The organism is Denitratisoma sp. DHT3 (assembly GCF_007833355.1).
GTDB lineage: Bacteria > Pseudomonadota > Gammaproteobacteria > Burkholderiales > Rhodocyclaceae > Denitratisoma.
This window is the reverse complement of record NZ_CP020914.1, coordinates 2727586-2785256: the sequence shown is the minus strand read 5'-3', so window position 1 is coordinate 2785256 and position 57671 is coordinate 2727586. Positions and strand designations below refer to the sequence as shown.

Below are 57671 nucleotides of genomic sequence, written 5' to 3'. Positions count from 1 at the left end.
CGCGCCGTCGCCGCGCCTGATCGACCGGCTCAAGGGCCTGCTGCGAGGGCGCCGGCCCGGCCAGTTGCCGAGTCGGCTGCTGGACAATCCGACGCCCATCACTCCGTCCGGCTTCCCGCTGCTCACCGACCAGGGCGACCGCGCCCGACTGCTGGGCATCCCGGAAGGTGATGACGAATGGGAGCATGGGCTGCTGGCCTGGCTCGACGGCGCATCCACGCCGCTGCAACGCGCGACCGCCGCCGACGTCGGCACCTGGCTGGCCGATGACTTGCTGGTAAAATTCGACCGCATGGCCATGGCCCACAGCCTGGAAGGCCGCGCGCCCTTCCTCCAGCCGGAACTGGCCGAACTCGGCCTGACCCGGCTGCCGGACCGGCAGCGCATGGCGGGCGGTGTCAGCAAGGTGGCGCTGCGCCGGGTCGCGGCGCGCTGGCTGCCGGCGGAGATCGGCGCGCGCCGCAAGCAGGGTTTCGTGCTGCCGGTGGGCCGCTGGGTGACCGAGTGGCTGCAGGCCCGGGGCGGCGTTGCCGCCTACCTGGAAGACCTGGCCATCGCCGAGCTGGACCGCGCGGCCCTGGCGCGGATGATGGAGGCCGATCTGGCGGCCGGCGTGCAGCGGGAGCGGCTGATGTTCGCCCTGATCATGCTGGTGGAATGGCATCGCCATTTCACCGCCCGCATCGATGAATTGCGTCGCTCATGCAGTCTTTTCTTTACCTGATCCGGACATCCTTCATGAACCTGGATTGTCCATTCAACCATGAAGAACCCGTGATCCATCGTAGGAGCGGGCCATGCCCGCGAACGTCGCCCAGAGCAATGCGGGTCGCGGGCATGGCCCGCTCCTACGATCCCGTCGAACTCGAAGCGCGTCGAATGGATGACCTCGGATGAACGCATTCAGCGCCTGGCCACACCAGGCTTTTCTCAGCCTTTGGCGTCACCGCCACCTGACCCGGCAGATGCTGCGGCGGGAAGTGGAGGGCCGCTACCGGGGCACCCTGATGGGCCTGACCTGGTCCTTCATCACTCCGCTGTTCATGCTGGGAGTCTATACCTTCGCCTTTTCCCTGGTGTTCCGCGCGCGCTGGCCGCAGGGCGGGCTGGGCGACTCGCACTTCGGCTTCGTGCTGATCCTGTTCGCCGGCCTGATCGTCTTCGGCCTGTTCCAGGAATGCGCCTCGCGCGCCCACACCCTGGTGGCGGACCAGCCCAACTACGTCAAGAAGGTCGTCTTCCCCCTGGAGATCCTGCCCTGGGCGCACCTCGGCGCGGCCCTGGTGCATCTGGCGATCGCCCTCGGCCTGCTCCTGGCGGTGCAGTTGCTGGCGACCGGCCAGCTGCAATGGACCGTGCTGCTGCTGCCCCTGGTGCTGCTGCCGCTGGGCCTCGGCCTGCTCGGTCTGATGTGGCTGATGGCGGCGCTGGGCGTGTATTTCCGCGATCTGGGGCAGATCGTCTCGGTGCTGATCTCGGCGATGATGTTCCTCTCGCCCATCTTCTACCCGGTCTCGGCCGTTCCGCCCGGCGTGCGCTGGCTGATCTTCCTCAACCCGCTGAGCTACTTCATCGAGACCGCGCGCGGCGTGATCCTCTGGGGGACCGTGCCCGACCTCGTGCCGTGGCTGACCGCGCTGGCCATCGCGCTGGCGCTGCTGGCCTTCGGCTTCGCCGCCTTCCAGAAACTGCGCAAGGGATTCGCCGATGTGCTCTGACGTGGTTATTTCCATCCAGGGCCTGAGCAAGAGCTACCAGCTCTACGAGCGCCCCTCGGCGCGGCTGCGGCAGTTCTTCTATCCCCGGCTGCAAGGCTGGCTGGGGCGGCCGCCGCGCACCTACTACCGCGACTTCTGGGCGCTGCGGGACGTCTCCTTCGAGGTCCGTCGCGGCGAGACCTTCGGCATCGTCGGCCGCAACGGCGCCGGCAAGTCCACCCTGCTGCAATTGATCGCCGGTACCCTCAACCCCAGCCAGGGCAGCGTCGCCGTGACGGGGCGCGTCGCCGCCCTGCTGGAACTGGGTTCCGGCTTCAACCCCGAATTCACCGGGCGCGAAAACGTCTATCTGAACGCCGCGCTGCTCGGCTTCGACCGCGCGCAGACCGACGCCCGCTTCGACGAGATCGCCGAATTCGCCGGCATCGGCGAGTTCATGGAGCAGCCGGTCAAGACCTACTCCAGCGGCATGTACGTGCGGCTGGCCTTCGCCGTCTCGGTCTGCGTCGAGCCCGACGTGCTGATCGTCGACGAGGCATTGGCGGTGGGCGACGCCGCCTTCCAGTTCAAGTGCCTGCAACGCCTGGAGCGGATGCAGAACGCCGGCACCACCCTGCTCTTCGTTTCCCACGACATGGGCATGGTGCAGAACTTCTGCCGCCAGGCGATCTACCTGGAGCACGGCCGGGTCAAGAACATCGGCACGCCGGAGGCGGTCGCCGCCCAGTATTTCTTCGACATGCGCGAGGAACAGCGCCAGGCGATGGGCGGCGAGCAGGCCTACCAGCGCCAGACGCCGCTGGGCGGCTTTCCCCAGTCGGCGGCCTTCGGCGACGGCCGGGGACGCATCACCCGCGCCGTCTTCGCCGACAGCCAGGCGTCGCGCGAGCAGTTGCGGCCGACCCAGCCGATCGAGATGGACATCGAGCTCGAATATCCGGCCGCCACCCCCAACCTGGAACTGGCGGTGGCGTTGCAGAACCAGCGTCTGATCGAACTGGCCGGCCGGCGCTTCCCGCTGCCCGACAACCCCGACGGCGGCGCCCGGCGTTTCCGCATCCGCATCGACAACCGCTTCACCATCGGCGACTACTTCATCACCCTGCGCCTGGTGCAGAAGATCGGCGTCAGCCAGCACATGCCGCTGCAAAGCCAGATCGCCGCGCTGCATTTCCAGAACGTCGCCAGCATCAGCGAGATTTCGTTCCTCGGCGTGGTCAACGTCGATGTCGGCATGGAGGAAGTCGCTGCGCCGGAACCGGTCGCGGCTCCTGGCGCAACCTCTGCGCTGCGCATCGTCGCCCTGCTCGCGGTGCGCAACGAGGCGGCCTACATGGAGCGCTGCCTGGCCCACCTGACGGCGCAGGGCATCGACGTGCTGGTGATCGACAACGACTCCACCGACGCCACCGTGGAGATTGCCCGGCGCTGGCTGGGCAAGGGCGTGATCGGCATCGAGCGCCATCCCTATCCGGGCCACTACGATTGGCAGGGCATCCTGCGTCACAAGGCCGAACTGGCGCGGAGCATCGACGCCGACTGGTTCATCCACCACGACGCCGACGAGATCCGCCAGAGCACCCGGCCCGGCGAGACCCTGGCGGCGGCGATCGCCCGGCTCGACGCCGCCGGCTACAACGCCATCGACTTCGACGAATTCGTTTTCCTGCCGCTGGACGATGCCGGCGACGCGGGCCAGGACATCGATTACGTCGCCGACCTGCGCCACGCCTACTACTTCGCGCCGCGCCCGCTGCACCGGGTGAATGCCTGGAAGAAGACCGCGGAACCGGTGGACCTTCTCGGCCACGGCGGCCACCAGGCCGAGTTCCCCGGCCGCCAGCTCAGCCCGGAGCGCCTGATCCTGCGCCACTATCCCTTCCTCAGCCGGCGCCACCTGATCGAGAAATACACCAGGGAACGGGTCTACAGCGACTACGAGGTCAACGTCCTGGGCTGGCACGGCAAGCGCGCCAATTTCCAGGCCGAGGAATCCTGGCTGCCGCCGCGCGAGGAACTGATCGAACCCGACGTCGACGGCTGGGACACCTCCGCGCCGCGCCGCACCCATCCGTTCCTCGGCGTGAGGGAAAACTGATGTCGGTGTTCACTACCGCCGCTCCCTTCGTCGTCGGCGTCGGTCGTTCCGGCACCACGCTGCTGCGGCTGATGCTCGACGCCCACCCGGCGCTGGCGATTCCGCCGGAGACCCATTTCCTGATGGCCATGCTGGCGCATCCGCCGGGCAATGCCGGGGAATTCGTCGCCGCTCTCACCGGCGCCCACACCTGGCCCGACTTCCACCTCGACGCGGCCGCCCTGGAAGCCGAGGTCCGCGCGCTCTCCCCGTTCAGCCTCGACGCGGCGGTGCGCCTGTTCTACCGCGCCTACGCCCGCCGCTTCGGCAAGCCGCGCTGGGGCGACAAGTCGCCGCCCTACGTCGAATGCCTGGGCGACCTGGCGCGGCTGCTGCCGGAGGCCCGCTTCATCCACATCATCCGCGACGGCCGCGACGTGGCCCTGTCGTTCCGCGACAAGTGGTTCGGTCCGGGGCGCGACATCGCCGACGCCGCACGCTTCTGGCGCCGCCGCATCCTCGCCGCGCGCCAGGCCGGCCTGGCGCCGGAGCGCTACCTGGAAGTGCGCTACGAGGATCTGCTGCGCACGCCGGAGGACGTGCTGCGCCGCGTCTGCCGCTTGATCGACCTGGATTTCGATCCGGCGATGCTGAACTATCATCGCGGCGCCGCCGAGCGGCTCGCCGAAGTGGGCGACTGGAAGGACGCCGGCGGCGGCCTGATGGCGCCGCGCGAAAAGCTGCTGGCGATCCACCGCCGCACCCACACGCCGCCGGATCTGGCGCAGATCGGAAAATGGCGCAGCGGCCTCACGGCGCCGGAGCAGGCGACCTTCCTCGAAATCAACGGCGACCTGCTGCACGAACTGGATTACGAAACCATGCCACCCACCGACACCCAAGCACAACTCGGCCTGTGGCCCGCACGCACGGAAGGAGATCCGGCCCCGGCGGTGACCTTCGTCCTCGGCATGCACCGCAGCGGTACCAGCGCCGTCACCCGGCTGTTGCACGTGCTCGGCCTCGATGTCGGCGACCATCTGCTGCCGCCGCGTCAGGACAATCCGGAAGGTTTCTTCGAGGATGCCGGCGTCGTCGACCTCGACCGCCGCCTGCTGAACCAGCGCCGGAGCGCCTGGTACCTGCCGGTCGACACCGCCGCCTGGAGCGCCGCCGCCGACTGCCAGGGCGCGGACCGCGCGGAACTCGCGGCGCTTGAGGAAGAGGCGCGTGCGCTGCTCGCGGACCGCCTCGCCGCCCGTGCCGACTGGCTGGTCAAGGACCCGCGCCTGTGCCTGCTGCTGCCCTTCTGGCTCGAACGCCTGGCGGAACGCGGCGCGGCGGGCGCCGCCCGCTTCGTCTGGGTATTGCGCCACCCCGACAACGTGGCCGCGTCGCTGGCCGCGCGCGACGGCTTCAGCCTGGACCACGGCCGCCAGCTCTGGCTGGCCTACAACCTCGCCATCCTGCGCCATCTCCAGGGGCGCGAGGTCTGGCTGCTGGATTACGACCAGTTGCTGGCGCGGCCGCTGGACTGCGCGGCGCGCCTCGCCGCCGGCTTGGACCTGGCCACCGACGCGGCCGCCATCGAGACGGCCTGCGGCCAGGCGCTGCGCCCCGAGCTGCGCCACAACCAGGTGCAGGACGCCCCCGCCCATCCTCTCTACCAGGCCCTGGGCGGACAGCCGCCGCGCCGGCTGGCAGCCGGGGAACTGGCGGCGCTCTGGGGGCGCTGGCGGGACGCGCTGCCCGACCTGGACGGTGCCTGGCGCTGGGCCGCCGGCCTGGACGCCACGGTGCGCCGCCAGGTGGAGGAACTGGCCGCCGCCGATGGCCGGGAGAACCTGCTGCGCGAGGGCAACGACAGCCTGCGCCGCGACGTCGACGCCCTGCGCGGGGAAATCGCGGCCTTGCACGATGAGGCTGCATCGCTGCACGCCCGCCTGACGGAAACGAGCGGCGAGCGGGACCAGTTGCGCGATGCCCTGGCGGGCCGGGAAGCCCTGGTCGAGGCACTGCTCAACTCCACTTCCTGGAAAGTCACCGCGCCGCTGCGCCGAGTGTCGGCCTTGCTGCGAGGACGAAACAGCAATTGAAACCCGAAGTCTTCCGTAGGAGCGGGCCATGCCCGCGAACAGCATCGCAATCCCGGCCGGTCGCGGGCATGGCCCGCTCCTACGGCACGAGCAACGCTCCAGACGAAAGCGAACGACATCCAATGGAAAATCCCGGATGAATGGCTTCGACCGCCCTCGTGGGAGCGCGTCGCGCCCGTCACCACCCTCCCTGACAAACGATCTCATGCGCCAATTCCCATCCCGCCTTGCGGCCGCGCTCGATACCCCCGCCGCCCATCGGGGAGAACCGGGCAGCATTCTCTTCTCCGGCTGGTGCGTCCATCCGGAACGGCGCATCGTCCGGCTCGAACTGGCATTCGGCGCGGTGAGGGGCGCATGTACCGTCAACCTGCCCAGCCCCGATGTCGCCGCGGCGCTGCCCGGATGGGCGGGCGCCGACGCGTGCCGGTTTGAAATCCAACTGGACGTTCCGGCCGGCGTCGATGTCGTGCATCTCATTGCGACACTGGACGACGATGATCAATGCCGCTGGCGCGGTCCGCATAAATTCCGCTTTCGCCCGCCCGGCCGCATCGCCGTCTGGAGCGGCAAGCTCAAGGGCGCGGGCCGCTTCCTGCGCTTCGCCAGGAGCCGCGCCGCCGCCTGGCGCGCCCGCCATGGCCGCCTGCCCGGTCTGCGCGAGATTCCGCTCCTGGTGTCCAAGGCGCTGGCGCTCTACCGCGTGCAGCACGCCGCCGCACCCACGCCCGGCCGCCTGCCCAAGGGCTATGCGTTACCCGAGCCGGCTGACGTCTATGACTGCTGGCTGGCCGTCAACACCTGGACCGCGGAGGACGCGGAGCGCCTGCGCCGGCGCCTCGATGCCGCAACCGCAGCGACGCCCCTGCCGCTGATCTCGGTGGTGATGCCGGTGTACCGGCCGCCCCTGGAGTTCCTGCAAAAGGCCATCGACAGCGTGCGGGCCCAGGTGTACCCGCACTGGGAGCTGTGCATCGCCGACGACGCCGGCGGCGACCCCGCCGTGGAGCGGTTGCTGGCCGACGCCGCGCGGGACGACCCGCGCATCAAGGTGCGCGTCCTCGACGCCAACCTCAACATCAGCGGCGCCACCAACGCCGCCGCCGAACTCGCCGGCGGCGAATTCCTCGCCTTCCTCGACAACGACGACGAACTCAGTCCCGACGCGCTCGGCGAGGTGGCCCTGCACCTGGCCGCCCATCCCGACACCGACTACCTCTACAGCGACGACGACAAGATCGATGCCGCCGGCAACCGTTTCGCGCCGCAGTTCAAGGCCGGCTGGTCGCCGGAGCTGCTGCTCTCCTACATGTACTGCGCGCACCTGGTCACCGTGCGGCGCAGCCTCTACCAAGAGCTGGGCGGTATGCGCATCGGCTTCGAGGGCTCGCAGGATTACGACTTCGCCCTGCGCGCGACGGAAGTCGCCCGCCGCGTCGGCCACATTCCGCGCATGCTCTACCACTGGCGCGTGCTGCCCGGCTCCACCGCCACTTCCGGCGACGCCAAGCCGGCCAGCTTCGAGGCCGGCCGCCGCGCCGTGGAGGAGGCCCTGGCGCGGCGCGGCAGCCCGGCCCACGAAGGGATTCGCGTGTTCCGCCCGTCCTGGGCGGAACGGGGTGGCCTGGGCATCTTCTGGCACGACTTCCCCGACCACGGGCCGTCGGTGGCCATCCTCGTCCCCACCCGCAACCGCCTCGACCTGCTGCGGCGTTGCCTGGATTCGCTCAAGGCCACCACCTACCGCGACTACCGGGTGGTGATCATCGACAACGAGAGCGACGATCCCAAGACCCTGGGCTACCTGGCCCGCTGCGGCCACGAAGTGCTGCGCATCGCCAGCCCCGGCGGGCGCTTCAGCTTCGCCCACATCAACAACGAGGCGGCGCGGCGCGTCGATGCCGAGCATCTCCTGTTCCTCAACAACGACACCGAAGTGGTCGATCCGCGCTGGCTCAGCCGCATGGTCGGCTACGCCCGGCTCGCCGGCGTGGGCGCGGTGGGCGCGCGCCTGCTCTACCCGGACGGCCGGGTCCAGCACGGCGGCATCGTCCACGGCTACCATCACGGCATGGCCGGCCACGCCTTCAAGCTGCTGTCCCGCCACGACCACGGCTATCTGTCGCAGGCGATGGTCGCCCGCAACTGCGCCGCCGTCACCGCCGCCTGCCTGCTCACCCCGCGCGCGCTGTTCCTCGAATGCGGCGGCTTCGACGAAGCCGCCTTCGCCGTCGCCTACAACGACGTCGACTACTGCTACCGCCTGGTCGACCGGGGCCTGCGCTGCGTCTATGCGCCGGGCGCGGAACTGCTGCACTACGAGGGACTGAGCCGCGGCTTCGCCGACAACCCCGCCGAGGAGGCCGCGTTCCGCCGCAAGTACGCCGGCCGCGACGACTCCTGGTACAGCCCGCATCTCTCGCTGGAGGACGAAGGCTACCGGCTCCGGGCGCGCCGCCTGGCACCGGCCGACGATGACGCCGCGCCGGTGCGGACCCTGATGACCGCCTTCAACCTCAACCTGGAAGGCGCGCCCTACAGCCAGTACGAACTGACCGTGGCGCTGAAGCGGCGCGGCGTGATCGATCCCGTCGTCTATTGTCCCGAGGATGGCCCGCTGCGCCGCCGCTACGAGGACGCCGGGATCGAGGTGCGGGTGTTTCCCCATCCGCTCGCCGGCGTCTTCGATCTCCCCGCCTATCACAAGGCGATCGACGATTTCGCCGCCTTCCTGCGGCGCTGTGGCGCCCGCCTGGTCTACGCCAACACCCTGCAGACCTTCTACACCATCGCCGCCGCCCGCGCCGCCGGCCTGCCGTCGATCTGGAACCCGCGCGAGAGCGAGCCCTGGGAAACCTATTTCAACCATTTCGGCGACGCCATCGCCGCCGAGGCCCTGCGCTGCTTCGAATATCCCTACCGCGTCGTTTTCGTCGCCGAGGCCACCCGCCGCGGCTGCGAAGCCCTCGACACGCGCCACAACTTCACCGTGATCCACAACGGCCTCGACATGGAGCGTTTCCTGCGCGAAGCGGAGCCCTGGCCCCGTGCCGTCGCCCGCAAGCAATTGGCGGTCGCAGACGACGACATCGTGATCCTGCTGCTGGGCACGGTGTGCGAGCGCAAGGGCCAGCTCGACCTGCTCCAGGCCCTGGCGCGCCTGCCCGCGCAGCACCATGGCCGGGTGCGCTGCCTCGTCGTCGGCGACCGCCCCGGCCCCTACAGCGAAGCCCTGGCCCAGCAGGTCGCCCGCCTGCCGGCGGCGCTGCGCCCGCGCGTCGCTCTGGTGCCGGAGACCCACGACACGGCGCTGTACTACCGGGCGGCCGACGTCTTCGTCTGCACCTCCCGCATCGAGAGCTACCCGCGCGTGATCCTCGAAGCCATGGCCCACGGCCTGCCCATCGTCACCACCCCGGTGTTCGGCATTCCCGAGCAGGTGCGGGAAGAGGTGAATGCCCTGTTCTACTCGCCGGGCAACGCCGCCGAACTGTGCGCCCGGCTCTGCCGCCTGCTGGACGATGCGGACCTGCGCCGCCGCCTGGCCGCCGCCAGCCCCGAAGTGCTGGCCCTGCGCACCGACTTCGAGGAAATGGCCAATGCCTACGCCGAAGTGTTCCGCGAGGCGAGCCTGACCCGGCCGCCCCGGTCCAGCCAGCCCTTCACCCGGCGGTAGGCGGCGGCTTCGAGCATGCCGTAGCCCGTGCCGAGCAGGAAGGTGGCGGGCACGGCGATCAGCAGCACCGCTTCGGGGCTGCCCAGGCGGGCGGCGGGGAGCGCCGAGAGCAGCCACAGCAGCACCGGCACGTGGGCCAGGTAAAGCCCGTAGGACGCGTCACCCAGCCGCACCAGCAGCGCGTCGCCGATGCCTGTCCGCCGGCGCGACGCTTCCGCCGCCGCCAGCACCAGCGCGGCGAAGCCCAGGCCCTGGAGCGCCAACTGGTATTCCGTCTTGGCGACGGCGGTTGCCGCCGGCAGCGCCAGCAGGAACACCACCAGCAGCAAGGCCAGCGGCAGGCGCCGGGTGGCGCGGAACAATGAAAAACAGAGCACCCCGAAGATGAAGGGCACGTTGAAGCCGGAAAAGACGATCTGGTCGGCGCGCGGGAGGAATGCCGTCGAGGCGCCCGGATGCAGGCGGTCCATCACCACGATCGCCGCCAGCCAGGCCAGCATCGCCACCTCCATCGTCCTGCGCCCGGGCAGGCAGGCCAGCAGGGTCATCACGCCGTAGAAAAACACTTCATACACCAGGCTCCACTCCACCCCCAGCGGATAGCGGATCTCGCCCAGCGGCAGCAGGGTCATCGCCTGCAGGAACTGCGCGCCGCTCATGTCCGCCGTCCCCCGGTAGAGCCAGACCAGCAGGGCCAGGCCCCACAGCGGCGGATAGATGCGCAGGATGCGGTGCGCCAGGAAGCGGCCCGGCCCCATGCGCGACAGTGAATAGGCCAGCACGAAACCGGAAATCACGAAAAACAGTTGCACGCCCCAGGACAACTGGACGCCCAGCCAGCCGCCGAAAGGCACCGCGCCCAGCCTTTGCTCCGCATATACCCCGGCGTGATAGAGCAGCACGGCGAACGCCCCGAAAAACCGCAGGCTCTGCACATGGTCGAAACGCATCTGATCAGGCTTCCTCAATGCACGAGGCACGCATTCTGGCCGATCAGGCCGCATCTGTCTCGAAAAGCACGCCATGACGACGCTTTGTATAATGTGATGGCGATCACAGTTCATTCCCTCTGCGCTTTCCATAATCGAAGTGCTAAAAAGGGTAAGTCGTGGAAAGGGAGTCCTATGGTGATCATGGTGACCAAGATTCGCTATTGGCGTGCATCAACGATGAGCAGTCGTTCAAACAAGGGGGTTGCCGTGCTGGCCCGTGTCTTAAGCTGGGGAGTCGCGTTTTCGGGATGTTTGCTGGCGGGGGTCGCCACCGCCGCCGAAAGGGCGGGGGACGTCGTGCTCGCGATGGGTTCGGTGCAGATCCAGCGCGACGGCAAGACCCTGTCGCCGGCCGCCGGCCAGGCGGTGGAAAGCGGCGACCGGCTGAAGACCGGCGCCGACGGCTACCTCTACCTCAAGCTGAAGGATGGCACCTTCATCGCCCTGCGCCCGGAAACACGCGCCGTACTGGCCGATTACCACTATGACACCGCCGCCCACGCCGACATCCGCGTGCGTCTGCAGCTCGACGAAGGCGTCATGCGCACCATCACCGGCCAGGGCTTGAAGCAAGCCCGCGACCGTTTCCGTCTCAACACCCCGGTGGCCGCGATCGGCGTGCGCGGCACCGACTTCACCACCTATGCCGATGCCACCACCACCCGCGTCAGCGTGACCGCCGGCGGCGTCGTGATGGCGCCGCTGGGCGACGCGTGTAGCCCGATGGCGGTCGGTCCCTGCGAGGGCGAGCGGGCCGCCGAGCTGTTCGCCGGCCGTCCCGACCAGATGCTGCAACTCAACCGCGACGACCCGCGCCCGCACGTGCGGGCCGCCGGCAACCAGGCCCCCGACCAGTTGCGCCAGCCCCTGCCGGGCGAGACGCCAGCCAAGGTTTCCGCCAGCCAGGACAACGGCACCGACCTGCAACGCATCTCCGAGACCCAGGCGGTCGCCCATGTCGTCCAGGCAGCGGGTTCGCGCAATCCGCCGCCGACAACGTCCGTTCCGCCGCCGGAGGTGCCGCCGGTATCCCCGCCGCCGGCCGACACCGTGAGTTGGGGCCGCTACCAGGCGCTGGCCGGCCAGCCGGTCCAGATAGATATCGGCGCCGCTCGCGCTGCGGGCCTGGAAATCATCGCCACCAACAGCTACTACGCCATCATCCGCGAGCCCGAGCGGGTCAACCTGCCCGAGTCCGGCACTGCCAGCTTCATTCTGCGGCAGTCCGAGGCGGCCTACGTCGACAACGGCACGGCTCAGCCAGCCACCGTCCAGGGCGGCAGCCTGAGCGTGGACTTTGCCCGCAACAGCTTCAGCACGCGCCTCGACGTGGCGGCGGCAGGGCGGAACTGGGAGGTCACCGGGGCCGGCGACGTGACCCAGACCGGCAAGCTGGTCTCCAACTTCCGTGACGGCACCAACAGCACCATCCGCGGCGCCCTGGGCGGCAGCGACGCCCATCAGGCCGCCTACGTCTTCACCCGCACACTGGATAACCCGGGGCAGCAACTGGTCGGCGTTACCGCCTGGACCCGTTGATGCGGTTGGCGGGCTCCCGCCCCCGTCGGGGGGCGCCCGCCGCGCGGGCGGCGTGGTGGGCGGGGAGCGTGCTGATGGCCGTGGCGCTGGCCCTGGCCGCGCCGGTCGGCGCCGAGGAAACACCCATCGCCGCCGATTACGAAGCGGCGCTCCAGGCACTGAAGCGGGGCGACGACCGGGAAGCGGCCGCCCGCCTGTGGCGCCTGCTGGAGGCCAATCCCGCCCATGCCGGCGCCTGGCTCGACCTGGGCATCCTGTACTGCGAAAATGGCCTGGCCGGCGCCGCGCGCCAGATCTTCACTCTGATCGAACAGCGTTTCGCGCCCAGCCCGGCGATCCGCGAACTCATCGAGCGTTATCATAAAAGCGGCTGCGTGCCGCCCTCGCTGGCGGCGCGTTCGCGCTGGACCCTGGGCGTCAGCCTGGGGCGCGACAGCAACGCCAACCTGGGCACCGACCAGCGCGCCGTCACCCTGTTTTTCGACGGCAACCCCGTCACCCTCGACCTGGCGCCCCCCAGTCGGGCCCACAGCGACAACTGGCGCGGCCTGCAACTGGGCTGGCAGGCGGCCGTGGATAGCGAATGGACCGCCGGCGCAGCCATCAGTCACCGCCAGTACACCACCGAGCACGCCTACGACCAGACCCGGCTTCAGGGCGAACTGAGCCGGCGTCTCGGCGATCGGCTGGATACCTTCTGGTTCAACAACCTCTGGCTGGGTGGGCACGACTACCTGCGCAGCCTGGGCGCCCGTACCCGCCAGGCCCTGGCGCCCGAGAGCCCCTGGCTCTTCGACGCCAGCGTGGGGGTACAGCAATACCCCGCCCAGCGCGCCTACGACAGCGCCCAGGGCGAGGCCAAGCTCGGCTACAGCTGGCGCTTCAATTCCGCCCTGCGCGTGAACGCCTGGGCCGGTGCCCAGCTCGACCACCCCCTCAACGAGCGCCACGGCGGTGCCCGGCGCGGCCCCGTGCTGCAAGTGGAGGGTCAGTTCATCCCCGCGCCGGGCTGGCGCCTGGATAGCGGCCTGCGTTTTCAGAACCTGTCCGACCGCAAGCCCTACAGCCCCCTGTTCGGTGCCGTAGTGCGGGAACAGAGCCTGGCCTACGGCTGGTTTTCCCTGACGCGCCACGTCGCCCCGCAGACCCGTTGCAGCCTCGCCGGCCAGGCCTTGAAGAGCAGCGACCGCATCGCCCTGTTCGACTTCGCCCAGAACCAGCTCTGGCTGGGCTGCGAGCGGGATTTCTGAATTCAACGGGCATCCCGGTCCTTATGGGAAAGGCATTCATTTGAGGTGCGCAATGCTGATGTTGCGAATCATGCACATATCCGGCACCATGGTGCTGATGCTTGGAAAGGAGTCGAGTCATGTCCGCGCTGAGCAACCACGCAACCGCGCCAAAGAAGGCAACCAATGTGTCACTGGCGGAGAGCCTTCTTTCCGAGGCCCGGGAACTGCGCATCAACGTATCGCAGGCCGCCGAAGCCGGGTTGGCCAGAGCGGTGGCGGAGAAGCGCACGGAACTCTGGCTGAAGGAAAACCGCGAAGCCATTGAAAGCTCCAATGCTTTCGTGGAGGAGCACGGTCTGCCGTTGGAAAAGCACAGGATGTTCTGATGGCCAGATTCAGTGTGTATCCCAACCCGTCGAGCAACGGATATCTCATCGACGTGCAAGCCGATGCGATGAGCCACTTCAACACGCGAATGGTGATTCCCCTGTTGCCTTTGGCCGAAGCACCGAAGCCCGCGACCGTGCTCAACCCGTTGTTCGAGATCGACGGTGAGACGTATTCGATGGTGACGCAATACATGGCGGCCTATCCCGTGAAAGCGCTCAAAAGCGCAGTGTTCGGGGTTGAAGATCGACGCGACGAAATCGTTGCCGCAATAGACCTCTTGCTGCAGGGATTCTAAAAACCCACCTCTCCTGCGCTGCTGCCGGCCAGGTCTTGCAGCGCAGCGACCGCATCGCCCCCTTCGACTTTGCCCAGAACCGGCGCAGTTTGTCCTGTAGGAGCGGGCCACGCCCGCGACCCGCACATTGCATCTCGCCCACCAATCGCGGGCGTGGCCCGCTCCTACAAGGGCTTGCAGGTCTCGCCGCTGAAATTTCGACATTCTTCCCATGAAAGGGAAGGGGCCGGTTTGCTGGTGTCCAAGCGATCACCAAAATTTTGCTCTGTCTGGAAGATTTGCACCACGCGGCGCAGGTGCGACGGTTCCCCGCGGCTTTGGGCGCCAAACCGCTCCAGCCGGCGCATTCGGGTTTGCCGCAATGCAGATAGAATTCACCGGCGAAATGCAAATTTGTGACGGCCATCACATTTCTATTGCGAGTTCAGCCTTTACCATAGCCACCGCGTCTAAAAGGTTGATCCAATGCGGTAAATCTTTGAGGCTCAAATAAACGTTTATTTCTGCTTCACCCTTCTTAATCAAGGAGATACATATGGCTTATGTAGCCGCTGATTACCATGCCAAGGTCCAGGCCTACTTCGTGACCACCCTGGGCCGTCCGGCCACCGCCCCCGAACTGGCCCAATTCAGCCAGGGTCTGGTGGACAACGCCGGTTCCGTATGGACTTCCGGTCTCGCCAACTACCTGACCACCCAGACCGGCTTCCCCGCCGGCACCAACTACGGCCAGATCGTGACCGACATGTACACGAATCTGACCGGCGCCGCCCCCAACATGGCCGCCTACAACTTCTACGTGGGCCAACTGCTGACCGGTTCCATCAAGCTGAAGGGCCTGGCCAACGCCATCATCAACGACAGCGGCTACATGCCCAAGGCTGACGGCACCTACGGCGCCCCCGCCGGCTGGGTGACCACTCCCGCCACCGTCGGCGCGACCGACGCCGCGCTGGACGTGTTCAAGCTGAAGATCGGCGCCGCTGGGACCTTCACCGACGCCCTGGACACCCCGGCCGAGAACACCGACATCGCCAGCGCTTCCGGCTACAACGCCGCCAAGACCTGGCTGGCCGCAGTGATTAATCAAGCTTCCGCCGAAGCCGCGACCACCGCCTCCGCCGATGCCGCGATCGCCACCGTTTCCGGTGCCGGTTCGGTTGGTGAGACCTTCATGCTCACTGCGGGCATTGACAACAAGACTGGGGGGGCGGGCAGCGATCATTTCATCGCCGACAACACCATCAATACACAACTCAATGCGGGCGACCAATTGGATGGCGGCGCCGGGGCCGACACCCTGACCCTTTACACCGGCAACCTGGCTGCACCTGGGACCGCAACCCTGCCCACCGGCATGAAGAACATCGAGACTCTGGAAGTTGTTCATGACGACAGCGACGATCTGACGGTGAACGCTGGCAATGCTGTGGGTCTTGAGACCATCAAGCTGACCTCCACTGCAACCAGCAACGACATCACAATCAACACCAAGGGCAATGCCACCTCCGTCACAGTAACCGGTGGCGATAACGTGACGATTTTGGACACCGCTGCAACCGATACCCTGGCAAGCGTCACGATCGATGGCTCCAAACTTACTGCTGCTGCCATCACCTCCGACGCCCTGACCAGCCTTACCATCAAGGATGCCGCAGCCAACGCAACCGTGACGGCGGCTGCCGGTGCTCGCACCCTGAACCTGACGCTCAACAGCGCCTCGACCGGTACGATCACGGATGCCCAAGCGACCACGCTGAACGTGGCAACTACCGGCAAAGCGTCCACCGGCGTGACCCTGACCGCGGCCAGCGCAACCTCGCTGACCATCAATGCCGACGAGGCGCTAACGGTTGCCGACGTTAATATTGCTGCCGCCAAGACCATCGCCGTCAAGGGTGACTCTGCGGTGACGATCAGCGCGACGACGGTGACTGCGCTCGAGTCCGTCAGCTCTGTCGACTCCACCGGCGGCGTGACCATCACTCCGACCCTGGCTGCGGGCGTGACCTTCACCGGCGGCTCCGGTGCCGACGCCATCGGACTCGGCGCCAGCACGACGACCAACACGCTGGGCGACGGCGCTGACACGCTGACCCTTACCGGTTCGGCGCTCGGTACGAAAGGCTCGGTCTCCGGCGGCACCGGACGCGACACCCTGAAGATGACCGGCACCAATGCGGCGACGGCGACCGCTTCCGATGCGGTGACGGACTTCTCCGGCAAGGTTATCGACTTCGAGATCCTCAGCCTGAGCACTGTCACGAACAACACCATCGACGTTGGCAACCTCAACAAGAACAACTGGAACGCCATTGATACCGTGGTGCTGGATGACGCGTCTGCCGCCGTCGTTCAAGGCTTGGTTAACAGCAGCACGGTTCAAGTGACCAAAACTGGTCAAACCACCGGTGCGCTGACCTCCAATCTGGCCACCGGTGCGACCACGCTGAACCTGAAGTTGGGTGCCGGCACGACCACCAGCGCGGCAGCGGGCATCAAGACCGGACTGACCACCAACGCCACGACGTTGAACATCCAGACCAATGCCGGCCCGACCGCTACGGCTGGTGCGAACAGAACTTCTGTTATCGACGCCTTCACGGCCACCAACCTCACCAACATCAACCTGACCGGCACGGCCGTAGAACTGACTAACGCTGCCACGACCAAGGCCGTCACCATCGATGGCTCGCAACTGACGGGCGACGGCGGCACGGGTTCCCCTGCCGTGATCAAAGGCTTGACTGTTGGCGGGAACCTGGTGGCCGGCTCCACGGTGACCGGTTCTGATTATGTCGATACCTTCAATCTCGGCACGGTTGGCTCAAGCTACAACGGCGGGAAAGGCGATGACGTTTTTGTAGCCGCAAACTTGGCCCAGCTGCGCAGCGGCGCTACTTACAACAAGATCGACGGCGGTGCGGGCGACAACTCGCTGATCGTGACGGTCGGCGGTGGCATCGCCATGGTCGACGATGACTTCAAGGAACTCAAGAACATCAAAACCATCGGGCTTAATAGTACGGCTAACACGATCGACGTTACGACCGGTGGTTGGTACGACGCCAGCTTCAAGTCGGCCGGCGTCAATGTGGAGATCGCAGCCACAACCGGTGCGGTGACTTTTACCGGCGGTACCTTCTCCGGCGACCAGGGTCTCAAGGTGACGAGTTCTTCCACTACCAACGCGATCGATCTGCTGACCGGTAGCGGCAACGACACGATCGCAGTGACCAATTCCGCCGCCATGACCGCCGGTAACATCACGGTGGATGCCGGTGAAGGCAACAACTCTGTGACGGTGACGGCAGACGCCTTGACTACGGCTGACATCAGTTTGGTCACGGGTACGGGTACTGACACCGTTACGGTTTCTGCTAAAGGTTTGACCTCTGGAGACCTTGATATCAGTACCGGTGCCGGCAATGACACCATCAGCATCACAGTTGCCAACACCATCACCACGGGTACTTTGACGGTGAATGCTGGCGCTGGCACGGACTCAATCACTTTCACAGGTGTGGATGCTGCCGATCGCGATAATGTGTCGATCACCATCAGCGCTGGTGAGTCCACGCTGACTGGCTATGACATCATCACTGGTTATGGTGTAACCAACACCGGCACCAATATCGGTATGACGCTGGACTTTGATGGCTCCGCTGACAAAGCTGCAGATGTTCTTGCCGGGGCTGTGGCAGGCTACAACTCTGCTGAGCTGACCTACACGATTGCCAGCGGCCTGCTGACCTTCACCGGTACGTCGGCTTCTGGCTTGACCGCCGCCCAGAAAGCCGACATCGCTCAGCTGGTTGTGACTGCCGCCAATGCAACCGTTGTGTTCACCGCTGGTTCTGACTCGTGGGTGTTCCATAACGACGCTGCTGGCGACTCGCTGGTCAAACTGGTTGGCGTAGCCGCAGCCGGCTTGGATGCTTCCGCTACCACTGCTAACTTCGTTACGGTCGGCTAATCTCCCCGGAGACAAGCGCCTGTCCTCGGATGGGCGCTTGAGGTGATTGAAACCCTGTCCTTCTCACGAGGGGCAGGGTTTTTTCCTTAAGAGCCTTGCGGGTGCAGGGTCTTTACGGAAGAAGCGACGATTACGCCAACCCGAGCCGCCAGCGGCTGCGGGGGGCGGTGGAGGTGGTTTCGGCCAGCCGTTGCCACGCACGTGTGATTTGGCTCTCGGTGAATTCGCGCAGAGATTCGGCTCGACGTGCTAGCTCGGCGGCCGCGTCTGTCGGGAACAGTGCCTCGCCCTGGTCGAAAGTGTTCCAGATGCGGTGCGAGATGTGTGCCCGGTGCTGGAAGTTGAATGTCTCGACCGAGGGCAGTGAAGTGAAATCTTGCCGTTGCCAGCGATCCCCAGATCGCCCAGTGGGCACTTGACGCCATCGAACAGCACGAGCGCGAGCGTGCCCGCTGCAACGCGCTGATCCAGTGGCATCGGCAGCCGTAGCCGCAACCATCGCATCCCCCGATCTCACTGACCTCAAAGGCGGTGGGATCGGGGGATTTTTGCGTTTCAGCAATGAGCAATCCTTGCATCAAAAAACCCATGGATCAACTGGAAAAGGAAGTCAAGATCGAGTACAGTAAATGGGCAATGTTTGCATCACATCGGAGGTCGCCATGAGCCGACTCAGCGTCAAAGACAGGATGGTTCGCTCCATCGCCCTGCGCAAGGGCGAGGTCGTCCTGCGCGCGGATTTCGAGGCCATGGGCAGCCCCAGCCAGATCAGCCGGGCGATCAAGGAGCTCATCGAGGCGGGTAAGATCGTTCGCCTCGGTTATGGCGTCTACGCCAAAGCGCGCCCGAGCACCTTGTCTGGCAAACCCGTGCCGCGTGTGTCCCTGGAAGAGCTGGCGCAGGAAGCGCTGGAAAAACTAGGCGTGCCCGTGCAGTTGGGCCGCGCCCAGGCCGACTACGCCGAGGGCAAGACCACGCAGATTCCGGTGCGCACGACGTTCAATACGGGCCAGCGCCGTATTTCCCGCAAGATCACCGTCGGCATCAGCACCGTGCGCTATGAAAACCATTACAGCGCGCGAGCATGACCTGATCCTGGATGTGCGCAACGAGGGACTCACTGCGTTGCCACCCGGCATCTTCGAGAAAGACCTGCTGATCACCGAAGGCGACGAGACCCTGACCGTCACGGCCGCTGGCCAGACCGCCAGCACCACCGTTGCGGATACCTCCATGCCCCCCGTGCTGGGTACCGACACTGTTATCGGCGCGTACTCCGCCGAGACCAAGTCCGGAAGACCTTCGTTTTCGGGGAACTGATCAAGCACACGACCACGGCAGACGGCGACTATCGCCTGATCTACTACCGGGATGCCGACAAAGTCGAAGTCGATGTCGTGATCGAGAACGCGGCTGGAAAGCTGGTAGGCGTCGAGGTGAAAGCGGCAGCCACTGTCAAGGAAAGTGACCTGCGTGGCCTGATGAGTCCCGGCCCAGGACTGCTGCCGGAGCTCCATCTTCGACTCTTTTCGCAATGGCTGCCGACGGCGGTCCACTACCTATAATCAACCGCCACCAAACCCACGATCACAGGGAGAAAACCGATGGCGATGCCGGACAACGTGAAGATCATCGATCTGATGATGGGAATCCCGGGGGAGGACAACAGCGGCTGGTACGAGTTCATCAAGCCGATGCTGATGGACGAGGAAAGCCATCGGCAATTCAAGATGCCGGCCCAGTACATGTTCAAGGACATTCCCCAGGCCGGCCGGCAGCCCGACTACGTGGCCTACACGATCGCGCAGATGGATCGCTACGGCATCGAGCGCTCGATGATCGGCATCGACGACGGCAACGCGCCCCATCTCGACGCCCTCAAGCGCCGGCCCGACCGTTTCTTCGCCTCCTACGAGGCCAATCCCAACAAGGGTATGGAGGAGGTGCGCAAGATCCGCCGCCTGCACAAGGAGTACGGCATCAAGGCGGTGACCGCCTTCCCCTCGGGGCTGTGCCCGCAGGTGCCGATCGACGACAGGAAGTGGTATCCGATCTACGCCGCCTGCGTGGACCTCGACATCCCCATCTGCATGTGCGTCGGCGTGCCCGGCCCGCGTCTGCCGCTGGCGCCGCAGAAGGTGGAGCTGCTGGACGAGGTGTGCTGGTTCTTCCCCGAGCTGCGGGTGGTGATGCGCCACGGCGCGGAACCCTGGGAAAAGCTGGCCTGGAAGCTGATGCTGAAGTACCCCAACCTCTACTACTCGACCAGCGCCTTCGCGCCCAAGCACTACCCGGAGGAGATCATCCAGTTCGCCAATACCCGGGGCGCCGACAGGATTCTCTACGCCGGCTACTTCCCGATGGGCATCTCCCTGGAGCGCATCTTCCGCGACATGCCCCACGTTCCGTTCAACGACGAGGTATGGCCGAAGTTCCTGCGCGAGAACGCGCTGCGGGTGTTCAAGCTGGAGGGCTGAGCCCCCTTGTCACCTGGGCGCCGCGGCGGCGCTCAGGCGTTGTCCTCGAACAGGGCGGAGACGAATTCGTCGACGCGGAAGGGCTGCAGGTCGTCGATGCCCTCGCCCACGCCGATGAAGCGCACGGGCTTCGGGCACTGGCGCGAGATGGCGGCCAGCACGCCGCCCTTGGCGGTGCCGTCGAGCTTGGTCACCACCAGGCCGGTGACGCCGATCGCCTTGTCGAAGGCCTTCACCTGGGCGATGGCGTTCTGGCCGATGTTGGCGTCCAGCACCAGCAGCACCTCGTGCGGGCCGCTGGGCTCGGCCTTCTGGATCACGCGGCGCACCTTGGCGATTTCTTCCATCAGGTGCAGCTGGGTGGGTAGCCGTCCGGCGGTGTCGGCCAGCACCACGTCGATGCCCCGCGCCTTGGCCGCGGCGATGGCGTCGAACACCACCGCCGCCGGGTCGCCGGATTCCTGGGCGATCACGGTGACGCCGTTGCGCTCGCCCCAGGTCATCAACTGCTCGCGGGCGGCGGCGCGGAAGGTGTCGCCGGCGGCCAGCAGCACGCTCTTGCCCTGGGTCTGGAAATGCTTGGCCAGCTTGCCGATGGAGGTGGTCTTGCCCGCGCCATTGACCCCCGCGATCATGATCACGAAGGGCTGGTGGGAGGACACGTCCAGCGCCCGCTCCAGGGGCGCGAGCAGTTGCGTCAGCAGTTCGCTCAGGGCCTGCTGCAACTGCGCCGGGGATTCGAGCTTGTCCTTCTTCACCCGGGCCTTGAGTTCGTCGAGCAGCCAGTGGGTGGCCTCGACGCCGCAATCCGCCATCAGTAGCGTGGATTCCAGCTCCTCCAGCAGCTCGTCGTCGATCCGGGCGCGGCTGAAGAGGCCGGCGAGCTTGCCGCCCAGGTTGGCCCGGGTGCGGGAAAGCCCGGCCTTGAGGCGTTCGGTCCAGGAGCGCCTGGGCGCTTCGGCAGCGGACGACTCCGCCGCGGCGTCCGAGGTGGCGTCAGAGGTGACGCCCTGCGCGGCGAACGGGTCTTGGGCGGGGTCTTTCTTCTTGAAGAAACTCAGCATGAAAAAAACAGTCTAGAGGGCGCGCGTATGATGCGCGAGACGGGAAAATCCCGGAAGGCACCAGTTTAACAAAGCCCTGGAACCACCATGAAAAGACTACTGCTGTGCGCCTCGCTGCTGCTCTCCGCGGCGGCCCTGGCCAACCCTTATGAAACCCGCCTGGCCAACGGCCTGCGCATCATCGTCAAGGAGGATCACCGCGCGCCCACCGCGGTGCAGATGGTCTGGTACCGGGCCGGCAGCATGGACGAGCGGGACGGCACCTCGGGCGTCGCCCACGTGCTGGAGCACATGATGTTCAAGGGCACGCAGAAGGTCGGTCCCGGCGAGTTCTCGCGCCGGGTGGCGGCGGCCGGCGGGCGCGACAACGCCTTCACCAGCCTCGACTACACCGCCTATTTCCAGCAGGTGCCGCAGGCGCGGCTGGGCGAGATGATGGCCCTGGAGGCGGACCGGATGGCCCATCTCAAGCTGGACGCCAAGGAGTTCGCCTCGGAGATCAAGGTGGTGATGGAGGAACGCCGGATGCGCACCGAGGACGAGCCCATCGCCAAGGTCCACGAGGCGCTGCGCGCCGCCGCTTTCGTCGCCCACCCCTATCACCGGCCCATCATCGGCTGGATGGACGATCTCGAACACATGACCTGGCGCGATGCGCAGGACTGGTACCGGACCTGGTACAACCCGGCCAACGCCTACGTGGTGATCGTCGGCGACGTCGATCACCAACAGGTGTTCCGCCTCGCCGAGCGGCACTTCGGCCCCCTCAAGGCGCCCCAGACCCAGCCCGAACGCAAGCCGCGCAACGAGCCGCCCCAGGAAGGGCCGCGCCGGGTGGTGGTGAAGGCGCCGGCCAAGCTGCCCTACGTGGCCCTGGCCTGGAAGGTGCCCAAGCTGAAGGACGTGGAACGGGACCGCGAGCCCTACGCGCTGGAAGTACTGGCGACCCTGCTCGACGGCCACGACGCGGCGCGTTTCCCGCGCCACCTGGTGCGCGAGCGCAAGATCGCGCAGAGCGCCGGCGCCGGCTATGACGGCACCCTGCGCGGCGAAGCCCTGTTCACCCTCGGCGGCCAGCCGGCCGAAGGGCATACCGCGGCCGAGCTGGAGGCCGCGCTGCGCGCGGAGGTGGCACGCATCGCCAGGGAGGGCGTGACCGCCGAGGAGCTGGCGCGGGTCAAGGTGCAGACCATCGCCAGCCAGGTCTACAAGCGCGATTCGATGATGGGCCAGGCGATGGAAATCGGCCACGCCGAAGCCAGCGGCTTCCACTGGCGCGACATCGACCGGATGCTGGAAAAGATCCGCTCCGTCAGCGCCGAGGAAGTGCGGGCGGTGGCCGCCAAGTACTTCGGCGACGACACCCTGACCGTGGCCACCCTCGACCCGCTGCCGCTGGAACAGGCGCAGCGTCCAGCAGCGCCTGCCGCTGGCCATCATCATTGATTCCAGACATCGCCATGAAAAAATTTCTTGCCCTGCTCCTGTTCTGCATCACCCTCACCGCCGAGACCGCGATTGCCGCCCCGCCGATCCAGCACTGGACCACGTCCGACGGCGCCCGCGTGTATTTCATCGAAAGCCGCGCCCTGCCGATGCTGGACGTGCAGGTCGACTTCGTGGCCGGCGCGGCCTACGATCCGCCGGGCAAGGCGGGTCTGGCGGGGCTCGCCAACGGACTGCTCGACAGCGGCCTGGCGGACCTGGACGAGGAGCAGATCGCCGGCCGCCTGGTGGACCTCGGCGCCCAGCTGGCCGGCTCGCTGGACGCGGACCGCGCCGGGCTGCGGCTGCGCACCCTGTCCGAACGCGCCGAACGCGACGGCGCCCTGGCGCTGATGGCCCGGCTGCTCGCCGCGCCCACCTATCCGGCGGCCGCGCTGGAACGGGAAAAGGCGCGCTCCATCGCCGCCATCCAGGAGGCCGACACGCGGCCCGACAGCATCGCCGCGAAACGCTTCGCGGCGGAGATCTATCCGGGCCACGCCTACGGCGCCAGCGCCAGCACGGTCTCGGTGGCCGCGATCGGCCGCGACGATCTGGTGGCCTTCCACGCCCGCCACTACAACGCCAGGAACGCCGTGGTGTCCCTGATCGGCGACATCTCCCGGGCCGAGGCGGAAGCCATCGCCCGGCAGCTCACCGCCGCGCTGCCGGCGGGCGAAGCGGCCGCGCCGCTGCCGCCGGTTACCGCGCCACAGGCCGGCACCGTGCGCGTCGCCCATCCGGCGAGCCAGAGCCACATCCACGTCGGCCTGCCGGCGCTGCGCCGCGACGATCCCGACTACTACGCGCTGCTGGTGGGCAACTACACCCTGGGCGGCGGCGGCTTCGTCTCGCGCCTGATGCAGGAGGTGCGGGAGAAGCGCGGCTATGCCTACAGCGTGTATTCCTACTTCGCGCCGCGCCGGCTCGAAGGGCCCTTCGAGATCGGCCTGCAAACCAAGCGCGACCAGGCCGGCGCCGCCCTGCAAGTGGTGAATGAGGTGCTGGCGAAATTCCTCGCCGAGGGGCCAACGGCCAGGGAACTCCAGGCCGCCAAGCAGAACCTGGTGGACGGCCTGGCGCTGCGCCTGGACAGCAACGCCAAGCTGCTGGCGAACCTGTCCAACATCGGTTTCTACCAGCTGCCCCTGTCCTACCTGGACGACTATCCGGCCAGGGTGAATGCCGTCACCCGCGAGCAGGTCAAGGCCGCCTTCGCCCGCCACGTGCGGCCGGAGCATCTGGTGACGGTGATGGTGGCGGCCGACTGATGGACGTGGCGTTGCAGCAGGAAAACCGGGGCATGAGCGACGTATCGCCGGCGCTCCATCTCCTCACCACCACCCTCACCCCCAACCCCTCTCCCGCAAGCGGGCGAGGGGAGCTTTCTGAAGTCGCTGCGCGACTTTTTCTGTGATGGCGCGCGTCCGCATCACCGGCGGCCAGTGGCGCAGCCGCCTGATCCAGGTGAAGGACGCCGAGGGCCTGCGGCCGACGCCGGACCGCGTGCGCGAGACGCTGTTCAACTGGCTGGGCCACGACCTTGCCGGCCTGTCCTGCCTCGACCTCTTCGCCGGCAGCGGCATCCTCGGCTTCGAGGCCGCCTCCCGCGGCGCGGACCGCGTGACGATGGTGGAGCGGGACAAGGGCGTCTTCCGGCAGCTGCGGACAAACGCCGAACTCCTCTTGGGTAGCGCCGTCGAGCTTGTCTGCGACGATGCGTTACAATTCGTCTCCCCCGTTGCGGCGGGATACGATCTCCTGTTTCTCGACCCGCCCTACCGCCAGGGCTGGCTGGAGCGGCTGGAGCCCAGGCTCGCGGCGTTGGTGAACCGCGGGGGCCGTATCTACGCGGAAGCCGAGCACCCGATCGAGGGCCTCGGCGAATGGCGGGTCGTCAAGCGGGGGCAGGCAGGACAGGTTCATTTCCATCTATTGGAGCATCCATGAGCACCACCATCGCCGTCTATGCAGGCACCTTCGATCCGCTGACCCGCGGCCACGAGGACATCGCCCGCCGCGCGGCCAGGATTTTCGACAAGGTGATCATCGCCATCGCCGTCAGCGAGAAGAAGAAGCCGATCTTCTCGCTGGAGGAACGCATCGAGATCGCCCGCGAAGTCATGGGCGGCCTGCCCAACGTCGAGGTGAAGGGTTTTTCCAGCCTGCTGATGCAGTTCGCCCGCCAGGAGGAGGCCCAGGTGGTGATCCGCGGTGTGCGCGCCGTCTCCGACTTCGACTACGAATTCCAGCTGGCGGGCATGAACCGGGACCTGTATCCCGAGATCGAGACCGTCTTCATGACACCGGGCGAGCAGTACATGTTCATTTCCGCCACCCTGGTGAGAGAAATCGCCGCCTTCGGCGGCGACGTGACCAAGTTCGTGCCACCGCCGGTGGTGGCGCGGCTCAAGGCCAAGTACCACAACTAAAACGAGGAAATCCGCCATGTCCCTGATGATCACCGACGAATGCATCAACTGCGACGTCTGCGAACCCGAGTGCCCCAACAACGCCATCTCCCAGGGCGACGAGATCTACGTGATCGATCCCGAGAAGTGCACCGAGTGCGTCGGCCACTTCGACACGCCCCAGTGCCGCGAAGTCTGCCCGGTGGATTGCATTCCCAACGACCCGGCCCACGTCGAGTCGAAAGACGACTTGATGGCGAAGTTCCTCAAGCTCTCGGCCAACAAGTGAGCCGCAAGTGATTCAACGCTGACAGCGGGGGCAGTAGTAGGTCGCCCGCTGTCCCTGCCGGATCTGGCGGATGAGGCCGCCGCAACGCCGGCAGGGCTGGCCTTCCCGGTCGTAGACGAAGGTCTGGAGCTGGAAATAGCCCGAACCTCCGTCGGAATGGATGAAGTCCCTGAGGCTGCTGCCGCCGGCGGCGATCGCCTCGTTCAAGGTGTCCTTGATCGCCGGCACCAGCCGCCGACAGCGGGCCAGGGAGATTCTGCCGGCCGGGGTGCGCGGATCGATGCCGGCGCGGAACAGGCTTTCCGACGCGTAGATGTTGCCCACGCCGACGATGCGGTGGCTGTCCATCAGCACGTTCTTGATCGGCGCCTTGAGCCCGCGGCTGGCATCGAACAGCCAGCGCGGCGTGAATTCCTCGGTCAGCGGCTCGATGCCCAGCACCGCCAGCAGCGGATGGGTTTGCGCGTGCCGCTCCAGCCAGAGCACGGCGCCGAAACGGCGCGGGTCGCGCAGGCGCACGGTGCGGACATCCTCTCCGTGGCCGAAGCGCAGATCCAGGTGGTCGTGCTTCCCCGGCGCCTGATGGGCCGGCACCAGGCGCAGGCTGCCGGACATGCCCAGGTGGATCAGCAGGCAGCCGCTGCCGAACTCCAGCAACAGGTATTTGCCGCGGCGCCGGATCGATTGCAGCACCTGCCCCGCCAGGCGCCGTTCCAGATCGGCGGGCAGCGGATAGCGCAGCGCCGGCACCCGCGCCACGGCGCCGCTGGCGGACCGTCCCAGCAAGGCCGGCGCCAGGCCGCGGCGGGTCACCTCGACTTCGGGCAATTCGGGCATTGGGGACCGCTCGATGAAGCTGATAACATCGGCGCATTCTAATTTACTGCGGCCCCGCGCCCCGTCCGTTTCCCATGTCGCCCCCACTGCGTCACCTGCGCCCCCTGGCTGCCGCGCTGTTCTTCGGACTGACCCTTCCCGCACATGCCGAAGCGCCCCCGGCCAAGGCGACGACCGAAGCCGGCGGCGCGCAGGAAACCTCGTCCCTGACGCCGCAGATCCTCTACCAGTTCCTGCTCGCCGAAATCGCCGGCGGGCGGGGCCAGTTGAATTTCGCCGCCGGCGCCTACGTGAACCTGGCCAGGACCACGCAGGACCCGCGCATCGCCCGCCGCGCCACCGAGATCGCCTACCACGCCCGGCAACTGGAGCCGGCGCTGGAGGCCGCCCGCATCTGGGCCGCCGGCGAACCGGAGTCGGAAGCGGCGCGCCAGGCGCTGTGGACCTTGCTCGCGGCCACCAACCATACCGACGAGTTGGCCGGACTGTTGAGCCAGGCCCTGACCAAGGCGGGGCCGGACGTCGGCGCCCAGCTGCTGCAACTGCACCGCACCCTGGCCGGCCAGCACGACCGTGAGGCGGTGCTGCGCCTCGTCGACCAGGTCACGCTGCCCTACTTGACGCTCGCCGAAGCCCACTTCGCCCGGGCCCAGGCCGCTCAGAGCGCCAAGGAGTCGCTGCGCGCGCTGGCGGAGATCGACCAGGCCCTGCAACTGAAGCCCGACTCGGAGCCGGCCATCCTGTTCAAGGTCCAACTGCTGCTGGACACCCCCAATCGCGCGGTGGAGGCGCTGCAAGGCTTCATCACCCGCAACCCGCAGTCCAAGGAAGCCCGCCTGGCGCTGGCCCGGGTCCTGGTGGACGCCAAGCGCTACGACGAGTCGCGCCAGGCGTTCGCCGCCCTGCTGGAACTGCAGAAGGACGATCCGGATCTGCTCTACGCCGTGGGCCTGCTCTCCCTGCAACTGGGCGACATCGCCGGCGCGGAAAGCAAGCTGCGCCAGATGCTGAAGCTCGACAACGGCGGCGACCGCGACGGCGCGCGTTTCTATCTGGGGCAGATCGCCGAGGAGGGGCACCGCTGGAGCGAGGCGGTGGACCTCTACGACCAGGTCGGCTCCGGCAGCCGCCGCTTCGCCGCGGCACGCGGCCAGGCCGCCGCGCTGCTGGCGCGCCAGGGCCGGATCGAGGAGGCCCGCGCGCAATTGCGGCAGGGCGCGGAGGCCAGCCCCAAGGACCGCGTCACCCTGATCGTGGCCGAATCGAAGTTGCTGCTCGAGGCGCGCCGCACCCAGGACGCCGGCAATGTGCTGGAAGCCGCTCTGGCCGGCACGCCCGAGGAGCCGACCCTGCTCTATGAATCCGCCATGGTCGCGGACCGGCTCGGCCAGTACGCCAAAGTGGAAACCCGGCTGCGCAAGCTGATCCAGTTGCAACCCGACCACGCCCACGCCTACAACGCCCTGGGCTACACCCTGGTGGATCGCAACCTGCGCCTGGACGAGGCCCAGAAACTGATCGACAAGGCGCTGAGCCTGGCGCCGGAGGATCCCTACATCCTGGACAGCATGGGCTGGCTGCTGTTCCGCCGCGGCAAGAACGGCCAGGCCGAGGACTACCTGCGCCGCGCCCTGGCGCTGCGCCCCGACCCCGAAATCGCCGCCCACCTGGGCGAGGTGCTGTGGGCGCTGAACCGGCGCGACGAGGCGAAGAAGACCTGGGACGACGCGCTGCGCGCCGATCCCGACAACGAGGCGCTGACCGCCACCCTCAAGCGCCTGGTCCGCTAACGCTCATGGCCGCCAATGTTCCGCCCCGGAACATGAAATACGCGGAGGGCAAGAAGGCCCTCCCCCTCCCGGCCGCCCACGGCGGTCTTTGCTCAGACCGCCGGCTACGGCGGCGCAAAGCAGTGCTTTGCGAAACCCCGCCTCCGCCCCCCTCTCCGGGGGAGGTGATGATGTCGGCTCGCTGCGCTCGGACATTTGGCCTGCCATTCCAATGAGGTATTTCACGGTAATGGGCCATCGCCCGGCGCTCTGGCTACTGTTGCTGCCGCTGCTGCTGGCCGCCTGCGCGCTTCAGCCGCCCGTGCCGCCGCGCCCGGCGCGCGCCGCGATCGACAGTTTCAGCCTGGAAGGGCGCCTCGCGCTGCGCCAGGGCGAGCGTCCCTACCATGCCGGCATCAGCTGGCGCCACGACATCCAGCGTGACGAGATCCTGCTCACCGGACCGCTGGGGCAGGGGATTGCCGAACTCGACCGCGATCCGCGGGGCGCCCGCCTCACCACCAGCGAAGGCAAGGTCCACCAGGCGCCCGACTGGGCCGCGCTGGCCGAGGAGGTGCTGGGCCTGACCCTGCCGCTCAACGAACTGCCGCGCTGGCTCGCCGCCCGGGTCGAGGCCCGCAGCCGCGACGAGCAGGGGCGGCCGCGGCGGGCCTGGGTCGACGGCTGGCAAATCGACTATCTGGACTATGAGTCCGACAGCGAGGACGCCCTGCCGACCCTGCTGGAGATGCGGCGCGACGACATCGACCTGCGCCTGAAGATCGACCAATGGCAGCTACCGTGAACTTGGCGCCGGACTGGCGCGACGCCTGGCCGGCCCCGGCCAAGATCAATCTCTTCCTCCACGTGGTGGGGCGCCGCGCCGACGGCTACCATCTGCTGCAAACCGTGTTCCTGTTCCTCGATCAGGCCGACTGGCTGCGCTTTTCCCCGCGCGGCGACGGCCGCATCGAACTGGCCGCGCCCCTGCCCGGCGTGCCGGCGGAACAGGACCTGACGGTGCGCGCGGCGCGCGCCCTGGCCGACGCCACGGGCTGCCGCGAGGGCGTCACCATCGCCGTGGACAAGCGCCTGCCGATGGGCGGCGGCCTGGGCGGCGGCAGTTCCGACGCCGCCACCACCCTGATCGCCCTGAACCGGCTGTGGCGCTGCGGATTGTCGAAAGCGCGCCTGGAGGAGATCGGTCTCGCCCTGGGCGCCGACGTGCCCATCTTCATCCACGGCCGCAGCGCCTTCGCCGAGGGCGTGGGCGAGCGTTTCACCGACGTGGCGCCGCCCGCCGCCTGGTATCTGGTGCTGGTGCCGGCGCTGGCGGTGCCCACCGCCGACATCTTCCGCGCGCCGGACCTGCGCCGCGACGCCCCGGCCATCGCCCCCGCCGCCTGGCGCCCCGGCTTCGGCGGCAACGATCTGGAAGCCGTGGCCTGCCGCCTCCACCCCGAGGTGGCCCGCCACCTCGACTGGCTGCGGCACTGGCAGGGCGCGGGCGGCGCGGCGCGCATGAGCGGCTCCGGCGCTTGCTGCTTCGCCGAGTTCGCCACGGAAGCGGCCGCCCGCCAGGCGCAGGCGGCGCTGCCGGCGGACATGCGCGGATTCGTCGCCCGTGGCCTGCAAAAACATCCGCTGGCGGATTTGACAGCCTGAACAAAAAAAACGACAATGCGCGTCCTTTCGACGTCGAGCAGGTTCCAGGGCGTCGCCAATTGGGGAGTCGCCAAGCTGGTTAAGGCACCGGATTTTGATTCCGGCATGCGAAGGTTCGAATCCTTCCTCCCCAGCCAGAACATTTAACCGGGCAGGCCATCACGTGGTCTGCCCGCTTTGTTTGCAGAGGCTCCCATGGCTTACGACAGCCTGATGGTCTTCACCGGCACCGCCAACCCCAAACTGGCCGCGGACGCCGTCAAGCGGCTCAACATGTCCCTCGGCCGCGCCCAGGTGGCGCGCTTCTCCGACGGCGAGATCAACGTGGAGATCCTGGAGCATGTGCGCGGGCGGGACATCTTCATTCTCCAGCCCACCTGCGCCCCCACCAACGACAATCTGATGGAGCTGGTGATCCTGGCCGACGCCTTGAAGCGCGCCTCGGCCGGCCGCATCACCGCCGCCATCCCCTACTTCGGCTACGCGCGCCAGGATCGCCGCCCCCGCTCCGCCCGGGTGCCGATCACCGCCAAGGTGGTGGCCAACATGCTGCAGGCCGCGGGCGTGCAGCGGGTGCTGACCGTGGATCTCCATGCCGACCAGATCCAGGGTTTCTTCGACATCCCGGTGGACAACATCTACGCGGCGCCCGTGCTGCTGGCCGACATCGCCAAGCAGCGCTACGAGGACCTGCTGGTGGTCTCCCCCGACGTGGGCGGCGTGGTGCGCGCCCGGGCCTTCGCCAAGCACCTCGAATCGGATCTGGCGATCATCGACAAGCGCCGTCCCAAGGCCAACGTCTCCGAGGTGATGAACATCATCGGCGACGTGGCGGGCCGCACCTGCGTGATCATGGACGACATCGTGGACACCGCCGGCACCCTGTGCAAGGCCGCCCAGGCGCTCAAGGACCACGGCGCCAAGCGCGTGCTGGCCTACTGCACCCACCCGGTGCTGTCCGGCGCGGCGATCGAGCGCATCGACGAGTCCTCCCTGGACGAGCTGGTGGTCACCGACACCATCCCCCTGCGCGACAACGCCCGCGCCTGCAACCGCATCCGGGTGGTCTCGATCGCCGAACTGATGGCCGAGACCATCATCCGCATCAGCAACGACGAGTCGGTATCCTCGCTGTTCGTCGAGTAGGTTTTCGTCCGGCCGGGCGACCGTCCGGACTTTTCAACCCCTGCCTGGTCGCGGGCAGGTTTTTTTGACTGGAGTCATCATGCAATTCGAAATCAACGCCAAGAAGCGTGACCTGCAGGGATCGAGTGCGAGCCGCCGCCTGCGTCGCGCGGGCCGGGTTCCCGGCATCGTCTATGGGGCCGCCGGCAAGCCCCAGTCCATCGACATGGACCACAACGAAATCTATCAGGCCCTGCGCAAGGAAGCCTTCCATTCCTCCATCGTCACCGTGAATGTCGAGGGCGACAAGCAGATGGCCCTGCTGCGGGACGTGCAGGTCCATGCCTACAAGCTCCAGGTGCTGCACGTGGACTTCCAGCGCGTGGATGCCACCCACCAGATCCACCAGAAGGTGCCCCTGCATTTCATCAATGCCGACATCAACCCCGGCGTCAAGCTCCAGGGCGGCATGGTCTCCCACGTGATGACCGAAGTGGACGTCAAGTGCCTGCCCGCCGATCTGCCCGAGTTCATCGAGGTCGACCTGAAGGACCTGGCCACCGGCCATTCCCTCCATGTCTCCCAGCTGGCGCTGCCCAAGGGCGTCGAAGTGGCGCATCACGGCGAAGGCGACCCGGTGGTCGCGACCGTGATCGTCAAGGGCGGCAAGGCCGAGGAAGAAGCCCCGGCCGCAGAAGCGCCCGCCGAGAAGAAGTAATCCCTGTGAGCTGAATTGCAGGCGAATATCCGTCTCGTCGTCGGCCTCGGCAACCCCGGGGCCGAATACACCGAAACCCGGCACAACGCCGGGTTTTGGTTTTGTGAGCGCCTGGCCCACGAACTGGGCATCGCCTTCGGCAAGGAGTCCCGCTTCCACGGCTGGGCCGCCAATGCCCGCCAGGCCGGCCAGAGTGGCATCTGGCTGTTGATGCCTGCCACCTTCATGAACCGCTCCGGCCAGTCGGTGCGGGCGCTGGCCCAGTTCTACCGCATCCCGCCCAACGAGATGCTGGTGGTCCATGATGAACTGGATCTGCCGCCGGGCCAGATGCGCCTGAAATTCGGCGGCGGTCTCGGTGGCCACAACGGCCTCAAGGACATCACGGCCCATCTGGGCACCCAGGACTACTGGCGGCTGCGCCTCGGCATCGGCCACCCAGGGGACCGCACCGAAGTCGTGAACTACGTGCTCAAGCCCGCGCGGCGGGATGAGCAGGAAGCCATCGACGCCGCGATGGACCGGGCGTTGCTGGCCTGGCCGGACATCGCCAGGGGCGAGATGGAAGCGGCAACCCGAAAAATCAACACCAAACCGGCAGCAGCCAAGAAGGAAACACCATGAGCTTGAAGTGCGGCATCGTCGGCCTGCCCAACGTCGGCAAGTCCACCCTGTTCAACGCCCTGACCAAGGCCGGCATCGAGGCCGCCAACTATCCCTTCTGCACCATCGAGCCCAACGTCGGCATCGTCGAGGTGCCCGATGCGCGGCTCGATGAACTGGCCAAGATCGTCAAGCCGCAGAAACTCCAGCACGCCATCGTCGAATTCGTCGACATCGCCGGGCTGGTGGCCGGTGCCAGCAAGGGCGAGGGCCTGGGCAACCAGTTCCTCGCCAACATCCGCGAGACCGACGCGGTCGTCCATGTGGTGCGCTGCTTCGCCGACGACAACGTGGTGCACGTCTCCGGCTCCGTGGACCCGATCCGCGACATCGAGGTGATCGACACCGAACTGGCGCTGGCCGACCTGGGCTCCGTCGAGAAGGCCCTCGCCCGCTATTCCAAGCAGGCCAAGGCCGGCGGCGACAAGGAAGCCAAGATCCTGGTGGCCGTGCTGGAAAAGTGCATGGCACAGTTGAACGAAGCCAGGCCGGTGCGGGCGCTCGACCTCTCCAAGGAAGAATGGGCCAGCCTCAAGCCCTTCTGCCTGATCACCGCCAAGCCCGTGCTCTACGCCGCCAACGTCGCCGAGGACGGCTTCGAGAACAACCCCCACCTCGACGCCGTGCGCGCCCACGCCGCCCGGGAAGGCGCCGAGGCAGTGGCCCTGTGCGCGTCGATCGAAGCCGAGATCGCCGACCTGGAAGACGCCGACAAGAAAGATTTCCTCGACTCCATGGGCCTGGCGGAACCCGGCCTCGACCGCCTGATCCGCGCCGGCTACAAGCTCCTGGGCCTGCAGACCTACTTCACCGCCGGCGTGAAGGAAGTCCGCGCCTGGACCATCCATGTGGGCGACACCGCCCCCCAGGCCGCCGGCGTGATCCACACCGACTTCGAGCGGGGCTTCATCCGCGCCCAGACCATCTCCTTCGAGGACTTCATCGCCTACAAGGGCGAGGCCGGCGCCAAGGAAGCCGGCAAGATGCGTTCCGAAGGCAAGGAATACGTGGTGAAAGATGGCGACGTGATGAATTTCCTGTTCAACGTCTGACGATTTTTGCTGGATCTCGGTGGCGTTCAGTAGCGCTTGGTGGACAAGCTATCCCATTTTAAATCAATGGGTTGCATAAACAATACGGTCTGCTGAGCGTTCCTATTGTTCATCGAGGTCCAGAAAATTCGGGGGTAGCGTTGGGGGTACTCGTGTTCAACCGTGGGGGTATATCTCCCCGCAGTGGAGTCCAACGATGCCCGAGAATCTACTCAATGACGCCAAGGTCAGGTCGGCCAAACCGACTGATCGAGATTGGAAACTTTCAGACGGCGGGGGCTTGTTCCTGCTGGTCAAGCCCACCGGCGGCAAGCTCTGGCGATGGAAGTACCGCCTGCAAGGCAAGGAGAACCTCTTTGCCATTGGCGGCTTTCCTCAGGTAAGCCTTGCAGAGGCGCGTGCTGCCCGTGAGAAGGCGCGTGCCTTGGTCAAGCAAGGCATCCACCCTGCGCATGAGCGGCAGCAGGTCAAGCAGCGCAACCTCGAAGCGCTGGAAGAACGTAAGCGCGCTCGTGAAAGCTCGTTTGCCAAGGTGGCGCAGGCGTATCTGGCCGAGATCAAGCCTGTCTTTGCGCTCAGTTCCTACCGCACGAAAGAGTCCCGCATCAGGAAGTACCTGTCGCCCAAGTTCGACGGGATGCCGATGAGCGACATTGGTGTCAGGCAGATTCGCCCGCTGCTGGAGGAGTGCAAGGCCCACGGGGCGTGGGCGGCCATCCATGTCAAAGGCGATCTTTCGGCCATCTTCGAGTTCGCGGTGGTGCGTGGTCTGGTCGAGGCCAATCCGATCCCCAGTCTGCGTGGGCTGCTGCGCGTGCCGTTCAGCGAGAGCAAGGCGGCGATGACGCGAGAGCAAATCCAGAAGTTCTATCAGGAGTTGCGTGGCTACCGGGGCTATCCGGAGACTTCGCTGTGCCTGCGGTTGATTGCGCTGATCGCCTGCCGTCCGGGGGAAGCGGCGGATGCCGAATGGGACGAGTTCGACTTTGAGGATGCACTGTGGCGTCGGCCTGCGGCGAAGATGAAGGCGCGGCGCGACCATGTCAGCCCGTTGTCTGTGCAGGCCATTGCTGTGCTGAAGGATGTGCAGTGCATCACGGGCGGTGGCCGCTATCTGTTCCCACACCGGAGTGGCAAGGGCTTCACCACTCCCAATCGGCTTACCTACGCAATGCGTGACATGAACCTGGGCCGGGGCACGACGCCGCATTGCTGGCGGACAACCTTTTCGACCTGGGCCAATGAGAACGGATACCGGCCTGATGCAATCGAGCGGCAGCTTGCCCACGTGGAAAGCAACAAGGTGCGGGCGACGTACAACAAGGCGTTGCTGCTGGATCAGAGAAGGACGCTGTTGCAGGACTGGGCGGACTATCTGAGTGCTGCGGAAGGCAGCGTCACGGCATAGGGGCGATTTGGCTGGGTGTTGCAGAGCGAATCGACAGGGGCGGCCTTTTCCTTTTCTGGATAGGCCTGTTGCCCTTGAGTGCCGTTCCCTTTACCGTTTGCCTTTGGCCTAGGTTGAACCCGGAAATGGGGTAAACAATAGGATAAATGGGGTAATTTATGATTTATTACCCTTTTATGGCTCGTGTTATCTATTTCCTTCCCAGTCAGCCATGCCGGCCCCTCACGACCGCTGTTGTGTTCAGGAAATGGGGTAGTCAAACACCGTTAATGAGGCAATTTTAGAGACAATGCCCCATTTAACGGCTATGATTACCCCATTTAGACAGCCTGAGCTTACATTTCCATGCACTCGCTCACACCCGAGTACCTCGCCGCGCTTCGCTTCGATGGCACCCAGGCCGCCACGTTGCGCTCACTGGGCGAGTACCAGGGCAAGCAACAGCTCTATGCTGCGCAGTCGCCTGAAGCCCTGAAGGGCCTACGCCAGATCGCGGTGGTGGAGTCCACTGAGTCGTCTAACCGGCTGGAAGGTGTTGTCGTAGCGCCTTCGCGGCTGAAGTCTCTGGTCATCCGCAATGCAACACCAAAGAGCCGCTCCGAACAGGAGATCGCCGGCTACCGTGACGCCCTGGCGCTGATCCACGAATCGGCCGCGCATATGTCCTTCAGCGAGGGCGTAGTGCTGCAACTCCACACCCTGCTGTACCGCTATATGCCGCAGGCGGGCGGGCGCTGGAAGGCTACCAATAACGACATCATCGAACGTCACCCGGACGGCACGTCACGTCTACGTTTCCAGCCGGTCGCTGCGCACCTCACACCCATGGCTATGACCGATCTGGCCGGGCGCTACGCCACCGCGCTGGATCAGCACCTGGCCGACCCGTTGGTACTGGTGCCGCTGGCGATGCTCGACTTCCTGTGCATCCACCCTTTCCCGGACGGCAACGGTCGCATGTCCCGCTTGTTGACCTTGCTGCTGCTCTACCACTTCGACTATGCCGTGGGTCGCTACATCAGCTTGGAACGCATCTTCGAGGAAACCAAGGAAGGTTATTACGAGACGCTGGAAGCCAGCTCGCAGGGCTGGCACCAGGGGCAGCACGACGTAAAGCCCTGGCTCGACTACTTCTGGGGCGCCTTGCTACGAGCCTACCGTGAGTTCGAGGAGCGTGTCGGCACCATCGAGCGTGGCCGCGGCAGTAAAGGCGACCGGGTGCGGGCGGAGGTCCTAGGGCGCAGCCAGCCGTTCTCGATATCCGAGATCGAGGAGGCTTGCCCGGGCGTGAGCCGAGACATGGTGCGGTTGGTGCTGCGGGCGATGAAGTCAGAGGGAGTGATCGAGTCCATGGGCAAGGGGCGAGGAGCGAAGTGGAAACAAGTCAAGGTAGAGGGGGGAGACTGATGCAACAGCCCCTTACGCAGTATCAAAGCCAGTACTACGCATGGCTTCTGACGCGCCGCGCGGCAGGCGACTCCGTGGAGTCGCTGGCATCAACGCTGGTCGACTCGCAGGTTGATCTCAATCCGCATCAGGTCGATGCGGCCCTCTTCGCATGCCGCAATCCCCTTTCACGCGGTGTGCTCCTCGCTGACGAAGTGGGTCTCGGCAAGACCATTGAGGCGGGCTTGGTGATCTCGCAACGCTGGGCGGAACGGCGGCGCAAGATTCTCATCATCGTCCCGGCCAACCTGCGCAAGCAGTGGCACCAGGAGTTGCAGGACAAGTTCGGTCTACAAGGGCTGATTCTCGAAGCCAAAAGCTATAACACGATCCGCAAGAAGGATCGACAGAATCCGTTCCTCTTTGCCTCTGGCCCGGTCATCTGTTCCTATCAGTTCGCCAAATCCAAGGCTGATGATGTCAAAAGCATCGACTGGGACTTTGTCGTCCTTGACGAAGCGCATCGCCTGCGCAACGTCTACAAGACCAGCAACATCATTGCCAAGACTCTCAAGGAGGCGCTATCGCACGTTCACGCCAAAGTACTACTGACCGCAACGCCGTTGCAGAACTCATTGCTCGAACTCTATGGACTGGTCAGCTTCATCGATGACCGCGTGTTCGGAGACCTTGACAGCTTTCGCTCGCAATTCACTGGCCGAGAACAATCCTTCAGTGGCTTGCGTGACCGGCTGGCTCCCATCTGCAAGCGCACCCTGCGCAAACAGGTTCAGCCCTACGTGTCGTATACGGCGCGCAAGGCCATCATCCAAGAGTTCACGCCATCGAGCGAGGAACAGGAACTGTCCGGGCTGGTCGCCGACTACTTGCGCCGTCCCAATGTGAAGGCCATGCCCGAGGGGCAGCGCCAACTGATTTCACTGGTTCTGTGGAAGTTGCTCGCGTCCAGCTCGCACGCGATCGCGGGTGCGTTAGAGACGATGGCCAAGCGCCTCCAGGGAGTGCTCGACGAAACCACTGAAGTTCCCGATCTGACCGAGGAACTCGACGAGGACTACGAGTCGCTGGATGAAACCGCCGATGAGTGGAGTGACCAGGACCCAGACGCCACGGCACCGAGTCGCATGGAACGTGATGCCATCGCGCAGGAAATCGAGGAGCTTCGCCGCTTCAAGGCGCTGGCAACCAGCATTCAGGACAACGCCAAGGGCAAGGCATTGCTCACCGCGCTGGATCGTGCCTTCGCTGAACTGGACCGGCTGGGCGCGGCCAGGAAGGCCATCATCTTCACCGAGTCCAAGCGCACGCAGGAATACCTCCTCAATTTGCTGGCTGACACGCCATACGGCGACGGTATCGTGCTTTTTAACGGCACCAATAGTGACCAGCGCGCGCAAGCAATCTACAAGGACTGGCTGAAGCGCCACGAAGGCACTGACCGCATCACCGGCTCCAAGACCGCCGACACCCGTGCGGCACTGGTCGAGCACTTCAAGGAGCGCGGCAAGGTCATGATTGCCACCGAAGCCGGAGCCGAAGGCATCAACCTCCAGTTCTGCTCGCTCGTGATCAACTACGACCTGCCTTGGAATCCGCAGCGTATCGAGCAACGCATTGGTCGCTGTCACCGCTACGGACAGAAGCACGACGTAGTGGTAGTGAACTTCGTCGATCTCAGCAATGAGGCGGACAAGCGCGTTTATGAATTGCTGGCGCAGAAGCTCCAGCTTTTCGAGGGCGTTTTTGGGGCCAGCGACGAAGTGCTGGGTGCCATCGGCTCAGGCGTTGATTTCGAGCGGCGTATCGCTGAGATCTACCAGAACTGCCGAGAGCCTGAAGAAATCAAGTCCAGTTTCGAGCAACTCCGACTCGATCTCTCAGGAGAGATCAACGAGGCGATGGTCAAGACCCGTCAGGCATTGCTTGAGAACTTTGATGAGGAGGTGCAGGAGAAGCTGCGCGTGCGGGCGGACGACAGCCGCAACGCGCGCAACCGCTTCGAACACATGTTGATGGACTTGACCCGCGCCGAACTGGTCCAGTACGCCTCGTTCGATGACGGAGGCTTCGACCTCCGCCACATACCGACTGGAGCCGAGCATAGCGGCCCCGCGGGCATCGAGCTGGGGCGCTACGAGTTGCCCCGCCGCTCTGGCGACGCGCACCTGTACCGCATCAATCATTCGCTGGCGCGGTGGGGCATCGAGCAAGCCAAGGCTCGCGTACTCGACGTGGCTCGTCTCGTCTTCGATTACAACGCCTACGGTTCAAAGATCAGCACGCTTGAAGCCTACCGCGGCAAGGCCGGATGGCTCACAGTAAAGCTGGTCACTGTCGAGACACTCGGCAACCAGGAGCAACATCTGCTGGTTGCTGCGGGTACTACCGACGGCGTCGTGCTGGCAGAAGAAGACCCGGAAAAACTGCTGCGCCTACCCGCGACCACACACGCAGCAAGCCTGTTCAATGCACCTGATGCCACCTTGCTGGCCGATGCGGAAGCCCGCAAGACCGCACTCCTGCGAGACGTCAACGAGCGCAATCTCGGTTACTTCGAGCAGGAAGTCCAGAAGCTCGACGCCTGGGCGGACGATCTGAAGCTCGGTCTGGAGCAGGAGATCAAGGAGATCGACCGCGAGATCAAGGAAGTGCGCCGCACTGCCGCGACCTCGCCGACGTTGGGCGAAAAACTGTCATGGCAGAAGAAACAGCGCGAACTGGAAGGCAAGCGCAGCAAGCTGCGCCGCGAGCTGTTTGCCCGACAGGACGAAGTCGAAGCGCAGCGCAATGACTTGATCAGCCAGCTTGAAGTGCAACTCCAACAGCAGGTCGAGGAGCGCACGCTGTTCACTATCGAGTGGGAGCTGGTCTGATGGCAACAGTTATCGCTCGCCCCCTTGAACTCGATCTGCTGTGTCAAAAACTTGATGAGGACTACGCGAACCTAATCACCGGAACGGGAAACACGCCAGAGTCTCGGCGAAGCAATTTTCTGTCCAAGGCAATTGCGGCGTTCATCCTGCATGAAGACGCTGGCGCCAGTCTGGATGAGGCCGTGGCTGCCAGCATCGATGGTGGGCTGGATCATGGTATCGATTCGGTATTCGTCGCCAATGATCAGACCATTTGGCTCGTCCAGTCGAAATACAAAGAGTCTGGCTCAGGAGAGCCTGAGCTTGGTGATGTGTCCAAGTTTCGGGATGGCGTCACCGATCTCATCCAGGGACGCTGGGGACGCTTCAACAACGCGCTTCAGAACCGCAGTGCGGCAATTACCGATGCCTTAAACAGCGGCATCTGCAAAGTCAAGGTTGTCCTTGCCTACTCCGGCACGGCTGTGTCCGATGACCGGCGGGACATCTTTTCCGACCTGGAGCGTGCGTTCAATGGGACGAATCCCGGATTTCTGCGCTGCCATGCCTATGGGCTCACCACCCTTCACGATCTCCACTTGGACGGCATCTCTGCCCAGGCCATTGAGGCGGAGATCGAGCTGAAAGACTTCGGTCACACTCAAGAACCATACAGGGCGTTCTACGGTCGCATGGACGCCAAGCGTCTTGCAGAACTTTGGGTGCAGCACGAAGACCGCTTAGTTGACCGAAACATCCGTCGTTTCAAGGGAACGACGATCGTCAACACTGGTTTGACGGAAACCTTGCAGCAGGAGTCGCAGCACTTCTTCTACTTCAACAACGGCGTCACGTTTCTCTGTGAGGCCATCAACGAGCAGCATCCGCGCGATCCCCATCGGGAATCAGGGAGATTTCGTGTCCGAGGGCTTTCCATCATCAACGGCGCTCAGACCGTTGGTGCCATAGCCAAAGAGCCCATAGCGCACTACGACGCGAATCCGGCCATGGTTATGGCGACTTTCGTGTGCTTGGACAACGCGCCGGACGGATTTGGCGACCGTGTGACTCAATCCCGTAACCGTCAAAATGCGGTGGACTTGGAAGACTTCGCTGCTCTGGATGAGCGGCAAGCTATGTGGCAGCAGACACTGCGAATGGCTGGTATCGAATACATCGTCAAGCATGGCCAGGACGACCCACCCCCCTCACCAACCACTTTCACTGCCCGTGAACTGGCGCCCTACCTAGCCTGCACGGTCACCGCAGGCGATTGGCAGGATTATCTGGTCGCAGCGAAGTCAGACAAAAAGAGGCTCTTTGGACGGGAAGGACTTGTGCCTGCGACTGATCCGTTACGCCAGTCCTACGATAGCCTGTTTGCCGACTCGCTGACAGCCAAGCAGATGTGGCGCATCGCCCAGATCGGTCGCACGGTCATTGGAAAAATCCGGGACCGCGCGAGTGCTGAGGCTGATCCCCGCGATCTGCCACTGGGCGTGTTGCCCGCCAAGGAAATTCTCAGCCAGGGCGCCTGGATGATTCTGCACGTTGTGTTCATCAGGCTGCCATTGCACAACGGGCCAGCGCTGACCCTCAGCGAGGATGAGCTGATATCGCTCTCCCGCGAAATCGATCTCGTGGCAGATCGATTAGTCAATGTCGTTCAGGCAGTTCAGTGGAACAAGCAGGCGCGTAGCGTTTTCGAGAACAAAACGGACTGTCGAACTGTGAAAGGCCGTTTGATGGCGGCCTTGGCACAACAGGGCCAGGGAGGAAATCAATAATGCAAGCGAACATCAAAGGTCTGGTGGATCGACTGGAGCTTTCCCAGGCCAAGGCAATGATGCCGCTTTACGAGGCCATTTCGAATGCCGTCGATGCAATCGAAGAGCATCAGGACGGCTTCAGCAATCATTCGATTCGCATTCGGCTGATGGCTTCCAATGATCTTGCCCATCAGGCTGGGGATGGAACTCTGGTCGTGGACGGCTTCGACGTCATTGATGATGGCGTTGGCTTCAACGACAAGAACCTGGCTTCGTTTCAAGAAGCCCACACGCTTTCAAAGGTCAAGGTCGGCGGTCGGGGTGTGGGGCGCTTCACTTTCCTGAAGGTGTTCTCATCCGTACACATCCGTAGTGTCTTCCAACGCGACGGCAAGGCTTTGCTGCGCGAGTTCGACTTCAGCATCGAGGATGAACTGAAAGGTGCCGACACCACGTCTGAAGTTAAAGAGGTATGTGGCACGCACACCTCTTTGCGAGGCATGGATGACAAGTTTCGGGCTGGATGGCCCACTCAGCCCGAAACCATCGCTGAACGGATCATCGCGCACTTCCTGATTCGTTTTGCGGCTCGTTCCTGCCCGCCGATGACTCTGGAATCTCCGGGGCATGCTCCGATTGATTTGCACGCACTGTTTCAGTCAACGGTATTGGCGCACATCCAGGAGCAGTTCTTCGAGGTCTCGGGGCATATATTTGCTTTGCAGGCGTATCGTCACCGTGACGGACGCTCGCGCCATGAACTCAACTTGTGCGCGAACGGCCGCGAAGTCACCACGAGCAAGCTGCGAGATCTGCTTCCAGAGCTACCTGAGAAGCTGATTGACGAAGAGCAGGCGCCATACACCCTGATCGTGCTGGTTACCGGGGAGTACCTGGACGACCATGCCAACCAAGAGCGCACGCGCATCGCTTTCCAAAGCGATGAGGAGCCCGAGCTTGAGCGGACTCTTGTCTCACGACGGGCCCTGAACCAGGGTGTTACAGGCGCGTTGCGGCCGCTGCTCATGGATGACTTGAAGTCAACGAACGAAGAAAAGCGTGCCCAGATCGAGAAGTTCGTGGAGCAAGCTCCTGAGTACAGGGCGCTCATGCATCCTCGCTACAAAGAAATGATCGAGCAAAAGATTCAGCCGGGCCTGTCTGATGACAAGCTGGATGAAGCTCTCCTGCACGTGAAGCGTGCCACCGAGGACGATGTCCGCAAAGAGGCCAAGCACGTCGCCGCACTGTTCGAGACAGAAACCTTTGAACAATACCAAGAAAGATTCAAGGAAATTGCCGAAAAAGCCAACGAGATCGGCAAGGCGCAACTCGCTGCCTATGTCGCCCACCGCCGAACGATTCTTGACCTGGTGAACAACAGCCTCAAGAAGAAGCGTACGGACGACAAGTATCCGCTCGAAAGAGTCTTGCACAAGATGATCTTCCCCATGGGCATGACCTCGAAGGACATCTTCTTCGAGCAGCAGAACCTTTGGGTGATTGACGAGCGGCTCTGCTATCACACGCTGCTCACGTCTGACAAAAAGCTCAAGAGTGTCGCCGGTCTTGAAGATACATCTGGCAAGGAACCGGACATCTTCACGCTTTTCTATGACACCCCAATCGGAGTCGCCGAGCCCGACAATCTGCCGGGAGGTGGCGTTGTCATCATTGAATTCAAACGACCGGGGCGGGACGACTACAACAAAGACCCCGCGGACCAAGTTATCCAGCGATTCCGGGAAATTTCCGAGGGCGGCGTTACGGACGTCGATGGGCGTCAGATCAATCCTGCCAACCTGCGTTACACCGGCTATCTCATTGCCGATCTAACGCCCTCATTGCATCGGCAAGTATTCGGACGCTATCACCGGACTGCCGACAACGAGGGGTACTTCTCCCCTTTGGCGATGGGCAATGGGTATATCGAAATCCTCTCCTACGACAAGCTGATCAAGGATGCCGCACGCAGAAATCGCATCCTTTTTGACAAGCTTGGTTTGCACAAGAATTAAGGTATTTGGCTATGAGTAAGCAGAAACTAGAACTGACATGGATTGGGAAGGACAAGCGGCCCAAGCTGGAGCCGCGCATCCTGCTCGAAGATTCGGCCAAGTCGTACCACGCCAAGCAGCGTGTGACAGAGAACGACATCTTCGATAACCGGCTGATCTTCGGGGACAACCTGCTCGCGCTTAAGGCGCTGGAGCAGGAGTTTTCGGGGAAAGTGAAGTGTGTCTATATCGATCCACCCTACAACACAGGTGCGGCATTCGAGCACTACGACGACGCATTGGAGCATTCAACATGGCTTGGCCTTATGCGCGATCGGCTGGAAATGCTCCGTCGGCTACTTAGCCCCCAAGGGTTTATCTGCTGCCACATTGATGACTCTGAAGGTCATTATCTGAAGGTCCTTCTCGATGAAGTCTTCGGCAGGGCCAACTACTTGGTGACGCTTTATGTACAAGTGAGGTATGCCGAAAAGACATTGAAGCAAGACATGAACTTTCATAAGCAGGTCGAGCAGATCCACGTCTACCGAAAGGAATATGGAGCCGAACCGAACCTGCCGGAGAAAGACCTGTCGTTTGACAAGTTCTGCCACTACATCACTGAAAAGGCCCCCGGAACTAGGATCACGCTAGGTGGAAAAGCGGTGACCGTGTTTGGGGCAGGCCAATGGGGGGTCAAGAAGAAGGAAGGCTCAGCGAAGGGGTTGAAAGAAATATGGGCTACCGGTTCCATCCTGGATGGAAATTCATCGGGACGGTTTTTCCGCGACTATTTGACCGGGCGCGCTGCTACAGATGGTCTTGGAGCACTTTACAAAGTCGAATGTATTGGTGACGACGGACATGGCCATCGGTATTTCACCGGCCCGGCGAGAGCCTCCGCGACCAAAGGAAAGTACTTTCAAGGCGTTCCCCTTGGCAAGCTTGAGCCTGATGCCGAGGCGCAGACCCTGCCGATTGAAAATTTCTACGATCTAGCAGGTAGCTTTGGCAACTGCCGCCACGAGGGGGGAGCAGATTTTCGCTCCGGCAAGAAGCCCGAAGCACTGCTGGAAATTGTTCTCCGACACTTTTCTTCGCCGGGTGACATCGTCCTCGATTCATTCGCTGGCTCTGGCTCAACAGGTGCCGTCGCTCACAAAATGGGGCGTCGCTGGATCATGGTGGAGTTGGGCGAGCACTGCCACACGCACATCATCCCTCGAATGAAGCTGGTGATCGATGGTGAAGATAGAACCGGCGTAACTGAAAACGCGGGTTGGCAAGGCGGCGGCGGCTTCCGTTACTACAAGCTCGCGCCCAGCCTGATCGTCAACGACCGCTGGGGCAACCCGGTCATCAATCCCGAATACAACGCCGCACAACTGGCCGAGGCGCTGGCCAAACTGGAGGGCTTCAGCTACGCGCCCTCCGAAGTGCAGTGGTGGCAGCACGGTCATTCCAGCGAGCGCGATTTCATCTACGTCACCACGCAGAACCTGTCCGCCGACCAGTTGCAGGCGCTGTCCGACGAAGTGGGCTCCGACCGGAGCCTGCTGATCTGCTGCGCGGCCTTCCACGGCGTGACCGCCGCCAAGGCGGCGGAACGCTGGCCGAACCTGACACTGAAGAAGATTCCGAAGATGGTGCTGGCCCGCTGCGAATGGGGCCATGACGACTACAGCCTGAACGTGGCGAACCTGCCGATGGCGAAGCCCGATCCTGTTGAGGCCTCGGCTGCCGCCGAAGCGAGCCAGAAAACCAAGAGCAGGAAAGTGCCCGCTGCGAATTTGAATCAGGGCGGTCTGTTTGGGGAGAACGAATAATGAACAACCGCGTCCTGCACGTCGTCACCGGTCGTCTGTCCCTTCGGCCGCCTCAGGCGGATTCGCTCATCAAACTGGTTCGTGCGCTCGATGCCGCGCCTGAACTTTTGGGCCACGAGCGAGATGTCCCAGCGATTCTTTCCACGCTGAAGGCCGAGTTCAGCACGCTTGAGGATTTCGAGCGCGAGTTTCCGTCACTGTGCTTTGCGCTGGCAACAGGCGTGGGCAAGACGCGCCTGATGGGAGCCTTCATCGCCTACCTGCATCTGGCCCACGGCATCAACAACTTCTTCGTGCTCGCGCCCAACCTGACGATCTACAACAAACTCATCACGGACTTCACGCGCAACACGCCGAAGTACGTGTTCAAGGGCATCGCCGAATTCGCGCAACAACCGCCGCTGATCATCACCGGTGACAACTACGACCAGACCGGCGCGGCGGTGGATGATCAGCCACAGGGCTTCGCCCACGACGTGCGCATCAACATCTTCAACATCTCCAAAATCAACTCCGAGGTGCGCGGCGGCAAGGAGCCGCGCATCAAGCGGATGAAGGAAGTGCTGGGCGACAGCTACTTCAACCATCTTGCGAACCTGCCTGACCTCGTGCTGCTGATGGACGAATCGCATCGCTACCGCGCCAGCGCGGGTGTGCGTGCCATCAATGAGCTGAGGCCGTTGTTTGGCCTGGAGGTGACGGCGACGCCATTCGTGGAATCCAGCAAGGGGCCGGTGCCGTTCAAGAACGTGGTGATGGATTACCCGCTGGCGCGGGCGATGGAGGACGGCTTCGTCAAAGAGCCTGCCGTGGTCACCCAGCGCAACTTCGACGCCAAGGCGCACACGCCCGAGGAGATCGAGAAGACCAAGCTGGAAGACGGCGTGCGCCTGCACGAGACGACCAAAGTCGAGCTGCTCACCTACGCCCGCGAGAACGGCGTCAAGCTGATCAAGCCTTTCATGCTCGTCATCGCTCGCGACACCACACACGCAGGGCAACTCCTGACGCTTCTGGAGTCGGAAGCCTTCTATGAGGGCCGCTACCAGGGCAAGGTGATTCAGGTCGATTCCAGCCGTACCGGCGCGGAAGAAGAAGAGATGATCACGCGCCTGCTGGCCGTGGAGAGCGTGGACGAGCCGACCGAGATCGTGATTCACGTCAACATGCTCAAGGAAGGTTGGGACGTGACTAACCTTTACACCATCGTGCCGTTGCGCGCCGCCAATGCCCGCACGCTGATCGAACAGTCCATCGGGCGCGGCCTGCGACTGCCCTACGGCAAGCGCACGGGCGTCGCGGCGGTGGATCGCTTGAACATCGTCGCGCACGACAAGTTCCAGGAGATCATCGACGAGGCCAACCGTGGCGATTCGCCGATCCGGCTGAAACAGGTCATCCTTGATGCGCCGAGTGCCGACGACAAGAAAGTCAGCGTGCAGGTCGAGTCCGGAGCGGCGGCGCGTCTCGGTCTGACGGAGGCACCGGTCTTGGTTACAGGGGTTTCATCTGCCGAAAGTGGAGCGGAAGTCCCCGTGCCCGAACCGGTGTTCACCACGGAGGCGGAGAAGAAGGCCGCGCGCGTGGTCATGGACGTCATCGGCAAGTACGAAGTCAAGCGCGATCTGGTGCCCACCAGCAGCGCGCTGCTGAAACCCGAAGTGCAGAAAGAAATCCTTGCGGAGGTGGCGGAGCGGTTGAAGCCGCTGCAAGGCGAATTGCTGGCGGGCGTGGATGCATCAGCTCCCGAACTTGATTTGTCCACCGTGGTGGCGAAGACAACGGAGATCGTGGTGCAGCAGACCATCGACATCCCGCGCATAGCGGTGGTGCCGACTGGCGAGGTCACGACGGGATTCCACGCCTTCAAGTTGGATGTGAGCCAGCTCCATCTTCAGCCGGGTGAGCGCGAGATCGTCATCCACAACCTGCGCACCAACGAGCAGGACACCCTGGCCGCCGAAGTTGGGCTCAAGGAGCAGCGCCCGGAAGACTACATCGTCCACGCGCTGGTGGACTTTGACGACATCGACTACTTCACCCACGCCGACCTCCTCTACGACCTCGCAGGCCAGCTGGTGCAGCACCTGCGCAGTTATCTGTCCGAGGACGAGGCCGTCAACGTCCTCGATCGTGACCGCCGCTTGATCGCACGGGAAATCCACGCGCAGATGATGGCCCACTTCTGGGAAGAGGCGACGGAGTACGAGGTGCAGGTCAGTCGCGGCTTCACCGAACTCAAGCCGTGCAACTACACCGCCACGGCGGGCCAAACGGCTCACCACTTCCGGGAGACCGTGACCGAAACCAGTCGCATCAAGCAGATGCTCTTCGGGGGCTTCGCGCGTTGTCTGTACCCGCTACAGAAGTTCGATTCGGATACCGAGCGGCGCTTCGCCATCATCCTGGAGCGCGATGCCCTGAAGTGGTTCAAGCCTGCGAAGGGGCAGTTCCAGATCTACTACAAGCTTGGCACCGAGCAGCCGGAGTACATCCCGGACTTCGTCGCCGAAACGGACTCGACGATCTTGGTGGTGGAAACCAAAGCACGCGGCGACATCAACACGCAAGAGGTGCAGGCCAAAGCTGCTGCTGCCTTGCAGTGGTGCCAGCACGCGTCGGACTTCACGGCGAGCGTCGGCGGAAAACCGTGGCGGTATCTGCTCGTACCTCACGATGAAGTCAATGAGTCGCGGCGGCTGGCTGACTTTTTGAGGTTTGTGAAGGCTTGAAGCACGACCGTATCTGGCGACTTGCTCACCTCAGATGACGCAATAAGGAATAACCATGGCCAAGGCCGAAGCAAGCGTTGAAGAACTGGTATCCATGATCGAGCGCGGCGAGCTGCGCTTGCCGGAGATGCAGCGCCAGTACGTGTGGCGTTCTACGCGAGTGCGCGATCTACTGGATTCGCTGTATCGCGGCTACCCTTCGGGCGCAATCCTGCTTTGGGAAACGGATGAAGCTGTGCCGCTGCAGGATTTCGCGGTCAGCCAAAGCACGAATCCTTACCAGAGCACGCGGCTTCTGCTGGATGGTCAGCAGCGTCTGACATCGCTCTCTGCCGTCATTCGCGGCGAGCCAGTATCGGTGCGCGGCCGTCGTCGGCCTATCGACTTGCTGTTCAACTTGGAACATCCCGATCAGTTGGCGGTCGTGACCGAAGTGGAAGAGAACGGCGACGACGAGGACGATGCCGACGATGATGGCGAACTGATTGGCGATGAGACGGACTCGACCGAGGACGAACTGCTCAAGCGCTTCAACAAGATGACTTTCGTGGTGGCCACGAGGAAGCTGGAGCAGTTGCCGCATTGGGTGAAAGTGTCGGAAGTATTCAAGACCGACAACGATGCGCCTTTCCTCAAACGCGCCGGTATCAGTGGTTTTGACGATCCGCGGTACGAGAAGTACAGCCAGCGCCTGGCCCGGCTACGTGGCATCCGCAAGTACGTTTATCGGATGGACGTGCTGGAACGCACGCTTTCCTACGATGAGGTCACGGAAATCTTCGTCCGGGTCAATTCACTGGGAGCCAAGCTGCGCAGTTCCGACCTGGCTCTGGCTCAGATCACCGCCAAGTGGCGGCACTCGCTGCAGACGTTCCAGGATTTCCAGAAGGCATGCGCCAAGACGGGCTTTGACCTTGATCTCGGTTTGCACTTGAAGAATCTGATGGCGTTTGCCACCGGTCAATCACGTTTCCAGATCGTGGGTAGCCTGAATGTGGAGAAGCTGCAGAAGGCATGGAAAGAAGCCTGCGATGGCATGGAATTCGGGCTCAACTTCCTGCGCAGCAATCTTGGCATCGATAGCCCGGCACTGTTGTCGTCGCCTTTCCTGCTGGTGGTGCTGGCGTATTTCGGACACAGCCGCAACTATGCGCTGAGCAACGATGAGGCCCGCCACCTGCGCTATTGGGCGTTGATGGCCAATGCCAAAGGCCGCTTCTCCCGAGGCTCCAGCGAAACCATTCTGGATCAGGATTTGGCAAATATTCGTCAGGGCGGAGCGGTGAGCGAGCTGATCGACCGGCTGCGCCTGCAGTTCGGCCGCCTGGACATTACCGCGGAGGAGCTGGAAGGCCGCAACCAGCGCAGCGCGCTGTTCAAGACCATGTTCCTGGCTTTCCGCGCTGCCGGTGCGAAAGATTGGCGCAGCCATCTGGCCATTGCTCTGGATCATTCGGGCGCCCAGCATCGCTTGCAGTTCCATCACATCTTTCCCAAAGCCGTACTGAAGACCAGCTTCACTGCCCGCGAGGCGGATGACATCGCCAATCTGGCCTTCATCGGCGGCAAGACGAATCGCGCGATCAGCGACAAGGCCCCGGCGGTTTACCTGCCCCCGCTGGTGGACCAGCTTGGCGAGCCAGCGTTCGCAGCACAGTGCATCCCGGTTGAGGCATCGCTGCTGGAAGTGGAAAGCTACAAGGCTTTCTTGCTTGAGCGACGCAAGAGGATTGCAACGGCGCTGAATACGTTTGTTGGGCCAGCAGATTGAGCCGGTGGACGGCTGTGTACGTAGGCCAGAGGGCCTCATACTACCTGACCTAGCTACCGAGGTAGATGGCAGTGATTTGAACGCGCCCGTGTCCCAACTCACGGCTGATGGTCTGACGAGCATGGCGGTCTTCTATGCGCTGCGTTGGACTTAACTCCGTGACTAATGGTCCACCTGCTGCTGGCGGCGGCCTTCCCGTCAACGTCTCATAACGGCTTTGCGCGTACTGATGGCGAAGTCCATGCATATGACTCAGACCCGCCGCCTTGCATTGCCCATCGTAGACGTGCCGCTGCTGGATGTAGGTCTTGTCTGCCGGGATCAGTGATCCTGTGCCCGCCAAGCGGTGTGCTGCGTAGAGCGCGTCGCGTTGCTCTGTCGTGGTGATGGGCACAGTTCGCTCCCGACCGCCCTTGGTCCACGATCCCTTGAGGGCGATGTGGTCGCCCCGATCTGCGTAACTGGGCTGGAACTTGATCGCTTCCTCTCGACGCAATCCGAAGGCGGCCTGTAGCTGAAGGCTCATGCGCACGTGGACATCGGTGATCTGTTCAAGACCTGTGCACAGTTCCCTGGCCTTGCTGACGTTGGTCACATAGCGGCGCTCGGCCACGCCAAGCTGCATGTTCTTCGTCGGCAAGATGCCCGACTTGCCGATCTTCTCGGCCCACCAGCGCAGATGAGAAAGCCGATTCTTGATGGTGCCGGACGACAAGCCTTCGCCCTGCCAGCGTTCCAGCAGCGCCTGGACGTGCTTGCCCTTGAGCGACGAAGCCTTCATCTGCCGGAAACCGGCCTCGCGCAGTTGCCGCGCAGCCAGTGCGAGAGAACGCACCCGGTCAGCCTGTGTGTTGTAGCTGCCGTCACGGTTGCGCTGGCAGAGCTGTCGCAGGGTGTAGGTCAAGTCGTCCATCGTCCTGCCTCCAAGCAAAGCGTCGTGTTGCGTTGTCCTGAAATTCAGTGGTTAGTGTTGGTGCCAGCTCGCCAAGGCGAGATCCCGTGAGGGCAAGGGCATGGTGTTCAGGAGACACCAGAGCCTCGAATGAGGCGTCCGTCTTGCCCCCTGCTGGAAGCCCGGACGGAGGTACTACAAGACGAAAGTGATGCGAATGTGGACGAGTCCTCCTATGAAGTGAGTGGGATAAGAAATGCAGCGGGAACCCTGTGCGTTGCGCACAGGCCATTGCCGTAAAGGACAGTGCGCCAGGCGGTGCGGTAGGGATGATTTAAAGCGGACGAAGAAGGCTCCGCCCTTGGGTAGGGCCGGTATGCGGTCGGAGCCTGGGCATACCTGGGATGACTCCACCCTGTCGGGCCAGCGTTTGCAGGAATCTGCGCTGTTGAGGGTGCCGATGTACGAAGCCCATCGGTCGTGGCGACTGCCCGGTCAGTGTAGGGCGGCCATCATCATGTCTGCCGCACGTAATAGGATTCGGTATTCGCCCGCATTGTTGCTAGCGTGAGCGGGGGCGTCACTGCGGCGTGCAGTGACGCCCCGTTTCGCGGCAGCATTTACTACGCAGGATGCGGCTGCCATCCCCTGGCCTGCATTGCCTGTGCTGCGATGTCCCCAGCGTTCGTCGGGGCATTCAGCATCTTGCGGATGTTGGCGATGTGCGCCAGGGCGGTTTCACGCGATGCCGGTGGCGCAGTCGGTTCTGGGCGGTGTTCGGTGCGTGGCACACCAGCAGGCCGATTTTCGGCAGGCCGTGGGGCGGCAGATGTCTCCTTACGACCTGCCCACAGACGGAACTCACCCGCAAAGACGCGCTTCACCAAGGCGAAGAAGTAGGCCACGACATTGCGCACGGTGCCACTTTGGCTGCGTGCCTGCAACTCGTCGAGCACTTCCTGGCGATGGTGCGGCGGCAGCCGCCGCAAGGCGGCCTGCACGTCCTTTTGCTGATCTGCCTGGGCATGGCTCAGGCAAGGCGGCAAGCTCACCGACTCCGATGCCGAATCGCCGTCGTCTTCGCGCACGCGGTACGTACGTTCTTTTTTATACATATACGTCTTATACGTACTGCCCTGCTCAGCCGTCATGTGGCGAGCGTGTTCGGTCTGTTGCGGAACAAGCGTGCTGCCAGCGGAATCGCCAGACAATGGCGGTGGGTCGGCTGCCTCGCTCGCCGGCGACGGCGGCGTGGGGGGCAAATCATCGTCATCGCCGAGCTGATCGTGGGGCGCAATGGAGGCGGCTTCATGTGCCTGTGCCAGCGTTGCCTGAATGTGGACGGCCACCCGATCTACCTGGTTGTTTTCGTGGCCGATGGAGGCTTGCAGAAGCGCGGGCAGACTGGCATCGAGCGCGCAGGCCTGCTGGAAGTGCAGGGCGCTTTCTTGAACCTGATACAGCTCGCTGAGCACATGGCCGGTCAGAGGATCGCGCTGCTGGCCCACCAGACTGATCCACCCCGTCAGCCGAAGCACGACGAGAACGCGCCGGGCCGTCTCGTACCCGGCCCGCTGCCCCAGCGGGGTGGAGGTGAGATAGCGGCGCAACTGCCCCAGATTCGCCAGCGGGCTGATACCCTCCGCAGAGCGCAGCATCCGCAGCACCTGCCAGCCATTGCGCTCCAGCGGCGTGAGGCGAGCATCGAGCATGAGCGATGCCGGCGTGGCGAACAGGGCGTCTTGCCCCAGTGGGTTGTGGCGGGTGTGATGGTCTGCCATGAGAGTTCTCCAGGGTCTGGGCCACAGCGGCCCGTTCCCCTGCATCTCATCGCGTACCGTTCCATGCGTCAGCCAACAATGCGGTCTGCGCCATACTCGTTTTATTTGGCAGGCGCAGCGCTGGCACCGGCATCCAGACTGATCTATCATCCCGATACCTCTATGGGGGTACAACTGGGGGTACTTCCAGCGATTCCCGCAAAGGCCGCGACCCGATTTCCCCGCGAAACCTAGCATTCACAGGCCTTTGCCGACCGATCAACGTTTAAACGTGTGATCAACGTCTGACCCTCTCCCGCTACCTGTCCTGTGGAGGTCGCATGCGATACCACCACCCCGCTTTGACGCTGGCCCTGCTTTCCGTCCTGTGCCTGGCCGGCTGCGCCCAGTTGACGGCGCTGAAGGACTGGGCGACCGGCAATGCGCCAAAGCAAGCCGAGGTGCAGGGCGATCCTTCCCAAAGCGACTGGCTGATCGCCCGCCGCCAGGGCCAGTGGCAACTGGTCGGCAAAGGCGCGGCGGGCAGGGTGGAGAAGTCCGCGCCAAACGAGGAGGTGCTGCGCCTGCGTCCGGACGGAACGGTGCGCGTGCTGTCGATGCCCAAGCTCAAGGAGGGTGAGGACGTCCACTGTCCGACGCGCGAGCGGGAAGACTTCCGGCAGCCCTGCGCCAGCGCCTTCCTGGCCTGCGACATGGACCCCGGCGGCCTGATGGCCGCGCTGTGGGGCGGCGTTTCGCGGGGCAGCATGGTGGCCGATACGAGAAACCGCTACACCTGCCGCGCTGACACCAACGCCATTCTCGACGCGGCGAAAACGGTCGGCATGATCGCCCGCATCCCGCCGGCCGCCCTCCCCCGGCCGGCCTCCTCCGCCGAACCGCAGAAATAGACCGCCACGCGGCGCCAGCCGCAATCTCTCGGTGTTGCTACAGCGCTCCCCGTGATATCGAGCGCGGCGGACCATCATGGCGCATCCCGTTTCTCGACCACCACCAGGCCCCGACACCGGCCGGAGTCCGGGTCCACGGTATCCATCGCGCGCAGCAGGTCGGCCAGGCCGATCCAGGTGGGCGGATACTTGAACTTGGCGACATCCAGGATCAGCACCGAATCGCTGGCGGCGTCGTAGGCCCCCAGCGGCGACTGATGGCCGGCCCCGATCTGCCCCAGCGCCTGGCGGTCGTAATTGACGATGACCCGGCGCTGCGGCGACGCCAGGGCGTCCTGGACCAGGGCGCGCAGGCGCGGCAGATCCAGGGTGTCGGCGGGATGGGCGGTCGCCTTGACGCCCAGCGCCCGCAGAAAGTCCACCATCTCGGCCAGGGTCATGCCGCGACGGCCGACCTCGGCCGCGCTTTTCACCTGCCGGCTGGCCGCGGTGAAGATGTTGTCCTGGGTGAAGTAGGCGAAGGGCTGGCGGCGCTCGTCCACAGGGCGCGGCAGGCCGAGGCTGTTGAGCACCGCGGCGATGCTGGCCGGGCCGCAGTAGGCCAGGTTCTGCTGACTTTCCAGATTGGCCTGGAGGGCGAAATAGGACTCGCGCTGGCTGGCGCCCAGCAGTCGCTCGGCCCCGGCCGGGCTGTCCAGGTAGAGCGGCTCGACCGCCTGGGCGCCGGCCAGCCAGAACAACAGAACGCCGATGAGCAGTGCTTTCATGACGGATGACTCCTCCGGGAAATGACCGAATTATCAGACAGAACAAGGCACTGGCGCATTTATGCAACGTGTCCTAGTTCCCAAAGGGGGTAGGGGAGTTTGCTATGATCGCTCCGCGTTTGCGCCAACATCGCCGACCGGCAGCGCCCTTTGCGACCCTTTGGCGCCCGATCCAGAACAATAAATCCAGGAGAATGATTTCATGCGTTTCGTACTTGAACTCGGCTTCAGCCACTATAGCGAATATGTCGCCTTGGCCCAGGCGGCGGACGAAGCGGGCTGGAGCAGCGTGTCCATGCCCGACAGCCTGTTCTTCCCCAAGCTGACGGAGTCCGATTACCCCTATGCGGACACCGAGACCATCCGCCAGTACATCGGCGGCACGCCCTTCATCGAGCCCTTCATCTCGATGGCGACGATGGCGGCGGTGACCAAGAACATCAAGATGTACCCGGGCGTGATGAAGGTGCCGGTGCGCCAGCCGCTGTTGCTGGCCAAGCTGCTCACCTCGCTGGCGGTGGTGTCCAACAACCGCCTGATGCTGGGCGCCGGCCTCTCGCCCTGGAAGGAGGATTTCACCTACAACGGGGTGGATTTCGAAAAGCGCGGCAAGCTGATGGACGAATGCATCGAGATCATCCGCGGCTGCATGACCGGCGAGTATTTCGAGTTCCACAGCGAGAACTACGATTTCGGTCCGCTGAAGATGAACCCCGTGCCCACCCAGCCGATCCCGATCCTGATCGGCGGCCATGCCAAGGTGGCGCTGAAGCGGGCGGCCCGCGTCGGCGACGGCTGGGTCTCCGCCAACACCGACTTCGACACCCTGAAGCGGTTGATCGTCGAACTGAATCAGTACCGGGACGAGTTCGGCACCCGCAACCGCGCAGACTTCCAGATCCACGGTCTGGAGTTCTCTTCCCGCACCATTCCCGATTTCCAGCGCCTGGCGGAAATCGGCGTCACCGACGCCGGCCTCATTCCCTGGGACGTGACCAATCCGAAGCTGGACCTGCAGGGGCGCCTGGATGCCATCCGCCGCTTCGGCGACGAGGTCATCGCCAAAATGAAGTGACGGCCCGGTAGCGGCCGCGAAAAGCGCTGGGCGACAAATCCGACTTCCGTTTTGAGCGATTTTTTTGTCGGGCGGACGGCTATAACTGACGTTCGCCGCCCGCGCGGCTTCCCAGAATCCATCGGAGGAGACATACGAACATGACCGACATCGCCCAGGAACTGGCCCAACTCAAGCACGACGTTCAGGTCCTCAAGGACACCGAGGCCGTCCGCAACGTCAAGCACGCCTACTTCCGCTGCGTGGACACCGCCAACATGGCGGAACTGAAGGAGCTGTTCCACCCGGACGTGAAAGTGCATTTCAAGGGCGGCACCTATGAATGGGTGCTCAACGGCCGCGACGAATACCTCGAGGCCATCGCCAACGGCTTCCACTCCGAGGCGGTGGGCCAGCACAACGGCCACCACCCGGAAATCGAGATCCTGAGCGAGACCGAGGCCGTCGGCACCTGGTATCTGCACGACATCTTCTGGAACATGAACGAGAAGAAGCGCACCAACGGCACGGCGCTCTACCAGGACAAATACCTCAAGACCGACGGCCGCTGGCAGATCATCGAGTCGAGCTACGAGCGCATCTACGAGATCGTCGACACCGACATCCTGCCGCAGAACCTGACGGTGCATTTGCTGGGCAAGACCGGCCGCAAGCTGCCGTAGGACCCGAATCCGTCCACCATGAGCCGGCGCCGCGAGCGCCGGTTTTACTTTTCCGGAGTCAACGACATGACCGACCTGAGCCAGGAGCTGGCGCAACTCGAACGGGATATCCAGATCCTCAAGGATATCGAGGCCATCCGCAACGTGAAGCACAAGTATTTCCGCTGCGTGGACACCGCCAACATGGCGGAACTGAAGGAACTGCTCCACCCGGACGTGCGGGTGCATTTCATCGGCGGTACCTACGAATGGACCCTCGACGGCCGCGACGAATACGTCGAGACCCTGGCCAAGAACTTCAACACGATGACGGTGGCCCAGCACAACGGCCACCATCCGGAGATCACCGTGCAGAGCGAGACCGAGGCCACCGGCATCTGGTATCTGCACGACATCTTCTGGAACATGAAGTTCAAGGCCTGCACGACCGGCACCGCCCTCTATCGCGACAAATACCGGAAGAATGGGGAGGGCCGCTGGCAGATCGTCGAGAGCACCTACGAGCGCATCTACGAGATCCTGGAGCAGCCCGTCGAGCCGCCCGGCCTGACGGTGCACATGCTGGGCAGGACGGGGCGGCCGGCCCCCAGCAGGTCGGACAAGAAGTAGTTCCCGCGCCAACAAAAACGAACGGCGTGCCGCAAGGTCACGCCGTTGCGCTGCCGACCGCAGCGGCCCTCAGGAGACGGCCAGCATCCGGTCCAGCGCGATCTTGGCCAGGACCGCTTCGTGGGCCGGCACCTTGATCTGGTTCACCACCTTGCCCTCCGCCAGGTTCTCCAGGGTCCAGGCCAGGTGCTGCGGATCGATGCGCTGCATGGTGGAGCACATGCAGACGGTGGGCGCCATGAACTGCACGATCTTGCCCTCGTGCTTCACCTCGCCGGCCAGCCGATCCACCAGGTTCAGCTCGGTGCCCACCAGCCAGCGGGTGTTGGGCGCGCCGGCCTTCACGGTGTTGAGGATGTACTCGGTGCTGCCCACGTAGTCCGACTGGCGGCAGACCTCGAACGCGCATTCGGGGTGGGAGATGACGATGCCGTCCGGATACTGGGCGCGGAATTTCTGGATGTGGCTGGGCTGGAACATCTGATGCACCGAGCAGTGGCCCTTCCAGAGCAGGATCTTCGCCTCGCGGATCTGCTCGGGCGTGAGCCCCCCCATTTCCAGGTCCGGGTCCCAGACCACCATGCTCTCCATCGGCAGGCCCATCTTGTAGCCGCTCCAGCGACCCAGGTGCTGGTCGGGGAAGAACAGCACCTTCTCGCGCTGGGCGAACGACCATTCGAGGATCTTCGGCGCGTTGCTGGAGGTGCACACGATGCCGCCGTGCTCGCCGCAGAAGGCCTTCAGGTCGGCGGCGGAGTTGATGTAGGTGACCGGCGTCACCGCCTCGTCGGGATTCAGCACCTCGCCCAGCTCGCGCCAGCAGCGCTCCACCTTGGCCAGGTTCGCCATGTCGGCCATCGAGCAGCCGGCGGCGAGGTCGGGGAGGATCGAGATCTGATCGGGCTTGGACATGATGTCCGCCACCTCGGCCATGAAATGCACGCCGCAGAAGACGATGAACTCGGCGTCGGACTGGCCCGCCAGGCGCGACAGCTTGAGCGAGTCGCCGGTCAGGTCGGCATGCTGGTAGACGTCGCTGCGCTGATAGTGATGACACAACAGAACGGCCTTCTTGCCGAGTTTGGCGCGGGCGGCGCGGATGCGCTCCTGAGCCTCCTCGTCGGCCAGGACGTTGAAACGGTTGAAATCGATGGCTGCGACTTGCATCGCCGGTACTCCGGAAAACGGTGGAAACGGAAGAAGAGGAGGTTAGCTCTGGATCCAGGGCAGGCCGTGGAAGCGCCAGCCGCCCAGGGCGTTGCGGTGACCGCTGGCATCCTTGTCGCCCTCGAAGCCTTCGAGCACGTTGTAGCAATCGGGGAAGCCGGCTTCGCTCGCGGCGCAGGCCGCGGCATTGGAGCGGCCGCCGGAACGGCACATGAACAGCAGCAGGGACTCGGTGCTGAGCGCCTGTTTCAGTTCCTGGACGAAATGGGGATTGGGCGTGTTGCCCGGATAGCTCAGCCACTCGATCTCGATGGCGTTCGGCACGCGGCCCACCCAGTCCCATTCGGCGCGGGTGCGCACATCCACCAGCCGCGCATTGGGCAGCAGTTGCAGCAGCTCGTGGGCTTCGCGGGGGGTCAGCGCCCCTTCGTAGGACAGATTCAGGTGGCGGGCGCGCTCCTGGGCCAGGGTGAGGATTTCGTTGAAGCGGGACATGGCGGCGGGGCCGACGAGGCAGGCT

At 64.3% G+C, this 57671-nt stretch carries 46 protein-coding genes and 1 tRNA gene (1 of these 47 running past the window's edge); 39 read left to right on the top strand and 8 right to left on the bottom strand.

Going from position 1 to position 57671, the window contains the following annotated elements:
- The 5 genes from asnB to B9N43_RS12770 form a co-directional block, all read left to right on the top strand.
- Window positions 1-724, top strand: the 3' end of a protein-coding gene (gene asnB / locus B9N43_RS12790; RefSeq protein ID WP_186453817.1) for an asparagine synthase (glutamine-hydrolyzing). 1130 nt of this gene lie to the left of the window's left edge; 724 of the gene's 1854 nt are visible here — the last part of the coding sequence; the start codon falls outside the window, past its left edge; it ends in the stop codon at window positions 722-724.
- A 169-nt stretch (window positions 725-893) separates the two neighbouring features.
- Window positions 894-1718, top strand: coding sequence for an ABC transporter permease (locus B9N43_RS12785; RefSeq protein ID WP_145842565.1), 825 nt, complete (start codon window positions 894-896; stop codon window positions 1716-1718).
- A 1-nt stretch (window position 1719) separates the two neighbouring features.
- On the top strand, window positions 1720-3816 hold the full coding sequence (locus tag B9N43_RS12780; RefSeq protein ID WP_261379325.1) for an ATP-binding cassette domain-containing protein: 2097 nt from the start codon (window positions 1720-1722) through the stop codon (window positions 3814-3816).
- Window positions 3816-5891, top strand: a complete 2076-nt coding sequence (locus B9N43_RS12775) for a sulfotransferase (RefSeq protein WP_145842563.1) — start codon at window positions 3816-3818, stop codon at window positions 5889-5891. The genes B9N43_RS12780 and B9N43_RS12775 overlap by 1 nt, the downstream gene beginning before the upstream one ends.
- A gap of 205 nt (window positions 5892-6096) precedes the next feature.
- Window positions 6097-9567, top strand: coding sequence for a glycosyltransferase (locus B9N43_RS12770; RefSeq protein WP_186453816.1), 3471 nt, complete (start codon window positions 6097-6099; stop codon window positions 9565-9567).
- On the opposite strand, the gene B9N43_RS12765 is transcribed toward B9N43_RS12770, so the two are convergent.
- Window positions 9495-10517, bottom strand: coding sequence for an acyltransferase family protein (locus B9N43_RS12765; RefSeq protein ID WP_186453815.1), 1023 nt, complete (start codon window positions 10515-10517; stop codon window positions 9495-9497). The genes B9N43_RS12770 and B9N43_RS12765 overlap by 73 nt on opposite strands.
- Before the next feature lie 219 nt (window positions 10518-10736).
- On the opposite strand from B9N43_RS12765, the gene B9N43_RS12760 reads away from it, so the two are divergent.
- The 9 genes from B9N43_RS12760 (at window position 10737) to B9N43_RS12720 (ending at window position 20468) form a co-directional block, all read left to right on the top strand.
- Entirely contained in the window at window positions 10737-12098 is a 1362-nt protein-coding gene (locus tag B9N43_RS12760; protein WP_186453814.1) for a FecR domain-containing protein, read from the top strand.
- Between the two features lie 74 nt (window positions 12099-12172).
- The gene (locus B9N43_RS12755) at window positions 12173-13348 is read left to right on the top strand and encodes a tetratricopeptide repeat protein (protein WP_186453813.1); all 1176 of its coding nucleotides are present in this window, start codon (window positions 12173-12175) and stop codon (window positions 13346-13348) included.
- 119 nt (window positions 13349-13467) lie between these two features.
- Complete coding sequence (locus tag B9N43_RS12750; RefSeq protein WP_145842558.1) at window positions 13468-13716, top strand: type II toxin-antitoxin system CcdA family antitoxin; 249 nt, start codon at window positions 13468-13470, stop codon at window positions 13714-13716.
- Window positions 13716-14015, top strand: a complete 300-nt coding sequence (locus B9N43_RS12745) for a CcdB family protein (protein ID WP_145842557.1) — start codon at window positions 13716-13718, stop codon at window positions 14013-14015. Before B9N43_RS12750 ends, B9N43_RS12745 begins: the two co-directional genes overlap by 1 nt.
- Before the next feature lie 535 nt (window positions 14016-14550).
- Complete coding sequence (locus tag B9N43_RS12740) at window positions 14551-17991, top strand: beta strand repeat-containing protein (protein ID WP_145842555.1); 3441 nt, start codon at window positions 14551-14553, stop codon at window positions 17989-17991.
- 662 nt (window positions 17992-18653) lie between these two features.
- Complete coding sequence (locus tag B9N43_RS12735; protein ID WP_145842554.1) at window positions 18654-19079, top strand: DUF6088 family protein; 426 nt, start codon at window positions 18654-18656, stop codon at window positions 19077-19079.
- A complete protein-coding gene (locus tag B9N43_RS12730) occupies window positions 19051-19311 on the top strand; it encodes a hypothetical protein (RefSeq protein WP_145842553.1) in 261 nt (86 codons plus the stop codon). Before B9N43_RS12735 ends, B9N43_RS12730 begins: the two co-directional genes overlap by 29 nt.
- On the top strand, window positions 19308-19556 hold the full coding sequence (locus B9N43_RS17790) for a DUF4143 domain-containing protein (protein WP_186454056.1): 249 nt from the start codon (window positions 19308-19310) through the stop codon (window positions 19554-19556). The genes B9N43_RS12730 and B9N43_RS17790 overlap by 4 nt, the downstream gene beginning before the upstream one ends.
- Window positions 19557-19595: 39 nt before the next feature.
- Window positions 19596-20468 (top strand): amidohydrolase family protein, encoded by an 873-nt coding sequence (locus B9N43_RS12720; protein WP_145842552.1) that lies wholly within the window; start codon window positions 19596-19598, stop codon window positions 20466-20468.
- Window positions 20469-20500: 32 nt separating this feature from the next.
- Here the strand turns inward: B9N43_RS12720 and ftsY are convergent, their stop codons facing one another.
- The gene (gene ftsY, locus B9N43_RS12715; protein ID WP_145842551.1) at window positions 20501-21532 is read right to left on the bottom strand and encodes a signal recognition particle-docking protein FtsY; all 1032 of its coding nucleotides are present in this window, start codon (window positions 21530-21532) and stop codon (window positions 20501-20503) included.
- Window positions 21533-21619: 87 nt separating this feature from the next.
- On the opposite strand from ftsY, the gene B9N43_RS12710 reads away from it, so the two are divergent.
- From B9N43_RS12710 to B9N43_RS12690, 5 genes are all read left to right on the top strand, one after another.
- Window positions 21620-22978, top strand: coding sequence for a M16 family metallopeptidase (locus B9N43_RS12710; RefSeq protein WP_145842550.1), 1359 nt, complete (start codon window positions 21620-21622; stop codon window positions 22976-22978).
- Window positions 22979-22992: 14 nt separating this feature from the next.
- Window positions 22993-24288, top strand: a complete 1296-nt coding sequence (locus tag B9N43_RS12705; RefSeq protein WP_145842549.1) for a M16 family metallopeptidase — start codon at window positions 22993-22995, stop codon at window positions 24286-24288.
- A 145-nt stretch (window positions 24289-24433) separates the two neighbouring features.
- Window positions 24434-24967 (top strand): 16S rRNA (guanine(966)-N(2))-methyltransferase RsmD, encoded by a 534-nt coding sequence (rsmD, locus tag B9N43_RS12700; RefSeq protein ID WP_145842548.1) that lies wholly within the window; start codon window positions 24434-24436, stop codon window positions 24965-24967.
- Window positions 24964-25449 (top strand): pantetheine-phosphate adenylyltransferase, encoded by a 486-nt coding sequence (gene coaD / locus B9N43_RS12695; RefSeq protein WP_145842547.1) that lies wholly within the window; start codon window positions 24964-24966, stop codon window positions 25447-25449. Before rsmD ends, coaD begins: the two co-directional genes overlap by 4 nt.
- Before the next feature lie 16 nt (window positions 25450-25465).
- Window positions 25466-25717 (top strand): YfhL family 4Fe-4S dicluster ferredoxin, encoded by a 252-nt coding sequence (locus B9N43_RS12690; protein ID WP_145842546.1) that lies wholly within the window; start codon window positions 25466-25468, stop codon window positions 25715-25717.
- Window positions 25718-25729: 12 nt separating this feature from the next.
- Here B9N43_RS12690 and mutM read toward each other — a convergent pair whose 3' ends face one another.
- Window positions 25730-26554: a bifunctional DNA-formamidopyrimidine glycosylase/DNA-(apurinic or apyrimidinic site) lyase gene (gene mutM, locus B9N43_RS12685; RefSeq protein WP_145842544.1), complete on the bottom strand. Its 825-nt coding sequence runs from the start codon at window positions 26552-26554 to the stop codon at window positions 25730-25732.
- Window positions 26555-26628: 74 nt separating this feature from the next.
- Between mutM and B9N43_RS12680 the strand changes: the two genes are divergently transcribed.
- The 16 genes from B9N43_RS12680 to B9N43_RS12605 all read left to right on the top strand — a co-directional run bounded on the left by B9N43_RS12680 (window position 26629) and on the right by B9N43_RS12605 (window position 49308).
- Window positions 26629-28344: a tetratricopeptide repeat protein gene (locus tag B9N43_RS12680; RefSeq protein ID WP_145842543.1), complete on the top strand. Its 1716-nt coding sequence runs from the start codon at window positions 26629-26631 to the stop codon at window positions 28342-28344.
- Window positions 28345-28573: 229 nt separating this feature from the next.
- On the top strand, window positions 28574-29128 hold the full coding sequence (gene lolB / locus B9N43_RS12675) for a lipoprotein insertase outer membrane protein LolB (protein WP_186453812.1): 555 nt from the start codon (window positions 28574-28576) through the stop codon (window positions 29126-29128).
- Window positions 29113-29988 (top strand): 4-(cytidine 5'-diphospho)-2-C-methyl-D-erythritol kinase, encoded by an 876-nt coding sequence (gene ispE, locus B9N43_RS12670; protein WP_145842541.1) that lies wholly within the window; start codon window positions 29113-29115, stop codon window positions 29986-29988. The genes lolB and ispE overlap by 16 nt, the downstream gene beginning before the upstream one ends.
- 60 nt (window positions 29989-30048) lie before the next feature.
- Window positions 30049-30125: transfer RNA gene (locus tag B9N43_RS12665), tRNA-Gln, on the top strand.
- Between the two features lie 58 nt (window positions 30126-30183).
- A complete protein-coding gene (locus B9N43_RS12660) occupies window positions 30184-31134 on the top strand; it encodes a ribose-phosphate pyrophosphokinase (RefSeq protein ID WP_145842540.1) in 951 nt (316 codons plus the stop codon).
- Window positions 31135-31213: 79 nt separating this feature from the next.
- Window positions 31214-31831, top strand: coding sequence for a 50S ribosomal protein L25/general stress protein Ctc (locus tag B9N43_RS12655; RefSeq protein WP_145842539.1), 618 nt, complete (start codon window positions 31214-31216; stop codon window positions 31829-31831).
- Between the two features lie 15 nt (window positions 31832-31846).
- On the top strand, window positions 31847-32455 hold the full coding sequence (pth, locus tag B9N43_RS12650) for an aminoacyl-tRNA hydrolase (RefSeq protein ID WP_145842538.1): 609 nt from the start codon (window positions 31847-31849) through the stop codon (window positions 32453-32455).
- Window positions 32452-33546 carry a redox-regulated ATPase YchF gene (gene ychF / locus B9N43_RS12645; RefSeq protein ID WP_145842537.1) on the top strand — a complete coding sequence of 365 codons (1095 nt, stop codon included), beginning with the start codon at window positions 32452-32454 and terminating at the stop codon, window positions 33544-33546. The genes pth and ychF overlap by 4 nt, the downstream gene beginning before the upstream one ends.
- A gap of 196 nt (window positions 33547-33742) precedes the next feature.
- Window positions 33743-34954, top strand: coding sequence for a tyrosine-type recombinase/integrase (locus tag B9N43_RS12640; RefSeq protein WP_145842536.1), 1212 nt, complete (start codon window positions 33743-33745; stop codon window positions 34952-34954).
- 345 nt (window positions 34955-35299) lie between these two features.
- On the top strand, window positions 35300-36361 hold the full coding sequence (locus B9N43_RS12635; protein WP_145842535.1) for a Fic family protein: 1062 nt from the start codon (window positions 35300-35302) through the stop codon (window positions 36359-36361).
- Entirely contained in the window at window positions 36361-39234 is a 2874-nt protein-coding gene (locus B9N43_RS12630; RefSeq protein ID WP_145842533.1) for an SNF2-related protein, read from the top strand. The genes B9N43_RS12635 and B9N43_RS12630 overlap by 1 nt, the downstream gene beginning before the upstream one ends.
- A complete protein-coding gene (locus B9N43_RS12625; protein ID WP_145842532.1) occupies window positions 39234-41000 on the top strand; it encodes an AIPR family protein in 1767 nt (588 codons plus the stop codon). Before B9N43_RS12630 ends, B9N43_RS12625 begins: the two co-directional genes overlap by 1 nt.
- Complete coding sequence (locus B9N43_RS12620) at window positions 41000-43000, top strand: ATP-binding protein (RefSeq protein ID WP_145842531.1); 2001 nt, start codon at window positions 41000-41002, stop codon at window positions 42998-43000. The genes B9N43_RS12625 and B9N43_RS12620 overlap by 1 nt, the downstream gene beginning before the upstream one ends.
- Window positions 43001-43011: 11 nt before the next feature.
- A complete protein-coding gene (locus B9N43_RS12615; protein ID WP_145842530.1) occupies window positions 43012-44805 on the top strand; it encodes a site-specific DNA-methyltransferase in 1794 nt (597 codons plus the stop codon).
- Entirely contained in the window at window positions 44805-47537 is a 2733-nt protein-coding gene (locus tag B9N43_RS12610; RefSeq protein WP_145842529.1) for a DEAD/DEAH box helicase family protein, read from the top strand. The genes B9N43_RS12615 and B9N43_RS12610 overlap by 1 nt, the downstream gene beginning before the upstream one ends.
- Window positions 47538-47592: 55 nt before the next feature.
- Window positions 47593-49308, top strand: coding sequence for a DUF262 domain-containing protein (locus B9N43_RS12605; RefSeq protein WP_145842528.1), 1716 nt, complete (start codon window positions 47593-47595; stop codon window positions 49306-49308).
- A gap of 49 nt (window positions 49309-49357) precedes the next feature.
- Here B9N43_RS12605 and B9N43_RS12600 read toward each other — a convergent pair whose 3' ends face one another.
- Both B9N43_RS12600 and B9N43_RS12595 read right to left on the bottom strand, forming a co-directional pair.
- Window positions 49358-50221 carry an integrase domain-containing protein gene (locus B9N43_RS12600; RefSeq protein ID WP_145842527.1) on the bottom strand — a complete coding sequence of 288 codons (864 nt, stop codon included), beginning with the start codon at window positions 50219-50221 and terminating at the stop codon, window positions 49358-49360.
- A gap of 602 nt (window positions 50222-50823) precedes the next feature.
- Window positions 50824-51981 (bottom strand): STY4528 family pathogenicity island replication protein, encoded by a 1158-nt coding sequence (locus B9N43_RS12595; RefSeq protein ID WP_186453811.1) that lies wholly within the window; start codon window positions 51979-51981, stop codon window positions 50824-50826.
- A 320-nt stretch (window positions 51982-52301) separates the two neighbouring features.
- Here B9N43_RS12595 and B9N43_RS12590 point away from each other — a divergent pair, with 320 nt between their 5' ends.
- The gene (locus tag B9N43_RS12590) at window positions 52302-52871 is read left to right on the top strand and encodes a hypothetical protein (RefSeq protein ID WP_145842525.1); all 570 of its coding nucleotides are present in this window, start codon (window positions 52302-52304) and stop codon (window positions 52869-52871) included.
- Window positions 52872-52945: 74 nt separating this feature from the next.
- On the opposite strand, the gene B9N43_RS12585 is transcribed toward B9N43_RS12590, so the two are convergent.
- Window positions 52946-53638, bottom strand: coding sequence for a phytochelatin synthase family protein (locus B9N43_RS12585; RefSeq protein ID WP_145842523.1), 693 nt, complete (start codon window positions 53636-53638; stop codon window positions 52946-52948).
- Between the two features lie 202 nt (window positions 53639-53840).
- Between B9N43_RS12585 and B9N43_RS12580 the strand changes: the two genes are divergently transcribed.
- From B9N43_RS12580 to B9N43_RS12570, 3 genes are all read left to right on the top strand, one after another.
- Complete coding sequence (locus B9N43_RS12580; RefSeq protein WP_145842522.1) at window positions 53841-54713, top strand: TIGR03619 family F420-dependent LLM class oxidoreductase; 873 nt, start codon at window positions 53841-53843, stop codon at window positions 54711-54713.
- Window positions 54714-54853: 140 nt separating this feature from the next.
- Window positions 54854-55375, top strand: coding sequence for a nuclear transport factor 2 family protein (locus tag B9N43_RS12575; RefSeq protein ID WP_145842521.1), 522 nt, complete (start codon window positions 54854-54856; stop codon window positions 55373-55375).
- A 66-nt stretch (window positions 55376-55441) separates the two neighbouring features.
- Window positions 55442-55984: a nuclear transport factor 2 family protein gene (locus B9N43_RS12570; protein WP_186453810.1), complete on the top strand. Its 543-nt coding sequence runs from the start codon at window positions 55442-55444 to the stop codon at window positions 55982-55984.
- A gap of 69 nt (window positions 55985-56053) precedes the next feature.
- Here the strand turns inward: B9N43_RS12570 and nadA are convergent, their stop codons facing one another.
- Together nadA and B9N43_RS12560 are read right to left on the bottom strand one after the other, a co-directional pair.
- A complete protein-coding gene (nadA, locus tag B9N43_RS12565; RefSeq protein ID WP_145842519.1) occupies window positions 56054-57151 on the bottom strand; it encodes a quinolinate synthase NadA in 1098 nt (365 codons plus the stop codon).
- A 42-nt stretch (window positions 57152-57193) separates the two neighbouring features.
- A complete protein-coding gene (locus B9N43_RS12560; protein WP_145843563.1) occupies window positions 57194-57646 on the bottom strand; it encodes a rhodanese-like domain-containing protein in 453 nt (150 codons plus the stop codon).
- Window positions 57647-57671: the final 25 nt, after the last annotated feature.

Coding starts and splice junctions, on each gene's coding strand:
- B9N43_RS12620 (WP_145842531.1), top strand. CDS start 41,000: ATGCAAGCGAACATCAAAGGTCTGGTGGATCGACTGGAGCTTTCCCAG.
- B9N43_RS12755 (WP_186453813.1), top strand. CDS start 12,173: ATGGCCGTGGCGCTGGCCCTGGCCGCGCCGGTCGGCGCCGAGGAAACA.
- rsmD (WP_145842548.1), top strand. CDS start 24,434: ATGGCGCGCGTCCGCATCACCGGCGGCCAGTGGCGCAGCCGCCTGATC.
- B9N43_RS12775 (WP_145842563.1), top strand. CDS start 3,816: ATGTCGGTGTTCACTACCGCCGCTCCCTTCGTCGTCGGCGTCGGTCGT.
- B9N43_RS12570 (WP_186453810.1), top strand. CDS start 55,442: ATGACCGACCTGAGCCAGGAGCTGGCGCAACTCGAACGGGATATCCAG.
- ispE (WP_145842541.1), top strand. CDS start 29,113: ATGGCAGCTACCGTGAACTTGGCGCCGGACTGGCGCGACGCCTGGCCG.
- nadA (WP_145842519.1), bottom strand. CDS start 57,151: ATGCAAGTCGCAGCCATCGATTTCAACCGTTTCAACGTCCTGGCCGAC.
- B9N43_RS12605 (WP_145842528.1), top strand. CDS start 47,593: ATGGCCAAGGCCGAAGCAAGCGTTGAAGAACTGGTATCCATGATCGAG.
- B9N43_RS12590 (WP_145842525.1), top strand. CDS start 52,302: ATGCGATACCACCACCCCGCTTTGACGCTGGCCCTGCTTTCCGTCCTG.
- B9N43_RS12630 (WP_145842533.1), top strand. CDS start 36,361: ATGCAACAGCCCCTTACGCAGTATCAAAGCCAGTACTACGCATGGCTT.
- ychF (WP_145842537.1), top strand. CDS start 32,452: ATGAGCTTGAAGTGCGGCATCGTCGGCCTGCCCAACGTCGGCAAGTCC.
- B9N43_RS12595 (WP_186453811.1), bottom strand. CDS start 51,981: ATGGCAGACCATCACACCCGCCACAACCCACTGGGGCAAGACGCCCTG.
- mutM (WP_145842544.1), bottom strand. CDS start 26,554: ATGCCCGAATTGCCCGAAGTCGAGGTGACCCGCCGCGGCCTGGCGCCG.
- B9N43_RS12745 (WP_145842557.1), top strand. CDS start 13,716: ATGGCCAGATTCAGTGTGTATCCCAACCCGTCGAGCAACGGATATCTC.
- B9N43_RS12705 (WP_145842549.1), top strand. CDS start 22,993: ATGAAAAAATTTCTTGCCCTGCTCCTGTTCTGCATCACCCTCACCGCC.
- B9N43_RS12765 (WP_186453815.1), bottom strand. CDS start 10,517: ATGCGTTTCGACCATGTGCAGAGCCTGCGGTTTTTCGGGGCGTTCGCC.
- B9N43_RS12730 (WP_145842553.1), top strand. CDS start 19,051: ATGAAAACCATTACAGCGCGCGAGCATGACCTGATCCTGGATGTGCGC.
- coaD (WP_145842547.1), top strand. CDS start 24,964: ATGAGCACCACCATCGCCGTCTATGCAGGCACCTTCGATCCGCTGACC.
- B9N43_RS12735 (WP_145842554.1), top strand. CDS start 18,654: ATGAGCCGACTCAGCGTCAAAGACAGGATGGTTCGCTCCATCGCCCTG.
- lolB (WP_186453812.1), top strand. CDS start 28,574: ATGGGCCATCGCCCGGCGCTCTGGCTACTGTTGCTGCCGCTGCTGCTG.
- B9N43_RS12575 (WP_145842521.1), top strand. CDS start 54,854: ATGACCGACATCGCCCAGGAACTGGCCCAACTCAAGCACGACGTTCAG.
- B9N43_RS12770 (WP_186453816.1), top strand. CDS start 6,097: ATGCGCCAATTCCCATCCCGCCTTGCGGCCGCGCTCGATACCCCCGCC.
- B9N43_RS12580 (WP_145842522.1), top strand. CDS start 53,841: ATGCGTTTCGTACTTGAACTCGGCTTCAGCCACTATAGCGAATATGTC.
- ftsY (WP_145842551.1), bottom strand. CDS start 21,532: ATGCTGAGTTTCTTCAAGAAGAAAGACCCCGCCCAAGACCCGTTCGCC.
- B9N43_RS12690 (WP_145842546.1), top strand. CDS start 25,466: ATGTCCCTGATGATCACCGACGAATGCATCAACTGCGACGTCTGCGAA.
- B9N43_RS12720 (WP_145842552.1), top strand. CDS start 19,596: ATGGCGATGCCGGACAACGTGAAGATCATCGATCTGATGATGGGAATC.
- B9N43_RS12585 (WP_145842523.1), bottom strand. CDS start 53,638: ATGAAAGCACTGCTCATCGGCGTTCTGTTGTTCTGGCTGGCCGGCGCC.
- B9N43_RS12560 (WP_145843563.1), bottom strand. CDS start 57,646: ATGTCCCGCTTCAACGAAATCCTCACCCTGGCCCAGGAGCGCGCCCGC.
- B9N43_RS12710 (WP_145842550.1), top strand. CDS start 21,620: ATGAAAAGACTACTGCTGTGCGCCTCGCTGCTGCTCTCCGCGGCGGCC.
- B9N43_RS12655 (WP_145842539.1), top strand. CDS start 31,214: ATGCAATTCGAAATCAACGCCAAGAAGCGTGACCTGCAGGGATCGAGT.
- B9N43_RS12660 (WP_145842540.1), top strand. CDS start 30,184: ATGGCTTACGACAGCCTGATGGTCTTCACCGGCACCGCCAACCCCAAA.
- B9N43_RS12750 (WP_145842558.1), top strand. CDS start 13,468: ATGTCCGCGCTGAGCAACCACGCAACCGCGCCAAAGAAGGCAACCAAT.
- B9N43_RS12600 (WP_145842527.1), bottom strand. CDS start 50,221: ATGGACGACTTGACCTACACCCTGCGACAGCTCTGCCAGCGCAACCGT.
- B9N43_RS12625 (WP_145842532.1), top strand. CDS start 39,234: ATGGCAACAGTTATCGCTCGCCCCCTTGAACTCGATCTGCTGTGTCAA.
- B9N43_RS12740 (WP_145842555.1), top strand. CDS start 14,551: ATGGCTTATGTAGCCGCTGATTACCATGCCAAGGTCCAGGCCTACTTC.
- B9N43_RS12785 (WP_145842565.1), top strand. CDS start 894: ATGAACGCATTCAGCGCCTGGCCACACCAGGCTTTTCTCAGCCTTTGG.
- B9N43_RS12760 (WP_186453814.1), top strand. CDS start 10,737: ATGAGCAGTCGTTCAAACAAGGGGGTTGCCGTGCTGGCCCGTGTCTTA.
- B9N43_RS12680 (WP_145842543.1), top strand. CDS start 26,629: ATGTCGCCCCCACTGCGTCACCTGCGCCCCCTGGCTGCCGCGCTGTTC.
- B9N43_RS12610 (WP_145842529.1), top strand. CDS start 44,805: ATGAACAACCGCGTCCTGCACGTCGTCACCGGTCGTCTGTCCCTTCGG.
- B9N43_RS12635 (WP_145842535.1), top strand. CDS start 35,300: ATGCACTCGCTCACACCCGAGTACCTCGCCGCGCTTCGCTTCGATGGC.
- B9N43_RS12640 (WP_145842536.1), top strand. CDS start 33,743: ATGCCCGAGAATCTACTCAATGACGCCAAGGTCAGGTCGGCCAAACCG.
- B9N43_RS12615 (WP_145842530.1), top strand. CDS start 43,012: ATGAGTAAGCAGAAACTAGAACTGACATGGATTGGGAAGGACAAGCGG.